General features: G+C 71.9%; 53 protein-coding genes and 1 pseudogene (2 of these 54 only partly in view). 30 read left to right on the top strand and 24 right to left on the bottom strand.

The window, feature by feature from the left end; all coding sequences use genetic code 11:
- From IE311_RS24505 to IE311_RS24495, 3 genes are all read right to left on the bottom strand, one after another.
- Positions 1-651, bottom strand: partial view of a hypothetical protein gene (locus IE311_RS24505; protein WP_189833949.1) — the 5' portion only. The gene continues 39 nt to the left of window position 1, outside the view; only the first 651 of its 690 coding nucleotides appear in the window; the start codon lies at positions 649-651; the stop codon falls past the left edge of the window.
- Entirely contained in the window at positions 651-959 is a 309-nt protein-coding gene (locus tag IE311_RS24500; protein WP_189833948.1) for a DUF6112 family protein, read from the bottom strand. The genes IE311_RS24505 and IE311_RS24500 overlap by 1 nt, the downstream gene beginning before the upstream one ends.
- A gap of 90 nt (positions 960-1,049) precedes the next feature.
- Positions 1,050-2,195, bottom strand: coding sequence for a C40 family peptidase (locus IE311_RS24495; RefSeq protein WP_189833947.1), 1,146 nt, complete (start codon positions 2,193-2,195; stop codon positions 1,050-1,052).
- A 578-nt stretch (positions 2,196-2,773) separates the two neighbouring features.
- Here IE311_RS24495 and IE311_RS24490 point away from each other — a divergent pair.
- A complete protein-coding gene (locus IE311_RS24490) occupies positions 2,774-3,520 on the top strand; it encodes a DNA-methyltransferase (RefSeq protein ID WP_189833946.1) in 747 nt (248 codons plus the stop codon).
- A 98-nt stretch (positions 3,521-3,618) separates the two neighbouring features.
- Here IE311_RS24490 and IE311_RS24485 read toward each other — a convergent pair whose 3' ends face one another.
- Positions 3,619-4,551 carry a DUF5655 domain-containing protein gene (locus IE311_RS24485; protein WP_189833985.1) on the bottom strand — a complete coding sequence of 311 codons (933 nt, stop codon included), beginning with the start codon at positions 4,549-4,551 and terminating at the stop codon, positions 3,619-3,621.
- Between the two features lie 265 nt (positions 4,552-4,816).
- On the opposite strand from IE311_RS24485, the gene IE311_RS24480 reads away from it, so the two are divergent.
- A complete protein-coding gene (locus IE311_RS24480; RefSeq protein ID WP_189833945.1) occupies positions 4,817-5,818 on the top strand; it encodes a hypothetical protein in 1,002 nt (333 codons plus the stop codon).
- Positions 5,819-5,899: 81 nt separating this feature from the next.
- Here the strand turns inward: IE311_RS24480 and IE311_RS24475 are convergent.
- Together IE311_RS24475 and IE311_RS24470 are read right to left on the bottom strand one after the other, a co-directional pair.
- Positions 5,900-6,707, bottom strand: a pseudogene (locus tag IE311_RS24475) (IS5 family transposase).
- A 68-nt stretch (positions 6,708-6,775) separates the two neighbouring features.
- Positions 6,776-7,267, bottom strand: a complete 492-nt coding sequence (locus tag IE311_RS24470; RefSeq protein WP_189833944.1) for a hypothetical protein — start codon at positions 7,265-7,267, stop codon at positions 6,776-6,778.
- A 1,053-nt stretch (positions 7,268-8,320) separates the two neighbouring features.
- On the opposite strand from IE311_RS24470, the gene IE311_RS24465 reads away from it, so the two are divergent.
- Together IE311_RS24465 and IE311_RS24460 are read left to right on the top strand one after the other, a co-directional pair.
- The gene (locus tag IE311_RS24465; protein WP_189833943.1) at positions 8,321-9,334 is read left to right on the top strand and encodes a nucleotidyltransferase; all 1,014 of its coding nucleotides are present in this window, start codon (positions 8,321-8,323) and stop codon (positions 9,332-9,334) included.
- Between the two features lie 468 nt (positions 9,335-9,802).
- Entirely contained in the window at positions 9,803-10,312 is a 510-nt protein-coding gene (locus tag IE311_RS24460; RefSeq protein ID WP_189833942.1) for a hypothetical protein, read from the top strand.
- A gap of 67 nt (positions 10,313-10,379) precedes the next feature.
- On the opposite strand, the gene IE311_RS24455 is transcribed toward IE311_RS24460, so the two are convergent.
- Positions 10,380-10,619: a helix-turn-helix domain-containing protein gene (locus IE311_RS24455; protein WP_189833941.1), complete on the bottom strand. Its 240-nt coding sequence runs from the start codon at positions 10,617-10,619 to the stop codon at positions 10,380-10,382.
- Positions 10,620-11,124: 505 nt separating this feature from the next.
- Between IE311_RS24455 and panD the strand changes: the two genes are divergently transcribed.
- The 4 genes from panD to IE311_RS24435 all read left to right on the top strand — a co-directional run bounded on the left by panD (position 11,125) and on the right by IE311_RS24435 (position 14,542).
- Positions 11,125-11,574 (top strand): aspartate 1-decarboxylase, encoded by a 450-nt coding sequence (panD, locus tag IE311_RS24450; protein ID WP_189833940.1) that lies wholly within the window; start codon positions 11,125-11,127, stop codon positions 11,572-11,574.
- 82 nt (positions 11,575-11,656) lie between these two features.
- A complete protein-coding gene (locus IE311_RS24445) occupies positions 11,657-12,001 on the top strand; it encodes a GNAT family N-acetyltransferase (RefSeq protein WP_189833939.1) in 345 nt (114 codons plus the stop codon).
- Complete coding sequence (locus tag IE311_RS24440) at positions 11,998-12,729, top strand: hypothetical protein (protein ID WP_229902124.1); 732 nt, start codon at positions 11,998-12,000, stop codon at positions 12,727-12,729. Before IE311_RS24445 ends, IE311_RS24440 begins: the two co-directional genes overlap by 4 nt.
- Before the next feature lie 331 nt (positions 12,730-13,060).
- Positions 13,061-14,542 carry a transglycosylase family protein gene (locus IE311_RS24435; RefSeq protein WP_189833938.1) on the top strand — a complete coding sequence of 494 codons (1,482 nt, stop codon included), beginning with the start codon at positions 13,061-13,063 and terminating at the stop codon, positions 14,540-14,542.
- On the opposite strand, the gene IE311_RS24430 is transcribed toward IE311_RS24435, so the two are convergent.
- Positions 14,423-15,433, bottom strand: coding sequence for a DMT family transporter (locus tag IE311_RS24430; RefSeq protein ID WP_189833937.1), 1,011 nt, complete (start codon positions 15,431-15,433; stop codon positions 14,423-14,425). The two genes, IE311_RS24435 and IE311_RS24430, sit on opposite strands and share 120 nt — an antisense overlap.
- A gap of 220 nt (positions 15,434-15,653) precedes the next feature.
- Here IE311_RS24430 and IE311_RS24425 point away from each other — a divergent pair, with 220 nt between their 5' ends.
- The 3 genes from IE311_RS24425 to IE311_RS24415 all read left to right on the top strand — a co-directional run bounded on the left by IE311_RS24425 (position 15,654) and on the right by IE311_RS24415 (position 18,400).
- Positions 15,654-16,367 carry a (2Fe-2S)-binding protein gene (locus tag IE311_RS24425; protein WP_189833936.1) on the top strand — a complete coding sequence of 238 codons (714 nt, stop codon included), beginning with the start codon at positions 15,654-15,656 and terminating at the stop codon, positions 16,365-16,367.
- 77 nt (positions 16,368-16,444) lie between these two features.
- A complete protein-coding gene (locus IE311_RS24420; RefSeq protein WP_189833935.1) occupies positions 16,445-17,929 on the top strand; it encodes an SDR family NAD(P)-dependent oxidoreductase in 1,485 nt (494 codons plus the stop codon).
- 300 nt (positions 17,930-18,229) lie between these two features.
- On the top strand, positions 18,230-18,400 hold the full coding sequence (locus IE311_RS24415) for a hypothetical protein (RefSeq protein WP_189833934.1): 171 nt from the start codon (positions 18,230-18,232) through the stop codon (positions 18,398-18,400).
- Between the two features lie 128 nt (positions 18,401-18,528).
- On the opposite strand, the gene IE311_RS24410 is transcribed toward IE311_RS24415, so the two are convergent.
- The 3 genes from IE311_RS24410 to IE311_RS24400 are packed head-to-tail and all read right to left on the bottom strand — an operon-like array spanning position 18,529 to position 21,435.
- The gene (locus IE311_RS24410) at positions 18,529-19,965 is read right to left on the bottom strand and encodes a lipase maturation factor family protein (protein ID WP_189833933.1); all 1,437 of its coding nucleotides are present in this window, start codon (positions 19,963-19,965) and stop codon (positions 18,529-18,531) included.
- 22 nt (positions 19,966-19,987) lie between these two features.
- Positions 19,988-20,539, bottom strand: coding sequence for a DUF1990 family protein (locus IE311_RS24405; protein ID WP_189833932.1), 552 nt, complete (start codon positions 20,537-20,539; stop codon positions 19,988-19,990).
- The gene (locus tag IE311_RS24400) at positions 20,536-21,435 is read right to left on the bottom strand and encodes a YndJ family protein (RefSeq protein WP_189833984.1); all 900 of its coding nucleotides are present in this window, start codon (positions 21,433-21,435) and stop codon (positions 20,536-20,538) included. Before IE311_RS24400 ends, IE311_RS24405 begins: the two co-directional genes overlap by 4 nt.
- Positions 21,436-21,707: 272 nt before the next feature.
- Between IE311_RS24400 and IE311_RS24395 the strand changes: the two genes are divergently transcribed.
- The 3 genes from IE311_RS24395 (at position 21,708) to IE311_RS24385 (ending at position 26,717) form a co-directional block, all read left to right on the top strand.
- The gene (locus IE311_RS24395; protein ID WP_229902122.1) at positions 21,708-23,051 is read left to right on the top strand and encodes a DUF6777 domain-containing protein; all 1,344 of its coding nucleotides are present in this window, start codon (positions 21,708-21,710) and stop codon (positions 23,049-23,051) included.
- A 49-nt stretch (positions 23,052-23,100) separates the two neighbouring features.
- Positions 23,101-25,212, top strand: a complete 2,112-nt coding sequence (locus IE311_RS24390) for a SpoIIE family protein phosphatase (protein WP_189833931.1) — start codon at positions 23,101-23,103, stop codon at positions 25,210-25,212.
- Between the two features lie 158 nt (positions 25,213-25,370).
- Entirely contained in the window at positions 25,371-26,717 is a 1,347-nt protein-coding gene (locus tag IE311_RS24385) for a wax ester/triacylglycerol synthase family O-acyltransferase (RefSeq protein WP_189833930.1), read from the top strand.
- 92 nt (positions 26,718-26,809) lie between these two features.
- Here IE311_RS24385 and IE311_RS24380 read toward each other — a convergent pair whose 3' ends face one another.
- The 3 genes from IE311_RS24380 to IE311_RS24370 all read right to left on the bottom strand — a co-directional run bounded on the left by IE311_RS24380 (position 26,810) and on the right by IE311_RS24370 (position 30,688).
- Positions 26,810-28,546, bottom strand: a complete 1,737-nt coding sequence (locus IE311_RS24380; protein ID WP_229902121.1) for an alpha/beta hydrolase — start codon at positions 28,544-28,546, stop codon at positions 26,810-26,812.
- A 118-nt stretch (positions 28,547-28,664) separates the two neighbouring features.
- Complete coding sequence (locus IE311_RS24375; RefSeq protein WP_229902120.1) at positions 28,665-30,020, bottom strand: sensor histidine kinase; 1,356 nt, start codon at positions 30,018-30,020, stop codon at positions 28,665-28,667.
- Entirely contained in the window at positions 30,017-30,688 is a 672-nt protein-coding gene (locus IE311_RS24370) for a response regulator transcription factor (RefSeq protein WP_189833928.1), read from the bottom strand. The genes IE311_RS24375 and IE311_RS24370 overlap by 4 nt, the downstream gene beginning before the upstream one ends.
- 82 nt (positions 30,689-30,770) lie before the next feature.
- On the opposite strand from IE311_RS24370, the gene IE311_RS24365 reads away from it, so the two are divergent.
- From IE311_RS24365 to IE311_RS24345, 5 genes are all read left to right on the top strand, one after another.
- Entirely contained in the window at positions 30,771-31,643 is an 873-nt protein-coding gene (locus tag IE311_RS24365; protein ID WP_189833927.1) for an Fpg/Nei family DNA glycosylase, read from the top strand.
- Between the two features lie 62 nt (positions 31,644-31,705).
- Positions 31,706-32,473, top strand: coding sequence for a LytR/AlgR family response regulator transcription factor (locus tag IE311_RS24360; RefSeq protein ID WP_189833926.1), 768 nt, complete (start codon positions 31,706-31,708; stop codon positions 32,471-32,473).
- Between the two features lie 99 nt (positions 32,474-32,572).
- On the top strand, positions 32,573-32,986 hold the full coding sequence (locus IE311_RS24355) for a DUF485 domain-containing protein (RefSeq protein WP_229902119.1): 414 nt from the start codon (positions 32,573-32,575) through the stop codon (positions 32,984-32,986).
- Between the two features lie 10 nt (positions 32,987-32,996).
- On the top strand, positions 32,997-34,814 hold the full coding sequence (locus IE311_RS24350; RefSeq protein WP_229902118.1) for a sodium/solute symporter: 1,818 nt from the start codon (positions 32,997-32,999) through the stop codon (positions 34,812-34,814).
- Positions 34,811-36,019 carry a histidine kinase gene (locus tag IE311_RS24345; protein ID WP_189833925.1) on the top strand — a complete coding sequence of 403 codons (1,209 nt, stop codon included), beginning with the start codon at positions 34,811-34,813 and terminating at the stop codon, positions 36,017-36,019. Before IE311_RS24350 ends, IE311_RS24345 begins: the two co-directional genes overlap by 4 nt.
- A 16-nt stretch (positions 36,020-36,035) precedes the next feature.
- On the opposite strand, the gene IE311_RS24340 is transcribed toward IE311_RS24345, so the two are convergent.
- From IE311_RS24340 to IE311_RS24330, 3 genes are all read right to left on the bottom strand, one after another.
- Positions 36,036-36,542, bottom strand: coding sequence for a hypothetical protein (locus tag IE311_RS24340; protein WP_373313951.1), 507 nt, complete (start codon positions 36,540-36,542; stop codon positions 36,036-36,038).
- A gap of 244 nt (positions 36,543-36,786) precedes the next feature.
- On the bottom strand, positions 36,787-37,200 hold the full coding sequence (locus IE311_RS24335; RefSeq protein ID WP_189833923.1) for a PaaI family thioesterase: 414 nt from the start codon (positions 37,198-37,200) through the stop codon (positions 36,787-36,789).
- Positions 37,201-37,204: 4 nt separating this feature from the next.
- Positions 37,205-37,762: a sigma-70 family RNA polymerase sigma factor gene (locus tag IE311_RS24330; protein ID WP_189833922.1), complete on the bottom strand. Its 558-nt coding sequence runs from the start codon at positions 37,760-37,762 to the stop codon at positions 37,205-37,207.
- A gap of 269 nt (positions 37,763-38,031) precedes the next feature.
- Between IE311_RS24330 and IE311_RS24325 the strand changes: the two genes are divergently transcribed.
- Positions 38,032-39,255 (top strand): CapA family protein, encoded by a 1,224-nt coding sequence (locus IE311_RS24325; RefSeq protein WP_189833921.1) that lies wholly within the window; start codon positions 38,032-38,034, stop codon positions 39,253-39,255.
- A 153-nt stretch (positions 39,256-39,408) separates the two neighbouring features.
- Positions 39,409-40,263: a polysaccharide deacetylase family protein gene (locus IE311_RS24320; protein ID WP_229902117.1), complete on the top strand. Its 855-nt coding sequence runs from the start codon at positions 39,409-39,411 to the stop codon at positions 40,261-40,263.
- 96 nt (positions 40,264-40,359) lie between these two features.
- Here the strand turns inward: IE311_RS24320 and IE311_RS24315 are convergent, their stop codons facing one another.
- Entirely contained in the window at positions 40,360-41,022 is a 663-nt protein-coding gene (locus tag IE311_RS24315; RefSeq protein WP_189833919.1) for a class F sortase, read from the bottom strand.
- A gap of 439 nt (positions 41,023-41,461) precedes the next feature.
- Between IE311_RS24315 and IE311_RS24310 the strand changes: the two genes are divergently transcribed.
- A complete protein-coding gene (locus IE311_RS24310) occupies positions 41,462-41,980 on the top strand; it encodes a hypothetical protein (RefSeq protein WP_189833918.1) in 519 nt (172 codons plus the stop codon).
- A gap of 119 nt (positions 41,981-42,099) precedes the next feature.
- On the opposite strand, the gene IE311_RS24305 is transcribed toward IE311_RS24310, so the two are convergent.
- The 3 genes from IE311_RS24305 to IE311_RS24295 form a co-directional block, all read right to left on the bottom strand.
- Positions 42,100-42,657: a hypothetical protein gene (locus IE311_RS24305; RefSeq protein WP_189833917.1), complete on the bottom strand. Its 558-nt coding sequence runs from the start codon at positions 42,655-42,657 to the stop codon at positions 42,100-42,102.
- A gap of 167 nt (positions 42,658-42,824) precedes the next feature.
- Entirely contained in the window at positions 42,825-43,589 is a 765-nt protein-coding gene (locus IE311_RS24300) for a bestrophin-like domain (RefSeq protein WP_189833916.1), read from the bottom strand.
- A 49-nt stretch (positions 43,590-43,638) separates the two neighbouring features.
- Positions 43,639-43,800: a hypothetical protein gene (locus IE311_RS24295; RefSeq protein ID WP_189833915.1), complete on the bottom strand. Its 162-nt coding sequence runs from the start codon at positions 43,798-43,800 to the stop codon at positions 43,639-43,641.
- A 1-nt stretch (position 43,801) separates the two neighbouring features.
- Between IE311_RS24295 and IE311_RS24290 the strand changes: the two genes are divergently transcribed.
- The 3 genes from IE311_RS24290 to IE311_RS24280 all read left to right on the top strand — a co-directional run bounded on the left by IE311_RS24290 (position 43,802) and on the right by IE311_RS24280 (position 47,908).
- Positions 43,802-44,134, top strand: a complete 333-nt coding sequence (locus tag IE311_RS24290; protein WP_189833914.1) for a hypothetical protein — start codon at positions 43,802-43,804, stop codon at positions 44,132-44,134.
- 799 nt (positions 44,135-44,933) lie between these two features.
- Positions 44,934-45,746 carry an SAM-dependent methyltransferase gene (locus IE311_RS24285; protein WP_189833913.1) on the top strand — a complete coding sequence of 271 codons (813 nt, stop codon included), beginning with the start codon at positions 44,934-44,936 and terminating at the stop codon, positions 45,744-45,746.
- Positions 45,743-47,908, top strand: a complete 2,166-nt coding sequence (locus tag IE311_RS24280; protein WP_189833912.1) for a putative bifunctional diguanylate cyclase/phosphodiesterase — start codon at positions 45,743-45,745, stop codon at positions 47,906-47,908. The genes IE311_RS24285 and IE311_RS24280 overlap by 4 nt, the downstream gene beginning before the upstream one ends.
- A 146-nt stretch (positions 47,909-48,054) precedes the next feature.
- Here IE311_RS24280 and IE311_RS24275 read toward each other — a convergent pair whose 3' ends face one another.
- Both IE311_RS24275 and IE311_RS24270 read right to left on the bottom strand, forming a co-directional pair.
- A complete protein-coding gene (locus IE311_RS24275; RefSeq protein ID WP_189833911.1) occupies positions 48,055-50,244 on the bottom strand; it encodes a TerD family protein in 2,190 nt (729 codons plus the stop codon).
- Positions 50,245-50,386: 142 nt separating this feature from the next.
- The gene (locus IE311_RS24270) at positions 50,387-51,298 is read right to left on the bottom strand and encodes a LysR family transcriptional regulator (RefSeq protein WP_189833910.1); all 912 of its coding nucleotides are present in this window, start codon (positions 51,296-51,298) and stop codon (positions 50,387-50,389) included.
- Positions 51,299-51,394: 96 nt separating this feature from the next.
- On the opposite strand from IE311_RS24270, the gene IE311_RS24265 reads away from it, so the two are divergent.
- The 5 genes from IE311_RS24265 to melC2 all read left to right on the top strand — a co-directional run bounded on the left by IE311_RS24265 (position 51,395) and on the right by melC2 (position 56,360).
- Complete coding sequence (locus IE311_RS24265; RefSeq protein WP_189833909.1) at positions 51,395-52,120, top strand: succinate dehydrogenase; 726 nt, start codon at positions 51,395-51,397, stop codon at positions 52,118-52,120.
- A gap of 3 nt (positions 52,121-52,123) precedes the next feature.
- Positions 52,124-54,088 (top strand): fumarate reductase/succinate dehydrogenase flavoprotein subunit, encoded by a 1,965-nt coding sequence (locus IE311_RS24260; protein WP_189833908.1) that lies wholly within the window; start codon positions 52,124-52,126, stop codon positions 54,086-54,088.
- The gene (locus tag IE311_RS24255) at positions 54,085-54,834 is read left to right on the top strand and encodes a succinate dehydrogenase/fumarate reductase iron-sulfur subunit (RefSeq protein ID WP_189833907.1); all 750 of its coding nucleotides are present in this window, start codon (positions 54,085-54,087) and stop codon (positions 54,832-54,834) included. Before IE311_RS24260 ends, IE311_RS24255 begins: the two co-directional genes overlap by 4 nt.
- 292 nt (positions 54,835-55,126) lie before the next feature.
- On the top strand, positions 55,127-55,510 hold the full coding sequence (gene melC1 / locus IE311_RS24250) for an apotyrosinase chaperone MelC1 (protein WP_189833906.1): 384 nt from the start codon (positions 55,127-55,129) through the stop codon (positions 55,508-55,510).
- A 22-nt stretch (positions 55,511-55,532) separates the two neighbouring features.
- Entirely contained in the window at positions 55,533-56,360 is an 828-nt protein-coding gene (gene melC2, locus IE311_RS24245) for a tyrosinase MelC2 (protein WP_189833905.1), read from the top strand.
- A gap of 16 nt (positions 56,361-56,376) precedes the next feature.
- Here melC2 and IE311_RS24240 read toward each other — a convergent pair whose 3' ends face one another.
- Positions 56,377-56,693, bottom strand: the final stretch of a protein-coding gene (locus IE311_RS24240; RefSeq protein ID WP_189833904.1) for an ATP-binding cassette domain-containing protein. Its footprint extends 2,056 nt past the window's final position; 317 of the gene's 2,373 nt are visible here — the last part of the coding sequence; the start codon falls outside the window, past its right edge; it ends in the stop codon at positions 56,377-56,379.

Here is a 56,693-nt window from a genome sequence, read left to right as displayed (position 1 = left end):
GGGAATGTCGGGCCAGCACTGGACCGCGAGGGTGGTGGCACGGCTCTCCGCGCCGCCGGCGGGCGAGCCCTTCCAGGCGATCGCCTGTTTGCCGGAGACCGTGACGGCGTAGACGTACGCCTGGGTGATCGCCCCCGGGTCTTCCTGAAGGGCCCGGGTGAACGTGTTCGGGAAGTGGCCCTCGTACACCTTGGCCGTGGCGAACTGGCCGTTGGCGGCCATCTCCTTCCACAGCACCGCCGAGGGGACGACCTTGTCGACCGAGGCCGGATCGGCGTACTTCGCCTCCGTGGTCAGCCACCCGCGCAGAGCCTTCCGCAGCTCGGGCTGCGAGTACGCACGGGTGTCGTAGGACCACAGCGCTGCCGCGGCTGCCTTCCCGTACGCGATCGGGTCATGGGTCTTCGGCGGGACCGGAAGGGCACGGAGACGGGTGTGCGGGGTGGACGACCCGGATGCCGAAGGGGCCGAAGAGGAGACCGAGGGTGAACTCGGCGGTGGAGCAGGGGTTTCGGATGGGCCCCTGCCGTCGCGGGTGAGGTACGCGGCCAGGCCGGCGAGGGCGACGAGTACCACCAGGACGACGGTGCCGAGCAGCGCCCGGCGGCGCACGCGAGATGCGCCGCCGGGGTGTGTGGAGTGCTGAGCCATCAGTGGACCTGCGTCCCCAGCGTGCTGAAGAAGGCCACCACGCCGTTTGCCGCACCGAGCAGAAGGGCCGCGCCGGCGCTCACCAGCACGCCCTTCTTGCCGTTGGCCTCCGCCTGGTGGCCGCCGGAGTGGTGGCCCCAGGCCCACACGCCCGCGCTGACGGCGAGGGCGCCGACCACGGCGATGAGACCGAAGAGGTTGATGGAGCCCATCACCTGCTTGAGGACGGACAGACCCGGCAAGCCGCCCTCGTTCGGCTTGATCCCGGGGTCGTAGGCGAGCTGAATGACCTGGTTGGCGAGATACATGAAGAACTCCAGTTCGATTACGCGTACGTCAGAGCCCCGCTGGGGCGAAGCGGCCGTGTGAAGAAAGAGGGAGAGGGGAGGAAGCGCCGGTCAGACGACTCGGCGGGCCGCGAGAATCCGCGGTTTCCAGGAGGCGAGGGTCGTGATGCGGACCACGTCGCTGGTGCGCGGGGCGTGCACGATCATGCCCTGCCCGATGGCCATCCCGACGTGCTCGGGCACGGCGGCCGTCCCCTCGGTGAAGAGCAGGTCACCCGGCCGGAGGGCGTCGACCGATACCGCCTTGCCCTCCTTGACCTGCGTGTACGTCGTCCGCGTCAGGGTGACCCCGGCGGCCTTGTACGCCTGCTGCATCAGGGAGGAGCAGTCGCACCGGCCCATGGCGTCCTCGCCGTGAGAGTCGGTGCAGGTCCCGCCCCACTGGTACGGCGTGCCGAGCTGGCCGAGCGCCCACCGGATCGCCGTCTGGACCTCTCGCGGAGCGTTGGCGGGGATCTTGTAGTCGGCTGGCAGCGCGCCGGGCGGGATGGTGCCGAAGTCGGTCCCGCCCCCGTCCGCCGAACAGCCGCCCGCGACACTGGGCGGAGGACTGCTGGCGCCGGCCGAGCCGGACGGCGACGAGTCCGGAGACGCGCCGCTTGCCTTCGGCAGCAGGGGCTCGATGGCCTCCTGCAGAGCGGTAGCAAGCGGCTCCCACTTGGCGTACGCCTCCGGGAAGCCCGACTGCTGCACGGCCTGGGCGGCCTGGGTGATCGACAGGGATTGCCAGCCCGAGACCGTCCGCAGCCCCTCGTAGAACTTGGTCGAGGCGTGCACCGGGTCGAGGATCTCGTTCGCCGTGCCCCAGCCCATCGACGGCCGCTGCTGGAAGAGGCCCAGCGAGTCCCGGTCGCCGTAGGTCAGGTTCCGAAGGCCGCTCTCCTGCAGGGCGGTCGCCAGGGCCACGACCTGCCCGCGGGCCGGGATGTTCATCGCGACGCCGGTGGCCTGGATCGTCTTGGCGTTGGACACCTGCTCGGCCGGGTCGTCCAGACCCGGCACGGAGACCGAGCCCTTGTCGCCGCCGTCCAGGATGGCCTTCACCTGGGCGGCGACGGCGGCGGTATCCACATCCTGTGCCCCGCCGGTCGAGCAGGTGGCCGAGGCGGCCCCGGCCCCAATGGCGAGAATCGGAACGGCCAGCAGCAGCGTAGCGGTTGCGCAGAGACCGACGACGCCCTTGGTGGTCTTCTTCATCGCCGCCGCCGTTCACCGAGGCGGCGGTGCCGGCCGGGTGACGGCGTCGGGTCGGGGTGCGGATGTATCAGGGCATGCTGCATCGCAGCGGCTCCTCGGTGTTCGTAGGAGGCGCGGTGCCGACTTCTCGTGCAAAGCCGCCGGCACCGCGCCGATGTGCATCCGCCCGCTCGGGCGGGCCCGGGTCAGAGGAGTTGGTAGCTCCCGGACGCCGGTTTCAGGTCACGCGCGGCAGCCAGCCGCGCTCGTAATCTCTGGCAGTGCACCGAGGCTCCTGACGGCGTGCGGGAAGGAAGAGGACAACGTGCCTCCGATACCGCTCGACTGAACGAGAAAGCACGGAAAGCGCAGGTCAGCGGGGTGGAGCGAGGCTCCTGTCCGGTGACACGGCGAGACAGTAGACCGGCATTCCGGCCGCACCAAACGACTCCCGGACCCCGGCCAGCAGCACGGCCCGTCTCGTTGGGTACGGCCGGAGATCGCCGCTAACCTCCAGCACAACCCCGCCCCGGAAGAACGCCGTTGAGCGCTGCCTGGAGCGGTCCCAGCCCTGCCATGCCCTGAGAGAGGCCCTTCCCATGAGCTACACGCTGCACCGAGGCGACGCCCTGACCGTGCTGAAGTCCCTTCCGGACGAGAGCGTGAACGCCGTGATCACCGACCCGCCGTACAACTCCGGCGGCCGTACGAGCTCGGAACGCACCGGACGGACCGCGCGCGCCAAGTACGTCACCAGTAACAGCGCCCACAACCTCGCCAACTTCCCCGGCGAGAACCGCGACCAGCGCTCCTACCGCTCCTGGCTGACCGAACTGCTCACCGAGGCGTACCGGGCCTCGACCGAGCACGCGGTGGCCATGGTCTTCACCGACTGGCGCCAGGAACCGACCACGACCGACGCCCTGCAGATGGCCGGGTGGACCTGGAGCGGCACCATCCCGTGGATCAAGCCCGCCAGCCGGCCCCGCAAGGGCGGGCCGAAGCAGGACTCCGAGTTCATCGTCTGGGGCGTCAAGGGATCCCTCGACAACACCCGCGACCTCTACCTGCCCGGCCACTACATCGCCTCCCAGCCCCGCAAGGATCGGGTCCACATCACCCAGAAGCCCGTCGAGATCATGCAGCAGCTCGTGCAGATCTGCCCCGAAGACGGCACCGTCCTTGACCCGTTCACCGGCAGCGGCTCCACGGGCGTCGCGGCCCTTCGCGAAGGACGTCGCTTCGTGGGCGTCGAGCTGTCCTCGCACTACGCCGACGTGGCCGAGCAGCGACTCCGCGCCGAGCTGACCAAGGGCGACTTCGACTTGGCCGGACCGGAGGCGTGATCACGAGAGCGGAGAGAGCCCGGGGCCGGCGGGCCGCAGACGCCGAAGGGCGGCTGGAGCATCGAGAATCCGATGCACCAGCCGCCCTTCTCGTTGCGTCACGCCGCCTCGAACGCCCGCCGGATCAGCGGCGCCGCCTTCTCCAGGTCCGCTGCCGAGGCGAGACGTACCTCCAGGTCCCCGGTACCCAGGTGCCCGATGCCCCGCATGTCCCGGGTGAAGCCCTCCTCCAGTGCGACCGTTTCCGGGTCGAGTCTGAGATAGACCAGGATTGCCTCGTGCTTCGGACGGAAGATCACCGATGCCACGTTCACCAGCCGCCGGTAGGCGATGTAGTGCCGCAGCGACGCCACCTCCACCTCGCCCCACGCCGTGAGCGCCTCGTCGAGCTCCGCGTACAGGTCCCGCAAGGACTCCGGCACGAGGCCAACCCCCGGCGCAGGAACCACCGGTGCCTTCGGCGCGCTACCGACCACCCCGTCCCGCTCCCGGCTCCGCCGAGACGAAGCAGCGCTCGCTGAGCCGGGCGAGGAGTCGACGAGCAGCAGGCTCAGCAGGCCGCCCTCGAAGACCCGGTAGCGCACCAGGTCGATCCGCTCGGGCAGCCACTGCACGGCCACACGGTCATGGTGGGAGAAGCCGGCCGCGATGCAGACCATCCGCGGACGCCGCCAGTCGATCGACTCGGCCGCCTCCGCACCCAGCACCTTCCGGACCAGCGCCTCGAACTCGTGCTGCGCCGAACGCAGCCAGGACAGATACGAGACGGCCTGCGACAGCACCCCGCTGTCGGAACCCCGCTTGAACTCGATCACCACCGGGCTGCCGTTCTCATCCAGCCCCAGCGTGTCGATCCGCCCCCGGTGCCACGGACCGGTCGCGTACTCCGACGCCACGAACCGGATACCGAGCATCTGCTCAAGACCGGCCTCGACCCGCCGCTGCAGCTCCACCTCCAGCGCCACCGTCGAACCGGACAGCTCGACATCCCGCCCGTCCGCGTCGCGCCGGAACAACATAAGCTCCGCCACCAGCACCCCTCCCAGTGATCTCTGCAAGAAGAGCAATCGGGGCCAGGCTTGGTGTATTCCGTGAGCCAGGCCGCGCCTGACGAAAGGTCTTGGTTTGGTTTGCCGGAGGCAGTGAGACTTTCAGCGGCCACCCCCAGAGGGCGGATGGTCCTCTGAGGTTGCGGGCTTGTTCCTCGCGCTGTCCACGAAAGTCGCGTGCCGCCCGCACCACTGGTCAGGGATGATGTGGTGCAAGGTGACCGGGCTGCGTGTCGGGATGGGTTGCATGGAACAGTTGGAGTTGATCGTCGTGCAGCTCGAAGAAGCCAAGGGCTTGATCGAGAAAGGACGCGTGCCCCACCTCCGGCTGGCGTTCATACTTCTCGACAGTGTGACGGAACTGATCCTGCACCGGACAGTGCAGTCCGAGCTTTGGGACCAGGAGATGCTTACTGGCCTGCTGCCTACGTACAAGGGAATGGCGGACCATGGGCATGCGGAGGCGGTCGCCGAGGTTGAGGCCATTGAGGCCAAGATCATTTCCAAGTCCGATCTGAACAAGATTGATCGCAACTTCGACGCCAAGGTGGCTTTCCTTGTGGGGCGTGGAGTCCTGGACGCTGCGCTGGGCCCCGTGCTGGAGAAGCTGCACAAGTACCGCAACGAGATGTACCACCGTGACAAGCTGAGGCCCGAAGTCATCAAGCCCGCCACTTTGATCTACTTCGATTCCGCCTGCACTGCGCTGGACGCATACCGACAGCTCTACATGGCATACGGCTCTGCCTCGGCGCTCGGTCCTGAGCTCAAGAGGTACGCGGCGGACGATGGCCTATTGGGGCTCGTGAGCCAGGACCTCCCACAGAGGATTGCTGCCCAGCTGCGTCGCGAAGTGGGACTCGACCTGCCACAGGTGCGCAGTGCTCTCGTCCAGTACCTGCATGCTCGGCTGGATCAGGTGAGGGACGGACTCGTGTTCATCGAGGACAACCTCGGCGTCCCGCACCTCGTACGCGGAGATGCTCTGCGTCTGGTGCAGGCGAATCTCACGGCGACGACAACCCTCGAGCAGGTTCGCGGGCGAAGGTACCCGTACTCCAAGGCGGACATGGAGCGGTGGCGGCATCTGGTGTCCGAACTGGAGTCGATCGACGACAAACACCAGCTCGTCCATGAGTACGCCGCCATCGAAGACGCCTTGGAGCCCTTCGAGCAAAAGGTCGAGAAGGCTGTGACGGATCTCGACCGGCACCTCTCCCTCCAGGACGACATGGCGCGCGGCAAGTAGCGAGTTTGCAGCAATCCGTGAGCGGTGCCTGGATATCCGGCGCTATCGTGACTGGGATGAGCTGGTTGCTTACTGATCGTTTCAGAATGAGGTTCGGAGGCGGCGGAGGCATATAAAGCTGTAGGCCAGTTCGAGCAGGCCCTGGTGGAGGTCGGCGCGTCGCTCGTGCGGATGCGGAGCCGTTTCAACTGGTGCAGCCAGACGAAGGTGCGCTCGACGACCCAGCGAACCTTGCCCAGTCCGGAGCCGTGAGCGACGCCGCGTCGGGCGATCAGCGGCTTGATGCCGCGCTTCCATAGCAGGCGGCGGTACATGTCGAAGTCGTAGCCCCGGTCCGCGTACAGGCGTCGGGGCTTGCGGCGTGGACGTCCCCGCCGACCCCGGATCGACGGGATGGCGTCGAGTAGCGGCAGGAGCTGGGTGACGTCGTGCCGGTTGCCGCCGGTGAGGGTGACGGCCAGAGGGGTTCCGTGGCGGTCGACGATCAGGTGGTGCTTGGAACCGGGGCGGGCGCGATCGACGGGCGAGGGGCCGACGTGATCCCCCCTTTGAGGGCCCGGACGTGCGATCCGTCCACGGAGCAGTCGTCCAGGTCCAGCAGGTCGGCGCGGCGAAGTTCGGTCAGCAGGGCGGCGTGCAGGCGGGGCCAGACGCCGGCCTCGGTCCAGTCCCACAGCCGACGCCAGGCCGTGACTCCGGAGCAGCCCACGGTCTCGGCCGGGACGTCGCGCCAGGCAACGCCGGTCCGCAGGACGTACATGATGCCCGCGAGAGCCGCCCGGTCGGGAACGCGCAGCCGCCCGGGATGCCACCGGCGCCGTTCGGGAGCGGGTGGCAGCAGCGGGGCCACCCGCTCCCACAGGTCGTCAAGAACGAGATCAGCACGCACTCGGACACCCTGCCGACCAAGATTGGCAAGTGCAAGACCCGCAGCTCACCTCATTCTGAAATGATCAGTTAGTCCGCCTGATCACCATCCGGGGGCATCGACAACAACTGATGTGCCTGGTTCTCAAATTCGGTCAACTCGCCACGGAACCTGCCAAGCGCAGCCCCAAGCGCACGACGAAGCGTCCTCACCTCGTCATTTGGGCTACTACCTGTCACAGCAGCAAGCCAATCATTGAAACGGCTCTGAGCCTCGGACATGGCATCGAGCGTCAGAGCGCCAAGCAAGTTGTTCTCGTCTCGTGACGCGTAGAGCGCGTAATGCCGCTCCTGTACGCGGCATGCCTTCAGGGTCGAGTTCATCTGCCGCAGAGCCTCGTCCCTTGTCCCATAGCCCAAGGGAGCCAACACGGCAGCCTGCTGGTCAGGAATCTCGTAGAGCAGGATTGCGTGGTACGTGTCACTGATGGCCTGCTCAAAGAGACGCACCGTCTCCAAGTAGGACTGCTGCTTCTCCAGCCTCAGACGTTCTTCCCGCTGGCCGAAGAGCTGCAGCTTCACCCCCTCGACGGTGGCCTTGCCCTGTGCCCGTCCCGCTAGATACCCGCCGAGTGCCCCGGACAAGGCCCCGACAACTCCGATGCCAGCAGCCCATACGGCTGCATCCCCTTGATCCATGACGCAGGATTGTGCCTCACAGAGGGCTGCGCCCCGAGGGAGACTGATAGGAAACTCAGCCCCCACAGGGGCGGAGATCCTGACCTCCAACGAGTCGTTCACCGGCTGGACCAAGGCCTTCACCGACCCCCGTCTCTGCGTGGCCATCGATCGCGACGCTGTTTCCCGTGTCGGTTTTCCCGTCCCCGCCCGCCGAACCGGACGTGCCCGTTGGTCGAGCATCCGGCTCTCCATGTGTTCCGCTGGGTCAGGTGAGGTATTCGCCGACCTGGCCGACAAAGGCCACATCGTCGTGTTTCGTCCGGCGAAACGTGATCCGTCAGGATCGACCTCATCGATGTTGTATCGCTTGATTTCCGCTGCTCAGGCATGTCTAGCTCGGAGTCAGGGAGGCATGGGGCGTCTTGTCTCGGCTTCCCGAGACCGTCGATGCTTGGGTCTTCGGCAGCCAGCGCGCTGTCCTACCCGTCGGAGACCTGCTACCGCAAGCGGACTCCTAGCTGTTGGAGGAGTCCTCGTCTCGCCCTTCACGTGCCCCCGTCTGGTCACGGCTTCGCCCTACCGGAGCTATCGAGCTCCCCGGACGCCCCTTCCTCCGCAAGGCCATTCGGGGCCTGGCAGCTCTTCGTCTTGCCGGCGATGTAGGCGACCGTCCCCGGCCCGCTTCCCTTCAGCGACGCAGCAGCCTCTATCGGTGCCTTGGATCGTGTACGGGGACGGTTCCCCGCTCGACTCGCTGCATGTCGCCTTCGACCGGAGCCGGTCGGCCGCGTTGCCCATCTCCATGAGGGAGTGACGGACCGCCTCCTCCGTGCGACGGACTGTGGAGGAGGGCAAGTGATGGACCGTTTGCCTGGAGTCACCAAAGTCATATGCCTCATGAAGGTTCAGGCGCTCTGGAACAGGTGATAACGGTGCGAGAAGGAGGAACTAACGGTGAACCAGCAGACTTTGGGGAAACTCCTCGAAGACGCCCGTCACGCCATCCAAGTGACCGACGAGGAGCTCGACGAAGCCAGACGCCGAAGACGGCTCCTGGCCGGCGCCATGCGTCGTGCCTTCCCGGGCAGCACGATCTACTTCAACGGCAGCGTTGCGCACGGTGACGCGAACACCCCTCTGACCGACGTCGACCTCGGAGCGAAGCTCTCTGCGGAGGATGCCAAGGGCTATGGGCCAGGGGGAAGAAACGCTCTGCCGCTGATGGAGCGTACGAGGCAGGCGATCAGAGGTGAGTTGGGGGAGGAGTTCCCCGACCTCACCGTGAAGATCGAAGGTCAGCGCCGCGCCGTACTCGTCAGGTTTGGCGACCCCGTGACGCCCGGTCAGCCGGACTTCACGGCGGACGTGATGACCGCGATTCCGCACCCCTCGGGTGTGGGGTTGTACATCCCCAACATGGAGATCCCCGATCGGTGGGACCGCGCGGATCCTCTCACGCATACGAAGCTGGTGCTGAAGGCGTTGGAGGACACCGACCGTGTGTTCGCCCGCGCTGTTCGGCTGCTCAAGCACTGGAATGAAACGCACAGCAAGCCGCTCTGTTCCTGGAACATCAAAGCGCTCGCCCTTGAGTGCATCAAGGAACCGATGCCGCTGATCGACGCCCTCGAAGTCTTCTTCACGCATGCGGACGAGGCACTCAAGGATGGTCCCACGGACGATCCGGCCCATGTCGCAGGACCGATCCCGCTCAACATGCTGCGAGGAGATGTGCGTCGCCGCCTGCGTACGGCACGGGACTACCTGAAACTCGCGCAGGAGCACGAGGCCGAGGGCAGGCCACTCAGCGCGCAACGAGCGCTCAGCCGTGTCCTGCCGGAGATCGTCCCGGACGTGGACGCCACCGACGAGGAGCAGGATAGGATCCGCTCATCTTTCAGTGCCGCAGCGGCAGCTGGTCCCGGCTTGACCTACGGGGCAACGCCCACCCGAGCATGGGCTCCTTGAGATGGGCCGCTGGTACGGGGGTGAGCCGGTGTGGTGGGCCCCGCTCGAAAGGGATGCCAAGCTCCGCTTCGGCTCCGACCTGGCGCACCGTTACGGAGACGGGCGGCTGACCTATCACCTCTCCGGCCTCGACGTCGTCGGCGAAACGGATCCTGTCCTGGTCACGGTCAGCTTCTACGCCGATCCCTGGTACGACACGTACGGGCAGTGGCCCCAGGACTTTCCACGGGTCCACGCCAAACCGGGCGCCGCGTCCAAACATCGCTACGCCACGGACGATGCGCTGTGCCTCTGGTACCCGTACGATCCCGAGGAGCGCCGGTGGACCAGCGAGAAGGGACTTCTCGATCTTCTTGGGATCGTTGAGAGACACCTCTTCCTCGAACACTACTGGCGCTGTACGGGCGGGCATTACGGCGGTGAGTGGATCGTCGAGGACGCACCGCACGGCCTTCCGGAGGATCGCGATTGGTCCAGGAGCAGTTCCTCTCGACCGCGGCGCAGACGAGCGGCTGGTCATGGGTTCAGACGACCGCCCTGATCGTGCCCGTCGTCGCACTGCTGGGCGTCTACGCCACGTATGCCCTCAACCAGCGTGCGGCTCGCCGGGAGCGCAGGGCCAGGACTTTTGCCGAAGCGCTGACCGCCGTGGAGGAGTATCTGGAGATGCCCTACCGGATACGACGACGACCCGACTCGGCCGATGCCCGCAGAGAACTCACCGACCAGGTCAGTTCTCTCCTCGCCCGCATGGCCTTTCATCACTCCTGGCTCCAGATCGAGGCATCCGCGGTCGCCGAGCCTTACGCGGCCCTGGTGTCGGCAGCTCGTTCCGAGGCCGGCATGCACATGAGCGAAGCATGGATGCAGCCACCGATCCAGAATGACGACGGTATGAACCTGGGGCAGGCGTACCCCCGAGATCGCTCCGCCGCCGCGCGCGCCGCGTGCATCGAAGCCATGAAATCCAGCCTCTGACGGTGCCTTTCTGTCGCTGGTACGTCCGTTTAAGGAAGCTGTTCCCGGCAGCTGCTGCAATGGTCCTTTAGTGGATTTTCTGTTGTTCCAGCCACCTGAAGACCTCGGCCCTCTTGTATAGCACCTTGGCATTCTTGCCCCGCCCGAGCTTGTACCCCTTCAGGCCCAGTTTTGAGGCTTCCCTGTAGACCCAGCTCGTGGACATGCTCAGCATCGCGGCGACCTCGGAGGTGTCCATAAGGACGGGCTCGACGGGCTGGCGCCTGCGCGGTCGGCCGTTATCGGAGGGGTGCAGCTGCGGTTCCATGAGTATGACGGCTCCTCGAGCTGGTCTGAGGCTGATCGCAGTGCCGGGTCGCGCTCTGCTCTGGCCGAATTCAAGAGTTCTCGGTGGCCGCCCAATGCCATTACCAACAGCACCGGGCGGACCACGGCCATGGTCACGGGGACCGTCGGTTTTGCCGAGCCGAGATTCATTGGTAGGCGGCCGCGCCGCTTCGGGGGTTCCTGTGGTGATGGGCCTACGTGCACGTGGCGCGCGGGATCGCTGCGGCATCGTCGGAGTGACGGTGGTCACGAGGGCTCTTGAGTGCGTGCTGCGTAGGCTTGTGGGGTCGTCGCGGTGGGGCAGGGAGAGTAGGCGAAGCTCCTGAGCAGCGCCTGACGATGCGTCAGGAAAGTCAGCAAGTGGTCAGCATGAGTCCTGAAAAACCTGGGGAATGCTGCCCGAACATGCGACTCGTTGTAGGGTGGCGAAACAGCCCTTGACCTGCAAAAACGCAGGCAGGGAGCCTATGTCCAGGAGTACCTCAATGCTTCGAACGATATTCAAGTCCAAGATCCACCGGGCGACCGTGACCCAGGCCGACCTGCACTACGTCGGTTCCGTCACCGTCGACGCCGACCTGATGGAGGCGGCGGACCTCCTGCCCGGTGAGCTGGTGCACATCGTCGACATCGACAACGGGGCCCGTCTCGAGACCTATGTCATCGAGGGTGAGCGCGGTTCCGGCGTCATCGGGATCAACGGCGCCGCCGCCCATCTGGTGCACCCCGGGGACCTCGTGATCCTCATCAGCTACGCGCAGGTCGAGGACGCCGAGGCCCGGTCGTTCGTGCCGCGCGTCGTGCACGTCGACGCCGACAACCGCATGGTGGAACTGGGGACCGACGCGTCCGCGCCCGTCCCCGGGAGTGACACGGTGCGCGCCCCGCACGCCGTGCCCGCGCCGGCCGCTGAGTCCGTGGCCGCGGGGGTCTGAACGACCGAGTCGGGTGGTTCGAGCCGAGCGACCCCGGTCGAACGATGTGACCGCGCCGTCCGAGCCCAGGGAGGGCCGCCGCATGGCAGAGCCGACGATGCGTGACGACCGGGCCGGTGGGCGTCTCGAGGCGTTCGAGGGCGACACCTACGTCGGTGTCGTCGTCTACTTCGCCCTGGACGCCGAGCCGCACGCCCTGGTCGCGGTGCACACCGTCGTCGAGGACGGTCACGAGGGGAAGGGTGTCGCCGGGGCGCTCGTACGCGAGTTCTACGCGATGGCCGCCGCCGAGGGCGTCCCCGTCGTGCCGCTCTGCCCGTACGCCGCCGCGTGGGCCGAGCGCCACCCGGACGAGGCCCCGGTCGCCCCGTCCGAGCTGGTCCGTTCGGCGAAGCTCCAGCTCAAGGCCACCCCGGAACTGTGGTGAGCACGACGGGCACCCTGGCGCTGCTGCACACCTCGCCGGTCCACGTGCCCGTCTTCGACGGGCTGCGCGACCGGTACCACCCGGGGCTCGTCCTGCGCCACCTCGTCGACGAGAAGCTGCTGGTGCGCGCCCGGGAGGCGGGACCCGGGGCCGTCACGGCGTCGGTCGCCGCCGTGCTCGCCCGGGCCGTCGCCGACGGTGCCGACGCCGTGCTCTGCACCTGTTCCACGATCGGCGGGGTCGCCGAGCGCCAGGCGGCCGGGCTCGGCGTGCCCGTGCTGCGGGTGGACCGGGCGATCGCCGCCGAGGCCGCCCGGTACGACCGCATCATCGTGGTCGCGGCCCTGCGCTCCACCGTGGAGCCCACCGTCGCGCTCATCGCCGAGGAGTCGGGGCCGGGCACCTCGTTCATCGGCACCGCCGTGATGGAGGGGGCCTGGGAGCTGTTCGAGGCGGGGGACCGGGACGGCTACCTCGACGCCGTGGCGGCGGCGGTGGACGGCGCGCCCGAGACGGACGGCAGTGTCGTGGTGCTCGCCCAGGAGTCCATGGCGGACGCCGTCGGGCGGATGTCGACCCGGCGGCCCGTCCTGGCCGGCCCTCGTCCCGGGCTCGCCGCGGCCGCCGCGGCCGTGGCCGCGGCGCGGACCCGGTCGGCGGGAGCGCGGGACCGACCCGAAGGACGGGATCCGGCAGGCGCGGCCGGGCCCGCCGGGCGACCCTGGTGAGGGACGAACCCGTCGACCGAGAGGTCCCGTCATGACCCACCCGTACCCCGACCCGCTGCCCCCCTCGCCCATTCCGCCGCCGGTGCCCACCCCTCCGCCCGTACCTCCGCCGAACCCGGTGCCGGTCCCGCCCGACCCCGATCCGAGCCCGGCGCCACAGCCCGGCGGACCGGTGCCGGAACCGGAGCCTCAGCCCCAGCCGGGCCCCGCCGGTCGCCGCGTGGCGTCAACGCAGAGGTGACGGAAGCGGGTTGAGCTTTCGCGTATCCCTTGTCACGGAGCGTGCGCCACCCCTAACTTGGACGGCTGCTGCTGTGTTCAAGGGGGGCCCATGGCCGTACGCGGACGTCACCGCCGCCACCAGCCGAGCCGGATCAACCGTGCCTCGCTCACCGTCACCGCGGGAAGCGCCGGAATGGCGCTGCCGCTGATCGGCGCGGGCGCCGTACAGGCCGCCTCGCTCGATGTCTGGGAGAAGGTCGCCGCCTGCGAGTCGACCTCCAACTGGCACATCAACACGGGCAACGGCTATTTCGGCGGACTCCAGTTCAGCCAGTCCACCTGGGAGCAGTACGGCGGGACGCACTACGCGCCGCGCGCCGACCTCGCCTCCAAGGACCAGCAGATCGCGATCGCCGAGCGCGTCCTGAAGGGCCAGGGGCCCGGCGCCTGGCCGTCCTGCGGCTCCCGCGCGGGTCTCGCCCGTGGCGGGGACGCGCCGGACATCACGCCCCGAGGAACGGCGTCCGGTGGCGGGAACGCGCCGAGGACCGCGTCCCTGCCCGGGCAGCGTGCCTTACCCGAGCAGCCGGCCAGGAACGTCGGTCCCACCGCCGTGCCCACCGTCCGTGAGATGTACACGGTGACGCCCGGCGACTCCCTGTCGACGATCGCCCGCGACGAGCGGGTCCAGGGCGGCTGGAAGCGGCTGTACGACAGCAACAAGTCCGTCGTCGGCGACGACCCCGACCTCATCCACCCCGGCCAGCGCCTGACCTTGCGGATCACCGCGCCGAAGAAGCCGGACGAGGCGAAGAAGGCGGAGGGGACGAAGGCGACGGAGCCCGCGAGGGCGACCCGGCCGGCGGCCACGCCTCCCACGACGCCCCCGACGAAGGCCCCCTCGGCCACGACGCCTCCGGCGAAGCCCTCGGTCCGGGCCACCGTGCCCCGGACCCGGCCCGCCGCGCACCCGGTGACGAAGCCGTCCCGGCAGCCCGGGGCCGGGCCGAGCACCGGACCGACCACCAGGCCCGTCGCGAAGCCGACCGGCAGGCCCGGGGCCGGATCGACGACCAAGCCCGTGGCCGGGCCCACCGTCAAGCCCGCCCCGAAGCCGACGGCCAAGCCCAGGACGAAGCCCGCTCCCCGGCCGACCACCAAGCCCCGCCCGGCCGTCGTGGACGAGGACCGCTACTCCGCGCCCGTCTCCGCGGGCATCGGCACCCGCTACGGCAAGCCCGGTTCCTCCTGGTCCAGCGGCTACCACACCGGTGTCGACTTCCCCGTGCCCACCGGCACCTCGGTCAAGGCCGTGGCCGGCGGACGGATCGTCTCCGCCGGATGGGGCGGTGCGTACGGCTACCAGATCGTGCTCCGCCACGACGACGGCCGCTACAGCCAGTACGCGCACCTCTCCGCGCTCTCCGTCCGCGAGGGCCAGCGCGTCACCGCCGGTCAGCGCATCGGACGCTCAGGGTCGACCGGCAACAGCTCGGGACCGCACCTCCACTTCGAGGTAAGGACGGGTCCCGGGTACGGCTCCGACATCGACCCCCTGGCCTATCTCAGGGCGCGGGGCGTCACCATCTGACCCCGTCGGCCCGCGCCCGGACCGCGGCTCGCGCGGAGCGTCCGACGCCGCGGGCGACGGCGCCGGGACCGTCATCCGGTCGAGCGTGAGCTGGACCAGGCCGCCCGCGGCGACCGCGCCGCAGATCAGGGCGGCGACGGTGCCCGCCGTCCCGTAGCGGAAGCTCTCGCCGAACAGGGTCAGTCCCACGGCGGCGGCGACCACCGGGTTGACCACCGTGACGGTGGCCAGCGGGGCGGCCAGGCCCGCGCCCCGGTACGAGGCCTGCGACAGCAGCAGGCCCGTCACGGCGAGGGCCGAGAGCACGAGCAGCCCCGTCCACTCGGCGAGCGGCGCGTCGGGCGTCCACTCCTCGGCCACCGCCTTCGTGAAGACGGAGGCGATCCCGAAGGCGACACCGGCCGCGGCGGCGAGGACGACGCTGCGCAGCACGGACCTGCCGATCAGGTGCGCGGCGGTGAACAGGGCGGCCACCACGGCGAAGGTGCAGCCCGCGAGGAGCCAGCGGTCGCCGTCGGTCAGGGACCGCGTCTCGGCGCCGCTGGTGAGGCTGAGCAGCCCCGCCAGGCCCACCGTGGCCATCAGGGCGCCGCGCCAGGCCCGCGATCCGGCCCTGCGGCCGACGAACAGGGCCGCCATGGGCAGCGCGAACACGATCGTGAGGGCACCCAGCGGCTGGACCAGGCTGAGCGGTCCGTACGCGAGGGCCGCGACGTGCAGGGTCGCGCCGACGCCGTTGAGCAGGACGGACCCCCACCAGGCGGGGCTGCGCAGCGGCGCGTAGCGCGGACCGGTGGCGGAGGCCGCGACCCGCTCCTGCACGATCGCCGCGGCCGCGTAGGCGACCGCCGAGACCAGGGCCAGGATGACGGACAGCAGGAGGGGACTCATACCTTCCACGATCTCTCTTCCCGGCCGATCGCGTCGTCGTACCAGGGGACGTCTTCGTGGGTACGCCGGTCGCAGTACGTGGGCCCCGTCTACGCCTTCAGGTGTACGCCATCGCAGGTCGGAACGGGTGCAAAGCGGCCTTTAGGTAGCAGATCGGGGAGCTGTCCGGGGCCGCTACGGTGGTCGGAAAACTTCGGCACGGAACCAGGGGGAACGTCGGGTGGATCTTGTCGAGAGCGGATCGGTGGGCGGATTCTTCGCCCTGCGCACCACCGCGCCGGAGACAGGCGGGGCACACCGCCCGCTCGCGCGCCTGTACGCGGGGGAGGACGGCCCCCTCCACGCCCGGGTGGACCGGGTCGCCGCCCGGCTCGGCGCCCCCGAGCGGCGCGTCGGCGCCTCCGTCGCCCACCTCGGGCTCGCGGCCCGGCTCTGGTCGACCGCCCTCGGGCCGGCCGCGCTCCACGGCCGCTTCCCCGCCCTCGACCCTTCGGATCTGCACTGGGACGGGGCGCTCACCTCCCCCGACGACCTGTGGTGGGCGGGCTCCGAGACCCGCCCCGGGACGGTGGACGCGCTCCGCGCGGCCGTCCAGGAGGCCCATCTCGTGCCGCTCCACGCGGCCCTGCGCCGCGACGGCCACATCTCCCCGCGCCTGCTCTGGGGCAACGCGGGCTCCGCCCTCGCGGGGGCGCTGCGCGAGCTGACCCGCTGGGCGCACGCCCACGGCCGCCCCGGGGCGGCCGAGCGGGCCGCCGCACTGGTGGCGGGCCTCCTCGACCACCCCGACCTCGCGGGCACGGTCCGCGGCCCCCGGCTGCGCCGGGCGAGCTGCTGTCTCTACTACCGCTGCCCCGGCGGAGGGCTCTGCGGAGACTGTGTCTTCGACCACGCCCCCCGAACGGGTTTGGAGGCGCGGCCCCCGGCTCCGTAAAGTTGCACTCTCGAGAGCCCATGAACGGCGACAGCCGGCGAACGGCGACGTACGAGCGAACGAGGACCCCGAAGGCCATGACGGTGACCGAAGAAACCCAGGACTACGGGCCGGGCGTCGACCCCGAGCGCCTGGCCGTCTGTCTCGCCGTCCTCGACGAGCTCGACACGCTGGACGTCGACCACCCGGACGCGATCCTCGTCCGGCGCGCCACGGCCGGGATCTACCGGACGGTGAAGCAGCGCCGCCGCCAGGAGCGCCGGGCGTCGAAGACCGCCAACGACAAGGCGGTCACCGAGGCCACGGCCACCGGCTCCGCGCAGCGCATCGACGACGAGACCGAGGGCATCCTGCCCTCCTCCGTCACGGAGGAGGGCAGGATCGCCGGGATACTCCAGCGTCCGCGCTCCTGCTACGTCTGCAAGACGCGGTTCGTCGAGGTCGACTACTTCTACCACCAGCTCTGCCAGAAGTGCGCCGCCGAGAACCGGTCCAAGCGCGAGGCCCGCGCCGACCTCACGGGCAAGCGCGCCCTGCTCACCGGCGGCCGGGCCAAGATCGGCATGTACATCGCGCTGCGGCTGCTGCGCGACGGTGCCCACACCACCATCACCACCCGCTTCCCCAAGGACGCCATCCGCCGCTTCAAGGCCATGGACGACTCCGCGGACTGGATGCACCGCCTGGAGGTCGTCGGCATCGACCTGCGCGACCCGGCCCAGGCCGTGGCCCTCGCCGACCAGATGACCGAGGCGGGGCCGCTCGACATCCTCATCAACAACGCGACGCAGACCGTGCGCCGGCTGCCGTCCGCGTACGCCGCGCTGGTCGACGGCGAGAGCGCGCCGCTGCCGGCCGGTGAGCTTCCCGCCCACCATGTCATCGGTGCCTTCAACTCCGGCGCCGTCGGCGAGCTCGTCGGATCGTCCGAGCTGCCCGCCGGTGTGCAAAACCTGGAGGCCCAGCAGGTCGCCGACCTCGCGCTCGTCGCCGGCAACGCCACCATCGCCAAGCACATCGACGGGACCGCCATCGACGCGGGCGGCCTGGTGCCGGACGTCGTCGACTCCAACACGTGGGTGCAGAGCATCGAGCAGATCTCCCCGGTGGAGCTGCTCGAGACCCAGCTGTGCAACTACACGGCGCCGTTCATCCTCATCAGCAAGCTGCGGCCGGTGATGGCCGAGGCCGCGAGGAAGGCCGACAGCGGGCGTTCGTACGTCGTGAACGTCTCCGCGATGGAAGGCGTCTTCAGCCGTGGTTACAAGGGTGCGGGGCACCCGAACACCAACGCCGCCAAGGCCGCGATGAACATGGTGACGCGGACCAGCGGTGAGGAGATGTTCAAGACCGACGGCATCCTCATGACCTCCGTCGACACCGGCTGGATCACCGACGAGCGTCCGCACTTCGACAAGCTGCGCCTCGCCGAGGCCGGCTTCCACGCCCCGCTCGACCTGGTCGACGGCGCGGCCCGCGTCTACGACCCGATCGTGCGCGGCGAGCACGGCGAGGACCTCTACGGCTGCTTCCTGAAGGACTACTCCCAGGCGAACTGGTAGAAATCACGCCCCATGGGGTGAAAAGCGGTTTCGGCAGTCCTGACAAGAGCGCCCCACCGGCCCGGTGGGGCGCTCTTTCGGTTCGATTCACCCGAACGCGTCACACTTCCGAGCCCGGTAGAGCGCGGACGCGCTCATTTGGTTACTCTGATGTTCACGGTCGGCCACCGAGGAGACACACCGTCCTCACGGCCTACCAGGGACAGGCCTTCCACCAAGGCCGCGGTCCCGCCCGACGAACGGCGCCACCGCGACCGACCGGCACTTGTCCTACAGGTACGTGACACGAAGGAGTGCGCGGTGACACCCGAACTGACGAAGCAGGAACCGCGGCCAGCCGAACCCAAAGAGCGGCCGCGCAGGAACGGCGAGCTGGGGAGCCTCGAAGTCTGGGCCCATGCGGCCCCGATCCGGCTCGCGGGCTACGAGGACGACCTCGCCGAGCCCCACATCCTGCCGGGCATCGACTGAGCCCTAGCTTCACCGGTGCCCCCGGCCTTCCACGGCCGGGGGCACCGGTGCGTTCCGGGGCGTCTCCGGCCTCGCTCACCGTCGCCTGTCCGCCTGTCCGCCTGTCCGCCTGTCCGTCTGCCCGCCGGTCACCCGTCCGCCCGTCGCCCGTCCGTCGGTTCCCTCAGCCGGATCGGCGGCAGATACTCCCGTACGAGCGTCCGGTGCCACCAGGCCCCGGTCGCGCGGAGCTCCCGCCAGGTCGTGTAGCGGTAGCGGTACAGCCGGGCCCGGACGAAGGTCGGCGGAGCCTCGGGGAAGGGGTTGTGGGCGAGCAGCCGCAGGGTGTCCCGGTCGTTGTCGAGCAGGCGCTCCACGAACGGGCCGAACCAGTCGCGCGCGTACCCCGGGCTGAGCGCCGCGAACCACATCAGCCAGTCGAGCCGCAGATGGTACGGCGCGAACTGCCGGGGGAGCCGGCGCGGATCACCGGGCTTGCCCTTGAAGCCGTACTCGCGCCACACCGTCCCCGCGTGCGGTACGGGCTCGTCGGTGCCCTCGACGACGATCTCGTCCCTGATCCGGCCGACCGTGCCGAACGCTCCGTACGTGTTGACCAGGTGGAACGGGTCGTACGAGCGGTTCATCGCCTGGTTCGGGGAGAGCAGGTTGCGCACCGGGCGGTAGCTCCGTACGAGGACGAAGGCGGTCACGGCGACGACCACGACCACGTACCAGAGCGGCGGGTCCGGCCGGGGGTGCTCGCCGGTGACGGCGGAGGCGTCCACCACGGAGAGGGCGAGCACGATGGTGATCCAGTTCAGCCAGGCGAAGTTGCCGGAGAGCACCAGCCACAGCTGGGTCGCGATCATCAGCCCGGCGGCGATCGTGGCCACCGGCTGCGGGGTGAACAGCAGGAACGGCACGAGCAGCTGGACGACGTGGTTGGCCGCCACCTCCACCCGGTGCAGCGGGCGCGGCAGGTGGTGGAAGAACCAGCTCAGCGGGCCGGGCATCGGCTGGGTCTCGTGGTGGTGGTAGAGGCAGGTCAGATTCCGCCAGCAGGGGTCGCCGCGGATCTTGATGAGGCCCGCGCCGAACTCGACCCGGAAGAGCAGCCAGCGCAGCAGGAAGAGCACCAGGACGGGCGGACCCGTGTCGTCGTTGCCGAGGAAGACCGCCAGGAAGCCGGTCTCCAGGAGCAGCGACTCCCAGCCGAAGGAGTACCAGGTCTGGCCCACGTTCACGATCGACAGGTACATCGCCCACAGCAGCAGCCACATCAGCATCGAGACGGGCAGCGGCACCGCGTCCCCCGCACCCGCCACGAGCGCGAGGGCGAGCGTCGCGCCGGACCACGCGACGGTCGCGAAGAGCCGGTCGGAGTAGCGCCAGTGGAAGAGCGAGGGGGTGTGCCGGGGTCCCGTTCTGCGCACGTACTCCGGTACGGGGAGCATGCCGCGTTCCCCGATCAGCGCCCGGAACTGAAGGGCCGCCGAAAGGAACGCCACGCAGTACAGCCCGGCGAGGCCCCGCTGGAAGACGATCCGGCTCAGCCAGTGGTCGGGTGCGGTGAACCACTCCATCGCTTCCAGTATCGGCCCGGGATCAGCTCCTGACGAGGCGCCGGAGGATCCGGCCGAGCCGGCGCGCGTACGCCCGCTGGAGCAGCGGGACCACGGGGCCGCCGAGCCGTGTGTACCAGGAGGCGGGGCGGCTGAACGCGGTGACCGCGAACCGGACCGTGCCGTCCGGCTCCAGGTGGACCATGAAGGACTCCTCGCCGCACTCCGGATGCCCGGTGAGGGTGCCGTACGCGAAGCCGACGCGGTTCTCCTCGTACGCCGTCCAGATCACCGAGCAGGGGGCGCCGATCCGCAGCCGGCCGATGCCCGCCGATATCTCGACGGCGACCCCGGACTCGGCGCGTTCGGCGTCCGCCAGGAGGCGCGCCCCGGTGGCGCGGTGCATCCGCCAGGTGGTGACGGCGGTGCCCGCGGCCTCGAAGGCGGCGCGGCCGTGGCCGACGACCGTGCTGTACCGGAGGAGGTGGTAGCCCTCGGGGAGGGCGGCCGGGGTCCGGGTGGCGCCGACCTCGCGGTAGCTGAGGGCCGGGCGGGGGCGTTCGGGCCGGGACAGGCTGTTCAGGAGGCGGGTCATGTCGGGAGCTCCGTTCGCGGGTGGGCCGTGCGGGGCGGGTTCTGGGCGGGTGCCGGTGGTGCCGGCGGGGTGGGGCGCCGGGACCGGAGGCGGCGGTGGGCGAGCAGGGCGCAGACCGTGAATCCGAGGGCGTTGCCCAGGCCGTGGGTCGCGGCCGTCCAGGTCAGGTCGAGGTGGGGGAGGCCGGTCGCCTCGCCGAGCGCCCAGCTCAGCGCGAGCAGCATGGTGGCGAAGAGGACCAGGGCCGAGACGGCGAGCAGCCCGCGGGTGAGGCGGTCGGTGGCCGTCTCGCGGCGCTCGCGCAGGGTCAGCAACGCGACTGCCGTCATACCGGCCGTCAGGACGACGGCCCCGGCGAGCTCGGCCCAGTCGTCGACGAAGTAGCCGAGCAGCACCAGCAGGGTGCCCGCGGGGACGCTGAGTGCGGCGAAGCGGGCGGTGCGGCCGTCGGAGGCACGGCAGAGGAGTCCGGCGACCAGGGCGGCGGCGAAGCCCGCGAAGTGGAAGTGCGGGACGGTCAGCGCCAGGATGTCCAGGTCGAAGCCGAAGAGCGGGTGAGCGGCCCGTTCGGCGACGAGCGCGAGGCCCCCGACGGACGGCGCGACCAGGGCGGTGAGGACGGCCACCTCGCCCGGTCGCAGGGAGCGGGTCAGGAACAGCCGGGCCGGGGCCTGGAGCGCGAGCGCCAGTGTGGCGAGGGCGTAGACGGCGGCGAGCGCGGTCGAGAGCCCGGAGCGCGGCAGCCAGAGGGCCAGTCCGCCGGGGACGGCGAAGAGCGGCCAGCTGCGCCGGAGCAGGTCCCAGCCCGGTGGCCGGGGGCCGTCGAGGAGCGCGAGCCCCGTCGGGACCACCCAGAACATGCCGAGGGTCACGACCGATCCCACCAGGACCGACAGTGCGGTCATGAGCCACCACCCCCCGACTTGAACGTGTTCAATTGATCGGTCCGAGCGTAGAGCCTTTCTTGAACACGTTCAAGCGGCTTGCGTCCGTCGCTCTCCCCCGGTCGGCCGCCCTCCGCTTGCGGCGGCCCGCGCGCTGCGACAGACATGAGGGACTGGCCGGAACCGGGCGCCGTGGCCCGGGGGAGAGAAAGCGGGAGAACCAGGTGCGCTCAGCCCCTCGCCGGACGCGGCGAACCCCCACCGTTTCCCGCGCGACCGAGCAAGTGACATCCGGGGCGACCGACCCCGACGCATCCGGGGCGACCGGTCGCCCCACCTCCCGCGCGACGGACCACTTCACCTCCCGCGCGACCGACCACGTCGCATCGCGCACGACCGACCCCGCGCCTTCCCGCGCCCCCGCGCCCACCGTTCCCCCGGCCCCCCGCCGCGCCGGCTCCCGCGCGCCCTCCCGCACCGCGGCCCGCACCGCGTTCGCGGCGCTCTCCGCCTCCCTCCTCCTCGTCGGCTGCACCTCCGTCTGGGAGGGCTCCCCGGGCGGCTCCCAGCCGGCGGCCGCCGGGTCGATGCAGGACGTGCTCCTCCAGTCGGTCGCCGCGCGGGGGCCCGACCCCTTCACCGCCTCCACGGCCCGGAGCACCGCGCGGGCCGACTCCCCGGGCCGGACCCCGGACCCCGACACCGAGCGGGTGCGCGAGGTCACCGGCTCCACCCCCGGGCTCTACGGCGGTACCCGCGCGGAGGGCAGCTGCGACGTCGAACAGCAGGTCGCGTACCTCTCCGCAGACCAGGACAGGACGCGCGCCTTCGCCGAGGCCGCCGGCATCCCCGAGACCAACGTCGGCGACTGGCTGCGCGGACTGACCCCGGTCGTCCTGCGGGCGGACGCCAGGGTCACCAACCACGGCTACCGCCAGGGCAGGGCCAACGCCTACCAGTCCGTCCTGCAGACCGGTACGGCCGTCCTCGTCGACCAGTACGGCTCCCCGCGCGTCCGCTGCGCCTGCGGCAACCCGCTCCGCACCCCGACCGCCGACCGGGGCGGCGTCCACCAGGGCGACCCCTGGGACGGTTTCGACCCCGACCGCGTGATCGTCGTCCGGCCGACCACCACCGTCGTCACCAGCCTGGTCATCGTGAACGCCGCCGACCGCAGCTGGATCGAGCGCCGGACCGGCAGCGACGGCGGCGAGGACCGCAAGCCCGCCGTGGAGCCCGGCTGCGACCCGGACGCGTGCGCCCTGGCCGGCACCACCACACCCGACCCGGCCGTTCCCGACGCCCGGACGCCCGACCCGAGCGCCCCCGACCGCCGTACCTCCCCGGACACCCCTTCCCGGGCTCCCGTCCCCCCGGCGCCCGAGAACCCGCCGGTGAGCCCCGACAGCTCCGGAGGCACGGGCACCGAGCAGAGCCCGGACACCGACCCGTACCGCGTACCCGACACGGAGCCCCACCCCGTACCCGATCCGTACACCGACCCCTACGCCGATCCGTACGCCGATCCCCCCGGCGAGGCGCCCACCGCGCCCGACGGCGAGCTGCCGTTCGAGGAGCTCTTCCCGGCCGAGACGGTCCCGGACCAGCCAGAGACCTTCGAGGGGTGAAACGGATCTTCATGGTGCGTACGGGCGGAGCTGCGCCTAGCGTGGCCCCATGAACGCGCGCGACGGGGGCGGGGAGGCGGTCGAGCGGCTCGGCCGTGCGCCGGAGGAGTCCGCAGCCGGGCCGGGGAGCGAGCGGACCGCAGGTGCGGGGATCCTCGCCGACTTCGGCTCAGTCTTCCGGATGGGCGGCTTCGACTGGGACCTCGCGACCGGCACGATGATCATGGACGAGGCGGCGCTCGACGTCTTCGACATGGACCGGTCGGAGTACGACGACCGCCCCGAGTCCCTCGGCTCGCGGGTCCTCCCCGACGAGAGCCGCCGCCTCGACACCCTGGTCGCCCAGGCCCTCAAGGACGGCAGCGACCAGTACGGCGCGTACTTCCGCATCCGCCGCCGGGACGGCAGGCACCAGTGGACCCACACACAGGGGCTCGTCCACCGCGACGACAGCGGCCGCCCGGTACGCATCGTCGGCGTCGTCCGCGACGCCACCCACGAGCTCACCGAGTCGGCCGCCCGGCTCGGCCTCGACGAGGGGCGGCGCAAGCGGGCCGGCGTCGTCGAGGGCACCACGGCGGCCCTCGCCTACGCGCGGACCGTGAAGGACGTCATCGACCTGCTCAACGACTCCCACGCGCTCGAACACTTCGGCGCCGCCAGTCTCGTCATGGGCCTCCTCGACGCCGGCCGCATCCACCTCGTCGCCGAGGGCCCCGAGGGTGCCTTCGTGCCGGGCACCCGTTTCACCCGGGTGGACGAGCCGTACCCGATGAGCGAGGTGATCCGCACCCTGCGGCCGCGGTTCATCGACTCGCCCCAGGACTTCGCCGACTCCTTCCCGGTGCTCTGGCCGCACATCAGCGGACTCGGCATCACCGCCGCCGCCTATCTGCCGCTGATCGCCCAGGCCCGGCCCATCGGCGCGCTCGGGCTGCTCTACAGCGACAGGACCGGATTCAGCGAGGACGAGCGGACCCTCCTCGTCGCCCTCGGCAGCAGCATCGCCCAGAGCCTCCAGCGGGCCATGCTCTACGAGCAGGAGCACGACCTCGCCGAGGGGCTCCAGCAGGCGATGCTGCCCCGCCGGATCCCCGAGGTGCCCGGCGCCCAGACCGCCGTCCGCTACCGCTCGGCCCGCCTCGGCCGGGACATCGGAGGTGACTGGTACGACATCATCCCGCTGCCCGGCGGACGCGTCGGCGCCGTCATCGGGGACGTCCAGGGTCACGACACCCACGCCGCCGCCGTCATGGGCCAGCTGAGGATCGTGCTGCGGGCGTACGCCGCCGAGGGGCACACCCCGGCCACGGTGATGGCCCGGGCCTCCGTCTTCCTGCACGAACTCGACACCGAACGCTTCGCCACCTGCACCTACGCGGAGGTCGACCTCGGCACCGGGGTCGTCCAGGTGGTGCGCGCCGGTCATGTCGATCCGTTGATCCGCGAGATCGACGGCCGCTGCCGCAGGGTCCCGGTGGAGGGCGGGCTGCCGCTCGGGCTCTCCGCCGAGTTCGGCCGGCTCGACTATCCGGTGACCACCCTGGAACTCGACCCCGGACAGACCCTGATGCTCTACACCGACGGGCTGGTCGAGAAGCCGGGCGCCGACCTCGACGAAGGCCTCCAGTGGCTCTCCGCGCTCGTCCGGCGCGGGCCCGCCGACCTCCAGGAGCTCGCCGACCACCTGTGCGACGTGGTCGCGGACCGGGGCGGCGAGGACGACGTCGCCATCCTGCTGATGCGGCGCCTGGGCGCGGCCACCGGCCACGGCGCCGGCCGCTTCCAGCAGCATGTGGCCCAGAGCGACCCGGAGGCGCTCAGATCGGCCCGGCACATGATCAGGGCCGCCGTCCGGGCCTGGGGGGCCGAGGAACGAGCGGACGAGATCGAGCTGGTCGCCGACGAGCTGATGACCAACGCGCTGATGCACACCGACGGCGGGGCCATCGTGACCCTGCGGATGCTCGGCGGGGCCGAACGGCGGCTCCGGGTGGAGGTCGAGGACCGGTCCAGCGCGCTGCCCCGGCGCCGCGAGGCGGGGGAGGCGGGCGTGTCCGGGCGGGGGCTGCTGCTCGTCGACCGGATCTCCGACGTGTGGGGCGTGGAATCGCGGGGCGGCGGCAAGTGCGTGTGGTGCGAGTTCACGGTGGAGAACTGAGCCCGTTACAGAAGGATGAGACCGTTGGCGGAGGACCGGAGGCGTTGACAGAAGACCGACACTGTTAACTGAGCGTGCATTGATCGTACTTGACCGTAACTGTCGGTGCGCGATTGACTTCGTTCTCCCGGCTCTCCGTGCAGGACGTGAGGACACCTTTGAGCAGCGAGCTACTGGCACCGCTTGACCTGGCCTTCTGGCACCTGGAATCCACCGCGCACCCCCTGCACCTCGGGGCGCTCGCCCACTTCGGCCCCGCGCCCACGGAGGGCGGCCACGAGCCTCCCGACATCCTCGCCCTGCTCGCCCGCCGCGCCGCCGCCGTCCCCCGGCTCCGGATGCGCGTCCGCGACGTCCTGCTCCCCGTCGGCGGCGCCGCCTGGAGCGCCGACCCGGACTTCGACGTGCTCCGCCACGTCCACGAGATCACCCTCCCCGGCGCCGACTTCCCCGCCGAGTCCGCCCGGCTCGCCGCCGAGCTCATGGAACGGCCCGTCGCCCGCGGCCTGCCGCCCTGGGAGATGTACCTGCTCAGCGGCGCCCCCGACGGTTCCTTCGCCGTCCTCGTCAAACTCCACCACGCCCTCGCCGACGGCATGAGGGCCGTCGCCATCGGCGCCGGGATCTTCGACGAGATCGCCGCGGGACGCCGCCCCGCCGGCCGGGCGCGCCCCGTACCCCCGACCTCCTGGCTCCCCGGCCCGGGACGGCTCCTCGGCATGGCAAGGGACCGGCTCGGCGACCTCGGTCGCGCCGTCGAGGTCGGCGCCTCCGTCGTCCGCGCCAGTCGGTTCGACGTACGGCCGACCGCCGCACTCGCCGCCGAGTCCAGCGGAACCCGCCGGATCGCCACCGTGACCCTGTCCCTGGACCGCGTCCACCGCGTCCGCCGCACCACGGGCGGCACCGCCAACGACGTCCTCCTCACCGTCGTCGCCGGAGGCCTCCGCCGCTGGTTCGACGGCCGTGGTCTGCCCCTCCCCGAAGCCGATCCCCGCGCGCTCGTCCCCGTCTCCCGACGCCGCCCCGGCGCCCCGCCCGGCCCCGGCAACAGCCTCTCCGGCTACCTCCTCGACCTGCCCGTCACCGAGGCCGACCCCGCCGCCCGGCTGGCCGCCGTCAAGAGCGCGATGGACCGCAACAAGGCCGCCGGGCCGTTCCGGGGCGCAGGCGCCGTCGCCCTGCTCGCCGACCAATTGCCCCCGCTCGCCCACCGCTTCGGCGCCCCGCTCGCCTCCGGTGCCGCCCGGTTCCTCTTCGACCTCCTGGTCACCCAGGTGCCGCTGCCCCGCTCCGCGCTCTCGCTCGGCGGCGCACCGCTGCGCGCGCTCTTCCCCATGGCCCCGCTCGCCCGCGGGCAGGCCCTCGCGGTGGCCATGTCCCCGTACGGAGGCCAGGTGCACATCGGCCTCGTGGCCGACGGAGAGGCCGTCCCCGACCTCGACGCCCTGGCCGGCGCGCTCACGGCAGAACTCGACCTCCTGGACCCGCCGGACACGCCGTAGCGCGCAACGCGGTGCCGTGGTGCTGTGGTGCCGTGGTGCGGTCGTGCGGCAGGGCCGTCGTCCCGATGTCCCTGCGATGTCTCGTCGTTCCGTCATCCCGTACAGGTCGTGCCGGGGCGGACCTTCGTGAGGTCGATCAGGTACCGCTCGACCTTCCTGTCGACGCAGGGGTTCCGGCCGTAGCCGGTGTGGCCGGGGGCGTCGAAGGACAGCAGCATGCCACCGGGGAACTGGCGCGCCAGACCGACCGCCTCCTCGTACGGCGTCGCCGGGTCGCCCGTCGTCCCCACGACGAGGACCGGCGGAACGCCCTCGGCCTTCACCCGGTGGGGGCGCTGGGGACCCGTGGGCCAGTCCCGGCACACCAGCTCGTTCGTCACACCGGTCGTGCCGTGGACGCCCGCCGCCTTCTCGGCGGGCCCGAGCGCGTCCCAGTAGGCCCGGGCGTCGCGCGGGTGGGGGACGTCGAGGCAGTTGATCGCGACGAGGGCGGCCTCGCTGTTGTCCTCGGGAACGGCGGACGCCGACCCCTCGGACGCCCCGGCCTCGGCGGAGCCCTCTTCGGTACCCTCCGCGCCCGCCGTGTCCGTCGCGCCCTCGGTACCCTCAGGGCCCTCCGTGTCCTCCTCCTCGCCCGACGCCAGGGCCGCCAGCTTCGTCCCGTCCCCGCCGTCCGCCGCGCGCAGCGCCTCGGACAACGGCTCCCACTGGGCCTCCGGCGTGTACATCGACAGGCCGAGCGCGGACACCAGCGCCGCGGCGTCGAGACCGGACTCGGAACCCTCGACCGGCAGCGGCTCGCGCTGCGTCCGCGCGACGAGGCGGTCGATCAGGGCCCGTATCTCCTCGGGGGTCGCGGCGGGGCAGGCGTCACCGACGGTCCCGGCGCAGGTCGCGGCGTACTCCTCCACCGCCTTCCGGAACCCGGTGGACTGGCCGAGCACGCGCTGCCGCCAGTCGAGCGACGGATCGACCGCCCCGTCCAGGACCATCGCCCGTACGCGGCGGGGGAACTGCTCGGCGTACGAGGTGCCCAGGCTCGTGCCGTACGACCAGCCGACGTACGTCAGCCGCCGCTCGCCGAGCGCGGCCCGCAGCACGTCGAGGTCGCGGGCGGCGTCGTGCGTTCCGACGTGCGGGAGCAGCGGACCACTGGCCTTCCGGCAGTCGGCGGCCGTCGCCCGCGCCGACGCGAGGGCGTCGGCGCGTTCGGCTTCGGTGCGGGGGTTCAGGGGGGCGATGGTCGGGGTGTCCGTCGTGTCCGCCGAGCCCTCGGTGGGGGGATCCTCGGTGGCGGCCTCCGGGCCCGCGGGCGTACAGGTCAGGGCAGGCCTGCTCTCCCCGACGCCGCGCGGGTCGAAGGACACGATGTCGAACCGCTCGCGCACATCCCGGCCGATGTCGTCGGCGACGCCGTCCTTGATGAGCCGGACTCCCCGCTCGCCGGGGCCGCCGGGGTTGAGGACGAGCGAGCCGACGCGCTTGCCCCGGACCGCGGTGACCGCCTTCGCGACCGGGAGCACGAAGGTCTTGCCGTCGCCGGGGCGCGCGTAGTCCATCGGGACGGTCAGCGTGGCGCACCTGTGGTCGCCGCAGGGCTTCCAGGCGAGCTTCTGCTCGTAGAAACGCCGGAGGTCGGGGCGGTCGGCGGGATCGGCGGGCCCGGCCGACGACCTCGGCCGGCCTCCCTCCGGGCCGGAGCCGACGCTGCAGGCGGCGAGGGACGTGGCGCCGAGCACGGCGAGAGCGAGAGCCAGGGCCCGACGGTGGCGGGTGGGGGCGGTGATCACGAGGTACTCCCATGGATGGACGGTCCGGGGAAGGATCACGCGCGGATGCTGAGGATTTCCTGAGGGCCGTGTGGCGACCCGGCCCGGGGCCCACCCCGGCCGTCCGCCCATCGATGAGGAGCGCGGGCCGGAACCGGACCAGGCGCAGGGGCACGGCTCAGTCCGGTGTCGGCAACTTCAGTACGAACCTGGCGCCGCCGTCGTCCCCACGACCCGTCGTCAGCGTCCCCCCGTGCGCGTGCGCCACCCAGGCCGCGATCGACAGACCGAGTCCCGTCGACCCCGATCCGCTGCGGAAGCGTTCGAACAGGTCGTCCGCGACCTCCGGGGGCAGGCCGGGACCCGCGTCCTCGACCGTCAGCGTGCCGTCCCGGGCCACCGTGATCCGGACGTCCGCCGGGACTTCCGGCGCGTGGCCGTGGGTGAGGGCGTTGCCCAGCAGATTGCCGACCGCCCGGCGCACCAGATCGGGGTCGGCGAGCACCACCGTGTCCTCGGCATCGACCAGCACACGATGGCCCCGCGTGGGCGCCTCGTCGACGACCGCCTCCACCAACTGGTCGAGACGCAGCGGCTGACGGGCCACCGTGGCCGTACCGGACATGAGCCGGGCCCGGGTGAGCAGCCCGTCGACGAGCCGGCCCATGCCCTCCGCCAGGCGCAGGGTGCGCCGGTGCACGTCCGTGCTGTCCGTCTCGCCCCGCAGCGCCGTCTCCGCGAGCGTCCGGAGCGAGGCGGCCGGGGTCCGCAGATCGTGCGCCGCGTCCGCGAGGAACGCCTCCTGCCGGCCGAGCGCGGTGAGCGCCGGCCGGATGGCCCGTCCGGACAGGACGTGCCCGACGGCCGCCGACAGCAGGACGAGCACCGCGCAGCCGGCGGTCACCACCCGGACGAGCCGCGTGTGGTCGTCCCGCTGGGCCGTCGCGTCCGCCAGCGTGACCAGGACGCCCTGCGGCCCCTCGCCGTCCACCGCCTCCGGCGCGTAGAAGGGCAGCGCGAACACCCGTACCGGTCCGCCGCCGGTCGTGTGCCGGTCGAAGGCCCGTGCCTCCCCGGACCGCGCCGCCGCACGCCCGGCCTCCAGGACCACTCCGGGGCCCACCGTCAGGCACGGCGCGGTCGGCGCGTGCCGGACGGTCAGGCCGCCCGCGGCGTCCGGGCCGTCGCCCGGGGCCTCACCGGGGGAGTCCCCCGGGCCTTCGTCGGTGACGAGGAGCACGGTCAGTGGCGGGCAGCCGGTGTTCACGGTGTCCGCCAGGACGTCCGTGGCCAGCCGCCCGTTCTCGTCGGTCTCGAGCAGACCGAGGGCCCAGCTGGTGTCCACGTCCATCGAGTGGTCGAGCTGCTCACGCCAGCGCGCGCTGTCACTGCGTACGGCGAACACGGCCATCGCGATCAGCCCGACCGCGCTCGTCAGCGCGAACAGCAGACTGATCCGCCGGCGCAGCCTCAGCACCCGTGCCGTCGGCGTCGGCGGCCCCGAGGACGAGGTGCGGAGGCGGCGGCGGCTCACCGCGTGCCGTCGGGCGCGAGCCGGTAGCCGATGCCGCGCACGGTGTGGATGAGGGGCGGGTCGCCCAGCTTGCGGCGGAGCTGGGAGACGAGCACCTCGAGGACGTTGGACTGCGGCTCGGCCATCTCGTCCCAGCAGCTCTCGATCAGCTCCGCGCGCGGGACCGCCTGGTCGGCACGGGCGCCGAGGGCCTCGAGGACGGCGAACTCCCTGGTGGTGAGCGTGAGAAGCACCCCGGCCCGGCGGACGAGCCGACGGGCGGTGTCGATCTCCAGGTCGCCGACGTGGTGCACCGGCGGGCGGACGACCGCGGACCGGCGGCACAGACTGCGCACCCGGGCGACCAGTTCGGGTACGGCGAACGGCTTGACCAGGTAGTCGTCTCCGCCGCTCGCGAAGCCCTCCACCCGGTCCGCCACCGTGTCGCGCGCGGTCAGGAACAGGACGGGCACGGCGCGCCCGTCCCGCCGCAGCCCTTCGACATAGGAGGCGGCGTCACCGGAGGGCAGCATCCGGTCGAAGACCGCGCAGTCGTACGCGGTGACGAACAGGGCCTCGTCGGCACGGGGAAGATCGGCGGCCTCGTCGACGGCGAGCCCGGCGGCCCGCAGAGCGGCGGCCACGCCGAACCGGAGGTCTTCGTCGTCCTCGACGAGCAGTACGCGCACGTCACCCACCCTAATCGCCGTTCGGGCGGCGTTTCGCGGCGCCCGCCGCGCGACCCCGCCGCCCGTGCGGCAGGGTGGAACCATGCCCGAACTCCCCGAGGTGGAAGCGCTCCGCGCGTTCCTCGACACGCACCTGGTGGGCAAGGAGATCGCCCGTGTGCTGCCGGTCGCCATCAGCGTCCTCAAGACGTACGACCCGCCCCTGAGCGCCGTCGAGGGCGCCGAGGTCACCGCGGTCGGGCGCCACGGGAAGTTCCTGGACCTCACCACCACCGGCGCCGCGGGCGAGCTCCACCTCCTCTTCCATCTGGCCCGCGCCGGCTGGCTCCGCTGGCAGGACCCGCTGCCCTCGGGCCCGCCCAAACCCGGCAGGGGCCCGCTGGCCCTGCGGACCGCGCTCACCGGCGGCGACGGCTTCGACCTCACCGAGGCGGGCACCACCAAACGTCTCGCCGTCCACCTCGTCCACGACCCGCAGGAGGTCCCGGGCGTCGCGCGGCTCGGTCCCGACCCGCTCGCCGAGGACTTCGGCCCCGAGCGGTTCGCCGCGCTGCTCGCCGGTGAACGCCGTCAGATCAAGGGCGCGCTGCGCGACCAGAGCCTCATCGCGGGCATCGGCAACGCGTACAGCGACGAGATCCTCCACGCCGCGAAGATGTCGCCGTTCAAGCCCACCCGGAACCTCGCCCCGGAGGAGATCACCGCCCTGTACACGGCGATGCGGAGCACGCTCCACGAGGCGGTCGAACGCTCCCACGGTCTCGCCGCCGGCAAGCTCAAGGCCGAGAAGAAGAGCGGCCTCCGGGTCCACGGCCGCACCGGCGAACCCTGTCCTGCGTGCGGGGACACCATCCGCGAGGTCTCCTTCAGCGACTCCTCCCTCCAGTACTGCCCCACCTGCCAGACCGGCGGCAAGCCGCTCGCCGACCGCCGCCTCTCGAAGCTCCTCAAGTAGCTCCCGGGATCGGACGGGTCCGGGCCGGGACGGTGCCGGAGGTCCCCGTTACACTCCGCCGCATGCTGCGCGTACTGGCCGTCGACGACGAGGAACCCGCTCTCGGAGAGCTGCTCTACCTGCTGCGCGCCGACCCCCGCGTCCGCACCGCCGAGGGCGCGGGTGACGCCACCGCCGCGCTGCGCAGGATCGGGCGCGCCCTGGAGACCGGACCGGACGGCGGCGACGCGATCGACGTCGTCTTCCTCGACATCCACATGCCCGGCCTCACCGGGCTCGACGTGGCCCGGCTGCTCGCCGGCTTCGCCCGGCCGCCCCTCGTCGTCTTCGTCACCGCCCACGAGGGCTTCGCACTCCAGGCCTTCGACCTGAAGGCGGTCGACTACGTCCTCAAGCCCGTCCGCCGCGAGCGGCTCGCCGAGGCCGTCCGCCGTGTCCACGACCTGGTGCACACGTCCGCCGCTCCCGCCCCGGCCGTGCCGGCCGTGTCCGCCGCCGCCGAGCAGGTCCCCGTCGAGCTGGGCGGGGTCACCCGGTTCGTCTCCGTCGACGACATCGCGTACGTGGAGGCCCACGGCGACTACGCGCGCCTCCACACCGACCACGGCAGCCACCTCGTCCGCATCCCGCTGTCCACGCTCGAGGAGCGGTGGGCCGCGCGGGGCTTCGTCAGGATCCACCGCAGCCATCTCGTGGCCCTCGCCCGGATCGACGAGCTCCGGCTCGACGGCGGCGCCACCTCGGTGCGGGTGGGGGACACGGACCTGGCGGTCAGCCGCCGGCACGCCCGCCCGCTCCGGGACCTGCTGATGCGGCGCGCCGGCGGCTGAGCCCCCGTCCCTTCCGCCCCTATCGCAGGTGTTCCCACCTGCGTAGACTCCACGGGTCCCGGGCCCGAGGGCCGCCACTTACGACGGAGGCGGACGCCGATGTCCGAGCAGCACCCTGCCCCGGCCTTCGGCCGGGGAGACCCGCAGCGCAGACCCCGCCGCGAGACCGTCACCTATGTCTCCGCCCACGGCCCCGGCGCCGTGCCCGGCCCCGCCCGCCGGCGCCCCGCCCACCCGCCGGCCCGCTCCGAGATCGACGAGCAGACCACGCTCGGCCACACCTACGTCCGCTCCCTGATGCGCAGTCAGCTGCGCGCCGCCCTCACCGCGCTCGGCGCCCTGGCCCTGCTCGTCGGCTCCCTTCCGCTGCTCCTGGCCCTGCCCGCCCCCGAGATCTACGTCTGGGTCGTCCTCGGTGTCGGGGTGTATCCCGTCGTCTGGGGCATCGCCCACTGGTACGTGCGCCGCGCCGAACGCAACGAGCGCGACTTCACCGGCCTCGTCGAACGCTGAAACGCCCCGCGTGAACCAGACCTACGCCGTCGCCGCCGTCACCGCCGTCGTCCTCGCGACCGTCCTCATCGGCGCCCTCGGCCTGCGGATCTCCCGGACCACCTCCGACTTCTACGTCGCCTCGCGCACGGTCGGGCCGGGGCTCAACGCCGCCGCGATCAGCGGCGAGTACCTCTCCGCCGCCTCCTTCCTCGGCATCGCCGGACTCGTCCTCGTCCAGGGCCCCGCCATGCTCTGGTACCCGGTCGGCTACACCGCCGGATACCTCGTCCTGCTGGTCCTCGTCGCCGCCCCGCTGCGCCGCTCCGGGGCGTACACGCTCTCCGACTTCGCCGAGGCCCGACTCGAATCCCCGCAGGCACGCCGGATCGCCAGCCTGTTCGTCGTCGGCATCGGCTGGCTCTACCTGCTGCCGCAACTCCAGGGCGCCGGGCTCACCCTGGAGATCCTCACCGGCGCCCCCGACTGGGTGGGCGGACTGCTCGTCGCCCTCGTCGTGACGGGGACCGTCGCGGCGGGCGGGATGCGCAGCATCACCTTCGTCCAGGCCTTCCAGTACTGGCTGAAGCTCACCGCCCTGCTCGTCCCCGTCCTCTTCCTCCTCGCCGCCTGGTACGGGGACGGGGCGCCCAGGGCCCGTTTCGACGCCCCCGCCGTCCTGCGCGGCCACACCGTGGTCGAGGTCGCGGACACGGTACGGATCGGGCTCGACGAGCCGCTCACCCTCACCGTCACCGGCAGCGTCGACTCCGTCCCGTACGAGCGGGGGACCGTGACCCTCGCACCGGGCACCCATCACGTCCTCGCGGGCACCACGCTCGCCTTCGCCCCGGGTGCCGAGCTCCCCGAGCGGGTCGCCGGCGGAACCGAACCTCCCCCGGACTCCGGCCGGGGGGACCCCCGTCTGGATCCGCTCGGCTGGTCCCAGCCGCTGGCGGGCGGCCGTGACGGGCACCAGCTGTACGCCACGTACGGGCTGATCCTGGCGACCTTCCTCGGCACCATGGGACTGCCGCACGTCGCCGTCCGCTTCTACACCAGCCCGCACGGTCGCGCCGCCCGCCGCACCACCCTCGTGGTGCTCGGACTCGTCGGCGCCTTCTATCTGTTGCCGCCGCTCTACGGGGCCCTCGGCCGGATCTACGCGCCCGAGCTCGCCCTCACCGGTTCCGCCGACGCCGCCGTGCTCGTCCTGCCCGACCGGATCCTCGGCGGACTCCTCGGCGACCTCCTCGGGGCGCTCCTCGCGGGCGGCGCCTTCGCCGCCTTCCTCTCCACCGCCTCCGGGCTCACCATGTCCGTCGCCGGGGTCCTCACCCAGGACGTGCTGCCCTCCCGGGGCGTACGGCACTTCCGCCTCGCGACCCTGCTCGCCACCGCCGTCCCGCTCGCCGTCGGGGTGGTCGCCTCGAAGGTGCCGGTCGCCGACGCGGTCGGTCTCGCCTTCGCCGTCTCCGCCTCCTCGTTCTGCCCGCTGCTCGTCCTCGGCATCTGGTGGCGGCGGCTCACCCCGCCGGGCGCCATGGCCGGGCTGCTGCTCGGCGGCGGCTCCGCCCTCGTCGCGGTGATGGCGACCCGGGCCGGGCTCGCTCCCGAGGGCTGGCCGCACACCCTGATGGCCTGGCCGGCCGTCTGGTCGGTCCCGCTCGGCTTCCTCACCATGGTCCTGGTCTCGCTGGCCACGCCCCGCCGGGTTCCCCCCGGCACCGCGGCGCTCCTCGCGCGGCTCCATCTGCCGGAGGAGTTCACCGGTCTGCCGGGGGAGAGCACGCTCGCGGAAGGGAACACCGGCGCCGTCCCCGCTCCCGCCCAGGAGGTTCGCCGATGAGCGGCATCGCCCTCGCCGCCGCGGCTGCCGCCGGGGCCGTACTGCTCGCCGCGGGCTTCGCCCTGGGACGGTTCGCCGCCCGCCGGGGTGGCCGCGCCGCCGACCCGGATCTCGGCACGCCCGTCGAACGGGCCACGTTCCACACCTTGCACACCGCCTCGCTCGCCGCGCCGCCGCTGCGCGCCGGGCTCACCGAGGAGACGGCCCGCAGGGCGGCCGGCACCCTCCGCTCGCTGCTCGGCACGGAGGCGCTCTGCCTCACCGACCGGGGTGCCGTCCTGGCCTGGGACGGACCGGGCGAGGACCACCACCGCGCCCATGTCCCGGAGCAGGCCGCCGAGACCCTGGAGACCGGCCGCAGCCGGTCCGCGCACACCGGCTGCGCCGACCCGGCGTGCCCGCTGCGCTGGGCGGTGATCGCCCCGCTCACCGGCGAGGACGGGGTGCTGGGCGCGCTCGTCGCCTACGGCTCCCGGGAGTCTGCCGTCCTGGTGCGGGCCGCGACCGAGGTGGCCCGCTGGGCCTCCGTCCAGCTGGAGCTGGCCGAACTCGACCGCTCCCGCACCCGGATCGTGGAGGCCGAGATCCGCGCGCTGCGCGCCCAGATCTCCCCGCACTTCATCTTCAACTCCCTGGCCGCCATCGCGTCGTTCGTCCGGACCGACCCGGAGCGGGCGCGGGAACTCCTGCTGGAATTCGCCGACTTCACCCGATACTCCTTCCGCAGGCACGGCGAGTTCGCCCAGCTCGCCGACGAACTGCGCTCCATCGAGCAGTACTTGGCGCTCGCCGGGGCGCGCTTCGGGGACCGGCTGAAGGTACGGCTGCAGATCGCCCCCGAGGTGCTGCCGGTGACGCTGCCCTTCCTCTGCCTCCAACCCCTCGTGGAGAACGCCGTGAAGCACGGTCTCCAGGACCGGGAGCGGGGCTGCCGGGTCACGATCGCGGCCCGCGACGCGGGCGCGGAGGCCGTGGTGACGGTCGAGGACGACGGCATCGGCATGGACCCCGAGCTGCTGCGCGCGGTCCTGCGCGGAGAACACCCGGCCGGCTCCGGCATCGGCCTCTCCAACGTGGACGAGCGGCTGCGCCAGGTGTACGGGACGGAGTACGGACTCGTCGTCGAGACCGGGGTCGGCGCGGGGATGAAGGTGACGGTGCGCGTCCCCAAATACCGTCCCGGGGTGCACCGTTCGCCGCCTTGACCGTCGGCGGGCCCGCTCAGCGCAGATGCAGCGACAGGTGGGCGAGCGGCAGCCCCAGCTTCCAGGCGGGCAGCCAGATCTGCTCGTCCTCGTCGACCGGCGATCCGGTGTCGTCGGCCGTCCGGCCGTCGAGGTCGGCGGCGCGGACCCAGGTGTCGCGCAGGCGCCGCCAGGCCGCCTCGGCGAGCGCCAGGTCCGGGCCGTCGCCGCCGGCCGCGCGCCGGGCGGCGAGCCGCTCCTCGACCCAGGGCGGCCAGGGCCGGTCGTAGGCCGTGTGCCGCAGCCATTCGTCGATCCGGCCGGCGGACCGTCCGTCGGCCGGTCCGCCCGGCTCCTCGGAGAGGTGGACGGTGAGGGCCAGTGCCTGGAGACCGGCCCGGTGCTCCAGTGAGCCGGGGGCCACGAGCGCGGCGGCCCGCAGCACCTCGTCGGCCAGGTACTCGGCGCACAGCCAGGCCATCGGGACGGCGAGACCGCCGCCACTCGTGCCGCCGGCGCCGTTCGTGCTCTCGGGGCGCAACACTCCCACCTTCTCCCGGACATCGGGGACCCGAACGTGTGGGGGCCCGGGGAGAGCTTCCTCCGAGAAGGGCGCCCCCGGGTCCCGCTTTGCTCAACTCGCCCGTGTGGTTTCGGATACGTTTCCCGGCCGGATAGGTGCCGGTGGGATTCCTGATGCCAAGGGGGTCGTAAGGGACGGAGGAGCCGAATCGGGGGAGCCGGATCAGGGGGAGCAGGCCGGGCGGTGGGCCGCTACGGCGCGGGACTCAGCCGAGCAGTGCGTACACCGCGGTCGCGTGGGCCGCGATCTCCTCCGAGCCCTCGGCCGTCATGGTGATGTCGGCGAAGGCCATCCGCTTCCCCACCTTGGTGAGCCTGGCCCGCACCAGGACGTCGGAGCCGACGACCGCCCGCTGGAAGCCGATGGACTGCTGGACGGTGGTCATCGGCACGAAGCCGTCCCGCGCCGCGGCGACCGCGATCACCGTCGCCGTGTCGGCCGCCGCCATCAGGGCCTGACCGGAGAGGCCACCGCCCTCCCTGGCGAGCCGGTCCGACCACGGGAGCCGGAGCACGGCCCCGTGGCCGTCGACGGAGTCGACGGTGAGGCCCAGATCGAGGACCCAGGGCGCGAAATTGTCGGCGAGGATCTTTTCGGCGGCGGCGGGTGTCAGCGTCACGGCGTCATTGTGGGGCCGCGACGTGTGGCCGGGCAACGGCCGCGCGGCGTGGCCGGTAGCCGGGCAGCGACCGGCCGAGCTGGCGCAGCGCGTAGTGCGAGCGGGACTTCACGGTCCCGGCGGGGATGCCGAGTTCGACGGCGGCCTCGTTGACGGTCAGGCCGTGGAAGTAGAGCCGGACGAGCACGGCGCGGTGCTCGGGGCTCAGCTCGCGGACGGCCGCCCGTACGTCGAGGGCCGCTTCGGCCGAGGCGGTGGGGTCGGCGGGGTCGGGCGTCACCGCGAGGACGCCGTCCCCCGTCTCGGCGGGCCGGGCGAGGCGTGAGCGCCGGGCGTCGATGGCGAGTCGGCGCGCGACGGTGAAGAGCCAGGGGCGCATCGACGCGTAGGGGCCGTCGAAGGCCTCGGGGTGCTGCCAGGCCCGTACCAGGGTCTCCTGGGCGAGGTCCTCGGCCCGCTGCCGGTCCCCGTAGGTGAGCCCGAGCAGGAAGGAGAGGAGCGCGGGGCCGTGGTCCCGCTGAAGCTCCTCGAGGGTCCGTTCGTCGGTGGTCGCCGTGGTCATGCTCGCCGCCTCTCCCGCGTCGTCGTCCGGGGCGTATACGAACGCATCCGCACGGCGAGGGACAGGGAACGGACATCGGTCTGCGACGAACGGTCGCACCGAGCGGCGAATGGTACGGCGAACGGTCGTACGGCGATCAGACGGAGTCGCTGCGTCCGTTTCAGCGGGGTTCATGACTTTCTGCGGCCTTGACCCTTGACTGCGGCTTTCTCGCGAGATCAATTCGTATGAACAAGTGTTCATCCTATGAATCGGGCGGAGTGCCGCACATGACCTCACGCACCAGATCCGCGGGCGTGGTGGCGCTCGCCGCCGTCCTGCTCGCGGCGGCGACCGGTTGCACGGGCGGGAGCGTGGCGGGCGGACCGGGCGGCGACACTCCCGGTCCCGAGGCCGGGACCGGGCGGGGTTCGTCGCGCCCGGCCGTCCCGTCCGCCGCACCCGGCGGGGCCTCCGCACCCGCCGGATTCACCCTCGTCGCCTCGGGTGACATCCTCCCGCACGACTCGATCATCCGCCGGGCGTCCCAGGACGCCGGCGGTGACGGCTACGACTTCGCCCCCATGCTCTCCGGGGCCGCGTCCGTCGTCTCCCGGGCGGACCTGGCCATCTGCCACATGGAGACCGTGTACGGGAGGAAGGGCGGGCCCTACACCGGATACCCCGCCTTCAAGTCCCCGCCCGAGATCGCCGCCGCGCTCAAGGCCACCGGATACGACTCCTGCTCCACCGCCTCCAACCACACGCTCGACGACGGCGCTGCGGGCCTGGCCCGCACGCTCGACGCCCTGGACGAGGCCGGTGTGCGCCACGCCGGATCGGCCAGGACCGCCGAGGAGGCGGCGAGGCCGACGCTGCTCGATGCGGGGGGCGCCACGGTGGCCCAACTGGCCTACACGTACGACACCAACGGCTACCCGATGCCCGAGGGGCAGCCCTGGGCGGTCCGGCTGCTCGACGAGCGGAAGGTCGTCGCCGACGCGCGCGCCGCCCGCGCGGCCGGTGCCGACGTGGTCGTGGTCAGCGTCCACTGGGGAAGCGAGTGGCAGACCGAACCCGATGAGCGGCAGCTCTCCCTCGGCCGCGCGCTCACCGCCTCGGCGACCGGCGGCCGCCCCGACATCGATCTGATCATCGGCACCCACGCCCATGTCCCGCAGGCCTACGAGAAGGTCAACGGCACCTGGATCGTCTACGGGATGGGCGACCAGATCGCCGGGGACATGATCAACCACGAGGGTGCCTTCGACCCTCGGGGCAACCAGGGCAGCATCGGCCGTTTCACCTTCGGCCCGCCCAGGAAGCCCGGCGGGCGCTGGGAGGTCACCAGGGCCGAGTTCGTCCCCCAGTGGTTCGACACGGCCCGGGGCAGGGTGGTCAACCTCGGCGCCGCCGACGGCTCGGACCCACGCCACATCGAGATCCGCGACACGATCCGGCAGGTGGTCCTCGGTCGCGGCGCCGGCCGGGACGGCCTGGTGATGGGCAGGTAGCCCGCACGACGCGGTGGGGCCGGTCACGCCGCGACGGCGAGTGGCCGGCGGTCCGCGCCATCGGCTCATCGGGTGCATTCGGAGGGGCGGCCGGTGTCGGTGAGCGATGCGGACCCTCATCCGTACGAACTATTAGTCATGAAAAAGGATCAGATGACGAGTGGGCGTCGGGCGGTGCTGCGGCTCGCCGCGGCCCTCGCGGCCGGCGCCACCCTCGGAGTCCTCGCGACGGACCGGCTCGCGGCCCCCGAGCAGGCCGTCGGCGCCGCACCCCCCGCCCCGCCCCGCGGCGGCACCGCCGGAGCGGCGGGCCCCCAGGCGCGGGCCGCCCGGCCGCTGCCCGCCTCGTACCGGCTCCAGCCGATGACCGCGTACGCGCCCCCGGCCTTCCGGCGTGCGACGCCGCCGGTGCGGCAGCGGCCCTTCCTCAGCATGTCCGGGGTCGGCCGGTCGATGGTGCTGACCTTCGACGACGGCCCGGACCCCCGCTACACCCCGGCCATCCTGGAGGCCCTGCGCCGTCACGACTGCCGGGCGATGTTCTTCGTCTGCGGCGAGATGGCCGTCGAGAACCCGGACCTGCTGCGGGAGATGGCCGACGACGGCCATGTCGTCGGCAATCACTCCTGGTCCCATCCCCTCATCCCCAGACTGCGGCCCTCCCGCATCCGCGACGAACTCGGCTCCACCAGCGAGATCGTCGAGCGGACCCTCGGCACGGCTCCGCTCTGGTACCGCGCCCCCTACGGGGCCTGGAACCGGCACTCCTTCGAGATCGGAGCCGAGCTGGGCATGGAACCGCTCGCCTGGACCGTCGACACCCTGGACTGGAAGGAGCCCGCGGACGCCGACACCATCGTCCGCCGGGTCCACGACGGGGCCGCCCCCGGCGCCGTCGTGCTCTCCCACGACGCCGGTGGAAACCGCGCCCAGAGCGTGACCGCCCTCCGCCGCTATCTGCCCGAACTGCTCGACGCCGGCTACCGGATCACCGTGCCCGGGCGCTGACCGCGCCGTGACGAGGGGCGCCGGCGCCGACCGCGCCACGACGAGGGCCCCGGCACCCGAGGTGCCGGGGCCCTTCGCCGCACCCGTCCGGGCCTTCTAGCGGGAGCCGATCATGCGCGCGTACACGACGACGTTCCCGTCGTAGCCACGCGCCCGTGTGTAGCCGCCGCCGCACGTGATGACCCGCAGCTCGGGCGCACCCGTGTCGGCGTACACCTGCACGCCGGGGAAGTTGTCCTTCGAGTACACCTCGAGCCCGTAGATCTCGAAGACCGCGATCCGGCCGTCGTACCGCTCGACCTCGATGTGCTGCCCCTTCTCCAGGGACCCCAGGCCGTAGAAGACCGCGGGCCCCTGCGCGTTGTCCACATGGCCGACGACCACCGCGGTGCCGCGCTGGCCGGGGGAGATCCCGTTCTGGTACCAGCCGGCGAGGTTGGCGTCCTGGGGCGGCGGGGCCGCCACCCAGCCGTCCGGGTCGAGGCCCACGTCCATGATCGGGGCCGCGACCTGGATCGCCGGGATCTTGATCCGGGAGGCCGGGGCGAAGGGCAGCGGCTCCAGACCCTCGGTCGCCCCGTCCTGCGGCGGGGTGACGGGGCGCGCCACCGGACGGGCCGCCGCGGCGGGCTGCGGAGGCCCGAGCGCGACGTCCGCTCCGTTGCGCATCATCGCGATCCCGGACAGCATGGCGAGGGCCAGGACGCCCCAGGGTTGGCGTCTCCTACGCTCGAAGACGCGGAAGTCCTTCGGGGGCATGGTTCTCCCTTCGTGGCGTCGGACAGAACGGTAAAGGCGACCCGACGGGCCGTCGCGCCGAGCGGTGCGAACGGGTGGGACCCCGCTGCCGGACGGGTGTCGGACCGGGTACGGGAGTGGGCACGGGAGCGCGCCCCCGTCCCCCTGTCCTCGTGTCCCGGGCCTCCCGCACCCCGTGGGTGCCCGGGGAGGCGGGCTGCCGACAGGTGGGTGACACGGGGCTGACCCATCCGAGTAATCGTCAGATAAGCGACCCGGTCCGCTCTGACCTGCGCTTCTTCCTCCTCCGAGGGGTCGATTCCGGGCGTGTCGCCTCACCGGGGTGGCCCAGTGCCGAAATGCAGAGCTCGCCCTGACTTGTGATGGTTCGTCATGGAAGGCGTACTCGTCGAAACTCCCGGAGCACCGCTTTGGGGCGTCTTCCACTGGAGGTTCAACCATGCGTGCTGCACGCACTCTGGCGGTGACCGCCACCGCGATCGCGGCGGTCGGCCTTTCGGCCCCCCTCGCCGCCGCCACCTACGGTTCGGGCACTGTGCTCAGCGGTGGCTCCAACAACACCCCGAGCAACGTCACCGTCAGCCCCTTCGAGGTCCACCCCGGGTCGACGCTCACGATCACCGCCAGGGGCTGCAACCGTGGCGGCACGGTCACGTCCAACGCCTTCCCGGACGCCACCCTCTCGGGCGGCAACGGCGTCTCCACCGCCGTCGCCCGCGTCTACAACAACGCCACTCCCGGCAACTACAACCTGGCCGTCAGGTGCAACGGCGGCTCCAACGTGGTCACGGAGCCGTTCCGGGTCCTCCCGGGCCGCGGCGCCCAGGGCGGCCTCGGCGGCTCGCTGGCCCCCAGCTCCACGGAGATGGCCGTCGGCGGCAGCCTGGTCGCCGCCGCCGCGCTCGGTGGCGGGCTCTTCATCGTCCGTCGTCGCCGTATGACCGGTGCGGGGGTCTGACCGGTCGAACCTCCCGGTCGGCCCGCTCCGCCCGTCGCCCCCGAGTCCCGTCCGGGACCCGGGGGCGACGGGCGTCCACGGACGCCCGGCACCCACCGGTCACGAGGAACGACCGCCGCTCAGTGGCGGCGGGCCGCGCCGGAGCGGCGACGCACCACGTACACCCCGCCGACGGCCGCGGCGAGCACGAGCGCACCGCCCGCTGCCAGTTCGAGCGGCTCGACGCCGCCCACCGAACCGCCGAGACCACCCTGCACGCCACGTGGGGGAGTGAGGATGGTGGAGCTGATCGTCGGGGCGGCGGTGGGCGTGCCGCTGATCGTCAGGGTCACGGTGTCCGTGATCCCGCCGGTGCAGTTGAACGCCACCGTGTACACAGCGCCTCGTCGGGCGTCCGCGTCCACGGTGGCGATGGCCGCCGAGCCCGGTGCGATGGTGACGGTGTCGAAGATGCCGGCCGAGGCCGTCGCCGTACTGGCGCAGCCGGGGGCGCTGAGCGTCACCCGTCCGCCCGGGGCGACGAGCGAGGGCGACACGACGAAATCGCCCGGTGCCTTGGCCCGCGCTGCCCGCGGGTTCGGTGCGGGGGCACCGTCCGCCGCGAAGGCGACGGGGGCGGCCAGGGCGAGGGCGGCCGCCCCCAGCAGGGCTGTCGATGCGGCACGTATCGCGCGCATGGTGAATCCTCCGGGTCCCGAGGGGCAGCCGCGAAAGGGGGTTTCCGCGAAAGACCGTGCGTACACCTCGATGCCGGACACGCTAGGAGCGCACTATCACAGCCGCGATCCCAGACGTGCGAATGGGGCACGGATGTCCCTCGACCGGCCCACACGGCCGTGTCGCGTCATGGTGTGAGGTGCGGGAACAGATCGGTGAACGGCGCGGCGGTGGCCGAGATCCCCCGGCCGAACGGCGCGTCGAAGTCCCAGATGAGGAACAGCAGGAACGCGATCAGCACGCTGAAGAGCCCGGCGAGCAGCAGTTCGCGTCCGGTTCTGCGGATCTGCAGGGTGAAGATCAGGCCGACCGTCACCAGGGCGCCGATGATCAGGCCGAACCACACGACCCCCGGCATGGTCGCCCCCGCGTTCTGCCCGCGGGCCCCCCGGGCGTCGTCGGCCGCCGCCACCTGATCGACCAGGGGCTGGTACGCCTGTCCCTCGAAGTCGTCGGCCGGCCGGTAGTCGGTGACGCTGCGCCGCACCTTCTCCAGGAGCGCGGTGCCCTCCTCGCTCAGCTCGCCGTGCTCGGACATGTACGTCCACTCGTCGCCGACCACATAGGTGACGTACGCGTCGACGTCGGCGCGGATGCGCTCACGGACCGCCTGCGGGTACACCTCGGCGCGGGCCGAGATCTCGTGCATCGCCTGGGCCTCCTGACGCACGGTCTCCTGGGCGGCCCCGCGGGCCTCCCAGACGCCGGCGATGGCGAGACCGAGGACGATCGCGTAGATGACGCCGATCATCATCGTCATGTACTCGATGACGTCCGGGGTCTCGCTCGGATCGTCGTCCTCGGTGATCCGGCGGTTGTTGATGACGACGATCGTGAGCACGACGGCGCACGCCGCGGCCATCGCAAGGGTGAGAACAAGCCATTCGGACATGGATTCCTCCTGTGGGATTCAGAGAGGTGAAGGGCCGGCGGGCGGCGCGTCACTTGGACCGGGCGCGCAGGATGGCCGTCGCGAGGACCGCGGGCGCGGTGATCATGAGGGTCGCGGTGACGACGGAGGTGCCGCTCTTCGGCTCGGCACGCGTGGCGCGGCGGTAGTGGGGCAGCGCCACGGGGCCGGGCGCCGGGGGCCGGGGGCGCACGGTGGGAGGAGGCGTCGGGCTCGGGCTCGGCGGCGGTGGCGGTGGCGGGGCGGCCGCGGGCTCCGGCGGCCTCGTGGTCGGAGGCGCGGGCGGCGGTGGCTCCGGGCGGGGTGCGGGCCTGGTGGCCGGTGGCTTCGGCACGGGCCGGGGTGGGGCAGGGGTGGGCGGCGGAGGCGGCTCCGGCTTCGGCGAGGGCGTCGGGGAGGGGGACGGTGGTTCGGGCGTCGGCGTCGGGGAAGGCGTGGGTGTCGGGGATGGCGTGGGCGTCGGCTCGGGCGTGGGGGACGGGCACGGCGGAGGTGGCTCGGTGGGGCAGGGCTTCGGGTGGTGGTGATGGTCGTGACCCTTGCCCTTTCCCTTCCCGTGACCCTTCCCGTGGTCCTTCCCGTGGCCCTTGCCCTTCCCTGAGCCGCCGTGGCCGTGGCCGTCGCCGGCGATCGCCACCGCGACGTGGGAGCCGCCCTGGCCGGTCGAGGCGTAGGCGCAGGCGTCCGCGGCGGCGGGCACCGGGGTGGCGAGCAGCCACACCAGTCCGAGGGCCGCCAGCGGCCGCGCGAGGAGTGATCCGTACAGAGACACGCCGTCGAGCTTGATCACAGTTGTGGGGCGCCGGGGCGGATTCGAGCGGGATTCGCCGGATGGAGCGGATCTTCCGACGATCCGGTTTGACGTTTCGCCTCGCACGTGGCGGGCCCGGGCGGTTCGGCGGGGCTCAATGCCCGGGTATCGCGGGGCAGATGGATTCCGGGAGACGGCGGAGGAGGTCCGTTCCGGCCTCGGATCGATAACTGTCCGGTTGTCGCCCTGTCGGACGGGAAGGAGAACGGGGCATCCTGCACCGGCGACCAGACCCCTCCGGCGGCAACAGCCGAGGTACGGGCGGGCCCTGGGCGTCCACCGCGGGGTGCCGCACGCGGCCGAAGAGCCGACGCACACTCATATGCACGTGAATTTGCACAGCCTGAAGGCGTGAACTCTTCGCTGCGAGAGCACGTGCCAATGGCGTGTGACCAAGAACGGACCGCGAATTTCCGTTTCTACTCGCTCTCTCGGCGGGCGATCAGTAGCCTCACCTCGAACACCGGCCGCGAACACATGGCCGCATCCCCCATGGCGACTTGTTGGAGACATTGATGGAGCGTCCCGCCTGGGCTCCGCCTGGTATCGACATCTCGGTGCCGAGCGTGTCCCGTATGTACGACTTCTATCTGGGCGGCTCGCACAATTTCGAAGTGGACCGGGAAGCGGCGCGCAAGGCCATGGAGTTCATGCCTGGTCTGCCCAAGATCATGCAGGCGAACCGTGCCTTCATGAGGCGTGCCGTCCGCCACGCCGTTGACAACGACGTCACGCAGTTCCTGGACATCGGATCCGGCATACCCACGTTCGGCAACGTGCACGAGGTCGCCCGTGCCGCCGACACCGCCGCGCGCGTCGTCTACGTCGACCACGATCCGGTCGCCGTGGCCCACAGCCGCGCCGTCCTCGAGGGCGACGAGGGCGCCGCGGTCGTCGCCGCCGACCTGCGCAAGCCGGCCGACATCCTGCACAGTCCCGAGGTCACCCGACTCCTCGACCTGGAGCGGCCGGTGGCGCTGCTCCTCGTCGCCGTCCTGCACTTCCTGGAGGACGAGGACCGGCCGTACGAGGCCGTCACCGAACTCCTCGACGCGCTCGCGCCCGGCAGCCTCCTCGTCCTGACCCACGCCTCGTACGAGGGCATCCCGCTCTCCCAGGAACAGGCCGGCGGCACCGTCGGGGTCTACCGGAACATCCGCAGCCCGCTGGTGATGCGCTCCGGCGCCGAGATCACCCGCTTCTTCGAGGGCACGGAGCTGGTCGATCCCGGCCTCGTCCCGATGCCCGAATGGCGACCGGAGAGCCCGGTCGAGGAGGAGGATCCCTACGCCTTCTCCGGTTTCGCAGGGGTGGGGCGCAAGGCGTGAAGGTCCCTTCTCAGCCGTCCGGCGGCGTTGCCGAAGCCGACGGCCCCGAGGACAGACTCAGGCGGTTCGTCACCATCTGGAGCCGCGCGATCTTCCCGGTGACCGCCACCTCGCTGACCCGTACCGAGTTCGAGGTGCATCTGCTGCCGCTCGCGCGCACCCTGAACGACGCGCTGCACGCCCGGCCCTTCGACACGGCCCCGGCCCAGCGCGCCGGCGCGGCGCTCGTCGCCGCCCACTGCACCGACCCGGACGCCCTCGGCCGCAGCCTCGGGGTCGTCGACTCCTACCTGGTGCTCTACTGCGGTACGGAGTCGGAGCTCCCGGCCGAGGAGCTCCGGGCCCGCTGCGCCCGGCTCCAGCACGCCATGGCCACCGGCTACGCCCAGGCCCTGCGCGAGCGGACCCGCTCCGAGCAGGAGGCCATCGCCCGCTCCGCGCTCTCCGCCCGCAGCGCCGCCGAGATCGCCCTGCACGCCACCGAGAGCCGCTTCCGCGCGGTCTTCGACGGGGCGGCGATAGGGATCGGCATCGCCGACCTCGACGGCAACGTCCTGGAGGTCAACGAGACCCTCACCCGCATGTTCGGCGGAATGGAGGGCCCGCTGCGCAGCCGGAAGGTCAGCGAGTGGGTCCACCCGGAGGACGGCCCGCACGTCTGGAAGCTGTACGAGGAACTCGTCCGCGGCGAGCGCGAGTCCTACCGCGTGGAGAAGCCGTACTACCGGGGCGACGGAACGGTTCTGTGGACCAACCTCACCGTCTCGCTGCTCCGCGACGCCGACGGCACCCCCCAGTACCAGCTGGCCCTCATGGAGGACACCACCGAGCGGCGCCTGCTCCATCTGCGCCTGCGGTACGAGGCCACCCACGACGCGCTGACGGGACTCCCCAACCGGACCCTGTTCTTCGAGCGCCTCGAAAAGGCCCTCGCGCCCGGCGACAACGCCCGCTTCGGTCTCTGCTACCTGGACCTCGACGGCTTCAAGGTCATCAACGACAGTCTCGGGCACTCCACCGGGGACCGGCTGCTCGTGGAGGTCGCCGACCGGCTGCAGAGCTGCGTCACCGGTGCGGGCGAGATGGTGGCCCGGCTCGGCGGCGACGAGTTCGTCGCCCTCACCACCGCGGCGGGCGGCGAACGCGATGTCACCGAACTCGCCGACCGCATCCTCGCGGCCCTCGCCACCCCCCTCAGCATCGACGGCCGCGAACTGACCGTCCGCGGCAGCCTCGGCGTGGTCGAGGGACCGGCCGGCGAGCGCACCCCGGCCGAGGTGCTGCGGAGCGCCGACATCACCATGTACCGGGCCAAGTCGGCGGGCGGCAACCGCTTCGAGCTCGCCGACCCCGAGGCCGACGCCCGCGCGATCACCCGGCACGGGCTCACCACGGCCCTGCCGACCGCCCTGGAGCGCGGCGAGTTCTTCATCGAGTACCAGCCGCTCGTCCACCTCGACGACGGCAGTGTGCACGGCGCGGAGGCGCTCGTCCGGTGGTGCCACCCGCAGCACGGTGTGCTCGGCCCGGACCGCTTCATCCCGCTCGCCGAGGACACCGGCCTCATCGTGCCGCTCGGCCGCTGGGTGCTCCAGGAGGCCGTGCGGCAGGCCCGCTTCTGGCAGACCCGGCACGCCGACGGCGGCCCGCTGCGGATCAACGTCAACCTCTCCCCGACCCAGCTCCACCACCCGCGCCTGGTGGCCGACACCGTCGACGTCCTGGAACGGTCGGGGCTCGATCCGGGTGCGCTCTGCCTGGAGGTGACCGAATCGGCGCTCATCGGCGCCGACGAGGACCTGCTCAAGCCCCTGCGGCAGCTCGCCGAGATGGGCGTCGACATCGCGCTCGACGACTTCGGCACCGGCTACTCGAACCTGGCCAACCTGCGCCGTCTGCCGGTGAGCGTCCTCAAGCTCGACCGCTCCTTCACCCGGGGCATGCAGCAGCACCCGGTGGACCCGGTCGACCTCAAGATCGTCGAGGGGATCGTCTCCCTGGCGCACAGCCTGGAACTCGCCGTCACCGTCGAGGGCGTGGAGACCGGCGCACAGGCCCGCCAGCTGCGCGACCTCGGCTGCGACACGGCCCAGGGCTGGTACTACGCCCGCCCCGGCGCCCCGGACCGCATCCACTCGCTGCTCCTGGCGGACGCGGTCTGAGAGCCGGACGTACGAAACCGGCCTCCCCGCACGAAGCGGGGAGGCCGGGAAGAGAGACGGGGGAGGAAAGCGGAGAGGCTATATCGGCAGATGATGTGCTGAGAAGGAAGCCTCTCCATGGCCTCGCCCCGCAACGACCGTAACACTCAGGCGGGCAGCAGGTCGCGCAGATTTTCCGGGGTGATCACCCGTGACCCCGGGGGCAGCCCCTCGGGACGCTCCAGACCCAGGTAGGTGACCGGCGTCCGCGGCACCGAACGGCCGTCCCACGGCGCCACCGGGGTCCCCGACTCCTCCATCAGCGACACCAGGTGCCGTACCGTCAGCGACTTCCGCCCGAACAGACCGCGCAGCAGGACCGCGATCGACACCCGGTGGTCCTCGACCTGGTTGGCCGACGGCTTCCCGCGCAGGTAGAGGTGGAGCCAGTGCGCGTGCCAGCGACCGTCCTCGTCGCGGCGGAACGCCAGCGGCAGCGCGACCCGGCCGGGGCCCCGCAGATCCGACTTCGTCCGCACCGTCCGCGGCTCGAACGGGCGTCCCTCCTGTGCCGTGTCGCGCAGCATGAAGCCGAAGAAGCACTCGGCCGTCTCGTCGAAGCCCTCGCCCGCGTAGACGTGCACCTGCGGCACGACGAAGGTGCCGCGCACCGCACCCAGCCGCAGGTCGATGAACTCGGAGGCCCCGTCCGGCGCTTCGGTGACATCCCCCGAGTGCACGCCCTCGACATCGGAGAGCGCGGTGTACGAGAGCCAGGTGACGGTCGCGTACTCGCCGTCCAGGACGAGGGCGGACAGGTCGTGGTCGGTGGTGTGCCGCTCCTCCCGCCAGTACGTGAAGAAGCGCAGAAGCTCGCCCTCGACCGGCGAGACCGAGCCGCGCGGCAGCACTCCGAGCCCCGCCGGGGCCGCCCGGCCGCTCAACGGCAGTGCCACATCGAGTATCTGAGGATCGATCAGCAGCGGCCCCGGGTCCGGCAGGCGGCGCCGGGTCTCCGCGTCGAGCAGGCCCGCGAGCCGCTCGCGGACGGCCTCCGGCAGCGGCGGCCGCGTGTCGGCGGTGGCCCATGCCCGGCCTTCGCGGTTCACGAAGACCCGGCGCGAGGGAGTGCCCGTCCCCGCCAGGCCCGCCCGGTTGTGGACGTGCTCGCGCAGCGACAGGACCACCCGGCCCGAGACCCGCGGCGCGGCCCGCTCCACGGCGGCGAGGACCGTCTCCCACTCCGCGTCCTCCTCCGCGGAGCGCAGGAGCCGGTCCGCGGCGCGGAAGAGCCGGCCCGGGGCGTGCGAGGCCAGCAGGTCCGCCGCGCCGGTGAGGTCCCCCCGTGCCAGCAGCGCCTCCACGCGTCCGTCGAAGGACGGGGCCCTGCGCTCACCCCTGGCCACGGCGAACACCTCGGCCGCGTGCGGCCAGTGGGGGTACTCGTGGGGGTGCAGCCGCTCCCCGAGCCGCTTCCACGTCTCCCCGTGCGCGGAGACGTCCGCGAGCTTGCCGGGGGAGGCGGCGACGAGCGCGTCGAGGCCCGCGAGCAGGGCCCGGCGGTGTCGGCGCGGCAGGGAGCGGAACCGGGTCGGCTCGCGGAGGGTGACATCGCCGTCCACGAGCGCGCAGCCGAGCCTCAGGACATCGGTGACGGTGTCCAGGAACGGAGCCGCGCCCGCCCGGAGCCGTCCGCGGTTGACCACGGCGCGGTTCTCACGGACGGGGATCTCCTCGGGGCCGTCCGGGTCGTGCGCGTGGTGCTCGGCGAGGAGCGCCAGATCCCCCAGGTGCTCCGCGCCCAGCGGGGTCGTGCTGCCGGCCAGGGCCCGGTAGAGCGCCCCGACCTCCTCCCGGGCCTCTCCGCCGGGGTGGAGCACGGTAAGCCGGTCACCGGCCGACGCGATCAGCTCGTCGTGCCGCGCGACCATCTCCTCGTACGTGTGCGGGTAGCGGCCGTACGCGGGGAGACTCAGCAGGTCGAGCACACCGGCGCGCAGCCGCCGGAGCAGCCCGGCGCGGGCGTCGCGCTCACCCACCGCCCGGGCGAAGCACTCCGTCCAGAAGTCGAGGGTGTCCGGCACGTTGGCCGGGAAGTCGACGAAGTAGACGTTGTGCCGCACATGGTCGCCGACGAGTTCGCGGACCGTGGCCAGGGTGCGGACGGCGGTCTCCACGACCGTCGGCTCGGCGAACCCCGACAGGCGCTCCAGCAGCTCGCCCGACAGCTTGAACCCGGCGGTCATCAGTGCCGCGTCGAACCTGCGCGCGGCGGCGGCCCCGTCCCCCGAGGGGCCGGTGGGGGAGGGGAGACGGCGGGTGTGCCGGACGACCAGGTGTTCGAGCGCGTGGACCATGGGTGCATGCTCGCAGCCGCCGACGGCCTGCCGCACGCGGATTTACGGGGGGTACGGGGAGGAGTGACGGGGCCGGGCCGAGCCGAGGCGGTTGCAGGGGCGGGCCGGAGTCGAGGTGGCTGTGGGGGCCGGGCGAGGCGCCTCAGTCGATGTCCATCGCCCTCTCGGGTTCGCCCCGCCGGGAGGCCAGCAGCATCCGCTGGAGTTCCCGTGCCGCTCGCGGCGGCGCCACGTCGCTCCGGTGCGCCAGCGCGATGGTCCGTCGAAGCCCCGGCCGGGCGAGTGCGGTGACGCGCAGGTCCCGGCCCGCGCGCGCCGCCACCATCGCGGGGACGACCGCGAGCCCGAGCCCGGCCCGTACGAACCCGAGGACCGCGTCCAGCTCGCCGCCCTCGACCGTGAAGGTGGGCTCGAAGCCCTCCGCCCGGCAGGCCGCCACGGTCAGTTCCCGCAGGTCGTAGCCGTGCCGGAACATGACGAGTGGCTGTTCCCGCAGATCCTTGATCCGCACCGGGCGGCCGGGCGCCGACGCCGAGGGGGAGGAGACCACCACCAGGTCCTCCCGGAGCAGCTCGACCGTCGTGAGCGCCGGTGACGGCGTCGGCAGCGGCAGCACCACGAGCGCCAGGTCGAGGGCGCCGCGGGCCAGCTCGCGTACGAGATCGTGCGAGCCGCTCTCCTCGATGAGGAGCTCGATCCCGGGGTGCAGGTCGTGGAAGGCCCGCAGCACGTCGGGCAGCAGCCCGGTGCAGATGCTCGGGGTCGCGCCGAGCCGTACCCGGCCCCGCTTGAGCTGGGCCAGCTCCTGCACCTCGATCCGGGCCGTCTCCGTGTCGGCGAGGATCCGGCGCGCGAGCGGCAGCAGGGCCTCGCCGGCGTCGGTGAGCGTGATGTTGCCCCGGGCGCGGCTGAACAGCTCGGCGCCCAACTCCTGTTCCAGTGCCTTGATCTGCTGGGAGAGGGAGGGCTGCGAGACATGGACGCGCTCGGCGGCCCGGGTGAAGTGACGGGTCTCGGCCACGGCGACGAAGTAGAGGAGCTGCTGGAACTGCATGGGCCCAGCCTAGAGGACATGAATAGGCGACGCCTATTGAGATCAGCCGGACCATGTCTTGGACCTCTCGGGCCCTTCGGCTCTAGCGTCGAGGACATGGCTCTGGCACCCACGAGGGACCGGACGACGGGCCGCCCGCCGTCCCCCACACCGTCACGCGGATTCCTGTCATCGACCCTCGGCAAGAAGACGGTCATGGCCGTCAGCGGGCTGCTCATGCTCGGCTATCTCGTCGCCCATGTCGCCGGCAACCTGAAGGTCTTCTTCGGCCCCGAGGAGTTCAACGCCTACGGCCACTGGCTGCGGGTCATGGGCGCCCCCGTGCTGCACCACGCGTGGGCCCTCTGGCTCGTCCGGATCGTGCTCCTCGCCGCCGTCGTCGCCCACGCCGTCTGCGCGTACCAGCTCAGCCGCCGCGACGTGCGGGCCCGCCCCACCGCGTACGTCCACCGCCGCAGGCGCGCCTCGTACGCCACCCGCACCATGCGCTGGGGCGGGATCATCCTCGCCCTCTTCATCGTCTGGCACATCCTCGACCTGACCACCGGCACCGTCCACCCCGGCGGCTTCGAGGAGGGCAAGCCCTATCAGAACGTCGTCGACACCTTCTCGACCTGGTACGGCAACGTCATCTACATCGTCGCCATGCTCGCCGTCGGCCTCCACGTCCGCCACGGATTCTGGAGCGCCGCCCAGACCCTCGGCGTCGGCAACGCCCGCCGCGAGCGCCTGCTGCGCGCCGCGGCCAACACCCTCGCGCTCGTCCTGACCGCGGGCTTCGTCTCCGTCCCCGTCGCCGTCATGACCGGAGTGGTGAGCTGATCCATGAACTCCACCGGACCCACCGAATACGCCGCCTACACCACCGGCGACCCGCTCGCCGACACCAAGGCCCCCGCCGGACCCGTCGCCGAACGCTGGGACACCCGCCGCTTCGAGGCGAAGCTGGTGAACCCGGCCAACCGCCGCAAGCACCGGATCATCGTCGTCGGCACCGGACTCGCGGGCGGCTCCGCGGGCGCCACCCTGGCCGAACAGGGCTACCACGTCGTCCAGTTCTGCTTCCAGGACTCACCGCGCCGCGCCCACTCCATCGCCGCCCAGGGCGGCATCAACGCCGCCAAGAACTACCGCAACGACGGCGACTCCATCCACCGCCTCTTCTACGACACCGTCAAGGGCGGCGACTTCCGCGCCCGCGAGTCCAACGTCCACCGGCTCGCCCAGATCTCCGTCGAGATCATCGACCAGTGCGTCGCCCAGGGCGTCCCCTTCGCCCGCGAGTACGGCGGACTCCTCGACACCCGTTCCTTCGGCGGCGTCCAGGTCTCCCGTACCTTCTACGCCCGCGGCCAGACCGGACAGCAGCTGCTCCTCGGCGCCTACCAGGCCCTGTCCCGGCAGATCGCCGCAGGAAACGTGGAGATGCACGCCCGTACGGAGATGCTCGACCTGGTCGTCGTCGACGGGCGGGCCCGGGGCATCGTCGCCCGCGACCTGATCACGGGAGAGATCTCCACCCACTACGCGGACGCGGTGGTCCTGGCCAGCGGCGGCTACGGCAACGTCTTCTACCTCTCCACCAACGCGATGAACTCCAACGCCACCGCCGTCTGGAGGGCCCACCGGCGCGGCGCGTACTTCGCCAACCCCTGTTTCACCCAGATCCACCCCACCTGCATCCCGCGCACCGGCGACCACCAGTCCAAGCTGACCCTGATGAGCGAGTCGCTGCGCAACGACGGCCGGATCTGGGTCCCGAAGGCCGAGGGCGACACCCGCCCCGCCGCCGAGATCCCCGAGGACGAGCGCGACTACTACCTGGAGCGGATCTACCCCTCCTTCGGCAACCTCGTCCCCCGCGACATCGCCTCCCGCGCCGCGAAGAACGTCTGCGACGAGGGCCGCGGCGTCGGCCCCGGCGGGCAGGGCGTCTACCTCGACTTCGCCGACGCGATCCGGCGGATGGGCCGCAGGGCGGTGGAGGAGAGGTACGGCAACCTCTTCGACATGTACGAGCGGATCACCGCGGAGAACCCGTACGAGGTCCCGATGCGGATCTATCCCGCCGTCCACTACACGATGGGCGGGCTCTGGGTCGACTACGACCTCCAGACCACCGTCCCCGGCCTCTTCGCCGTCGGCGAGGCCAACTTCTCCGACCACGGGGCCAACCGGCTCGGCGCGTCCGCCCTCATGCAGGGCCTCGCCGACGGCTACTTCGTCCTCCCCGCGACGATCAACGACTACCTCGCCCGTCACCCCCACGCCCAGCCCGTCACCGACGAGCACCCGGCCGTCCGGGAGGTGCTGGCCGAGACCGAGGACCGGCTGAACCTCCTCCTCGCCGTCGACGGCGACCGCACCCCCGACTCCTTCCACCGCGAACTCGGCGAACTCATGTGGGAGTACTGCGGGATGGCCCGCACGGAGGCCGGCCTGCGCACCGCCCTCGCCCGGATCCCGGAGATCCGCCGGGAGTTCTGGAGCCGGATCAAGGTTCCCGGCACCGGCGAGGAGTTCAACCAGTCCCTGGAGAAGGCCAACCGGATCGTCGACTACCTGGAGCTCGCCGAGCTCATGTGCCTCGACGCGCTCCACCGCGCCGAGTCCTGCGGCGGTCACTTCCGCGAGGAGTCCCAGACGCCGGACGGCGAGGCCGCGCGCCGCGACGAGGAGTTCTCGTACGCGGCGGCCTGGGAGTTCGGCGGCACCGGCGGGTCCCCCGTCCTCCACAAGGAGGACCTCGCCTTCGAGTACGTCCACCCCACCCAGCGGAGCTACGCATGAGGCTCACCCTGCGCGTCTGGCGCCAGCGGAACGCCGACACCCCCGGCGCGATGTCCACCTACGACGTGGACGGCATCTCCGCCGACATGTCCTTCCTGGAGATGCTCGACACCCTCAACGAGGACCTCATCCTGCGCGGCGAGGACCCCGTGGCCTTCGACCACGACTGCCGTGAGGGCATCTGCGGAGCGTGCAGCCTCGTCATCAACGGCGACGCCCACGGGCCCGAGCGGACCACCACCTGCCAGCTCCACATGCGGTCCTTCCACGACGGGGACACCATCGACGTCGAGCCCTGGCGGGCCTCCGCCTTCCCCGTCGTCAAGGACCTCGTCGTCGACCGCTCCGCCTTCGACCGGGTCATCCAGGCCGGCGGCTACATCACGGCCCCCACGGGCGCGGCCCCGGAGGCCCACGCCTCCCCCGTCCCCAAGGCGGACGCGGACTCCGCCTTCGAACACGCGGAGTGCATCGGCTGCGGAGCGTGCGTGGCGGCCTGCCCCAACGGCTCGGCGATGCTCTTCACCTCGGCCAAGGTCAACCATCTGAACGTACTGCCCCAGGGGTCGCCCGAGCGCGAGACCCGGGTCCTCGACATGGTGGCCCAGATGGACGCGGAGGGCTTCGGCGGCTGCACGCTGACGGGCGAGTGCGCGACGGCCTGTCCCAAGGGGATCCCGCTGCCGTCGATCTCGGCGATGAACAAGGAGTGGCTGCGGGCGCGGAGGAAGGCGGCCCGGGGCTGAGTCCGGATCAGGACAGTCTGAGGGCGTGGGCTCCGCCACACATCCCACCCCGGAGCGAAAGATCATTCACAAAATGATCACTTTCTCCGTAAGATTTTCGCTTCGGGGTGTCCCCGTCCGCGTGGACAGCAAGATCAACTCCGTTCAAATCTGTACTTTTCACGACAAGTTGTCCACTTCGCGGCCAACCGGCCGTCGGCGATTTCCGCCGCGCCCGAACCCCCGGGTACTGATGGGTGCTGCCGGGGGCATATGACCAAACCCCCGGTCGCACAGACCATTTGGGGGTTCCATGTCCAACATCACCCGCCGCCGGGCTCTCGGCGTCGCGGCCGGCGCCGCGGGCGCCGCCGCAGGCATCGCCCTGGCCGGCTCCGCCGTCGCCGACGCTCCCCGCCCCGCCGTTCCCGCGGCCGGCCCGACGTCCTTCGACGAGGTCTACCAGGGCCGCCGCATCAAGGGCGGGCCCGCACACGGCGGCCACCACGGGGGGCACCACGGAGGCGGCTACTCCGTGACCATCGACGGCGAGGAACTGCACGTCATGCAGAACGCCGACGGCACCTGGATCAGCGTCATCAACCACTACGAGCCCGTCGCCACGCCCAAGGCACTCGCCCGCGCGGCCGTCCGCGAACTCCAGGGCGCCCCGCTCGTACCCCTCACCCTCAGCTGATCGTTCCAGGAGCCGCACCACCATGACCGTACGCAAGAACCAGGCCGCCCTCACCGCCGACGAGAAGCGACGCTTCATCAACGCCCTGCTGGAGCTCAAGCGCTCCGGGCGGTACGACACCTTCGTCACCACCCACAACGCCTTCATCATGAGCGACACCGACAACGGCGACCGCGTCGGCCACCGCTCGCCGTCGTTCCTGCCCTGGCACCGACGCTTCCTCATAGAGTTCGAGCAGGCCCTGCAGTCCGTCGACGCGACCGTCGCCCTCCCCTACTGGGACTGGACGGCCGACCGCACCTCCCGCTCCTCGCTCTGGGCCCCCGACTTCCTCGGCGGCACCGGGCGCGCCCGCGACGGCCAGGTGCTCGACGGCGCGTTCGCCCGCAGCGGCAACCGCTGGACGATCACCGTCCGCGTCGACGGCCGCGACTACCTCCGGCGCGACCTCGGAGCGGGCGGCCGCCAGCTCCCCACCCGCGCCGAGGTGGACTCCGTGCTCGCCATGGAGACCTACGACACGGCCCCGTGGAACAGCTCGTCGGACGGCTTCCGCAACCACCTGGAGGGATGGCGCGGCGTCAACCTCCACAACCGCGTCCACGTCTGGGTCGGCGGCCAGATGGGCACCGGAGTCTCCCCGAACGACCCCGTGTTCTGGATGCACCACGCCTTCATCGACAAGCTGTGGGCCGACTGGCAGGCCCGCCACCCCCGGTCCCCGTACCTGCCGGCGGCGGGCACGGCGAACGTCGTCGACCTCCGCGACACCATGCGCCCGTGGAACGACGTGACCCCGGCCGACATGCTCGACCACACGCCGCACTACACCTTCGACACCGCGGCCTGACCCCGCCGGACGGACCTCAGCTCCGTCCGGTGATCCCCAGGGACCGGGCCAGATACGGCGCGGTGCGGCTCTCCGCCGCCCGCGCCACCCGGTCCGGGGGCCCCTCGGCCACGATCCGGCCCCCCTCGTCACCGCCACCGGGCCCGAGGTCGACGACCCAGTCGGCGGTGGCGACGACGTCCATGTCGTGCTCGACGACGATCACCGAATGACCGGCGTCCACGAGACCGTGGAGCTGGCGCATCAGCACCTCGACATCCGCGGGGTGCAGACCCGTGGTCGGCTCGTCGAGCACGTACACCGTGGGGGAGCGGTGCGGCCGCTGGAGCTCGG

Source organism: Streptomyces zaomyceticus (genome assembly GCF_014656215.1).
GTDB classification, from domain to species: Bacteria; Actinomycetota; Actinomycetes; order Streptomycetales; family Streptomycetaceae; genus Streptomyces; species Streptomyces zaomyceticus.
Note: the sequence above shows the minus strand (reverse complement) of the source record. Positions and strands in the feature narration are given on the sequence as shown.

Excerpts from the sequence above, each read along its gene's own strand:
- IE311_RS24330 (WP_189833922.1), bottom strand. The coding sequence starts at position 37,762 with ATGACCACGGCGACCACCGACGAACGGACCCTCGAGGAGCTTCAGCGG.
- IE311_RS24310 (WP_189833918.1), top strand. The coding sequence starts at position 41,462 with ATGCGTGCTGCACGCACTCTGGCGGTGACCGCCACCGCGATCGCGGCG.
- IE311_RS24420 (WP_189833935.1), top strand. The coding sequence starts at position 16,445 with ATGACGGTGACCGAAGAAACCCAGGACTACGGGCCGGGCGTCGACCCC.
- IE311_RS24410 (WP_189833933.1), bottom strand. The coding sequence starts at position 19,965 with ATGGAGTGGTTCACCGCACCCGACCACTGGCTGAGCCGGATCGTCTTC.
- IE311_RS24270 (WP_189833910.1), bottom strand. The coding sequence starts at position 51,298 with ATGCAGTTCCAGCAGCTCCTCTACTTCGTCGCCGTGGCCGAGACCCGT.
- melC1 (WP_189833906.1), top strand. The coding sequence starts at position 55,127 with ATGTCCAACATCACCCGCCGCCGGGCTCTCGGCGTCGCGGCCGGCGCC.
- IE311_RS24265 (WP_189833909.1), top strand. The coding sequence starts at position 51,395 with ATGGCTCTGGCACCCACGAGGGACCGGACGACGGGCCGCCCGCCGTCC.
- IE311_RS24320 (WP_229902117.1), top strand. The coding sequence starts at position 39,409 with ATGACGAGTGGGCGTCGGGCGGTGCTGCGGCTCGCCGCGGCCCTCGCG.
- IE311_RS24285 (WP_189833913.1), top strand. The coding sequence starts at position 44,934 with ATGGAGCGTCCCGCCTGGGCTCCGCCTGGTATCGACATCTCGGTGCCG.
- IE311_RS24365 (WP_189833927.1), top strand. The coding sequence starts at position 30,771 with ATGCCCGAACTCCCCGAGGTGGAAGCGCTCCGCGCGTTCCTCGACACG.
- IE311_RS24480 (WP_189833945.1), top strand. The coding sequence starts at position 4,817 with ATGGAACAGTTGGAGTTGATCGTCGTGCAGCTCGAAGAAGCCAAGGGC.
- IE311_RS24255 (WP_189833907.1), top strand. The coding sequence starts at position 54,085 with ATGAGGCTCACCCTGCGCGTCTGGCGCCAGCGGAACGCCGACACCCCC.
- panD (WP_189833940.1), top strand. The coding sequence starts at position 11,125 with ATGCTTCGAACGATATTCAAGTCCAAGATCCACCGGGCGACCGTGACC.
- IE311_RS24275 (WP_189833911.1), bottom strand. The coding sequence starts at position 50,244 with ATGGTCCACGCGCTCGAACACCTGGTCGTCCGGCACACCCGCCGTCTC.
- IE311_RS24495 (WP_189833947.1), bottom strand. The coding sequence starts at position 2,195 with ATGAAGAAGACCACCAAGGGCGTCGTCGGTCTCTGCGCAACCGCTACG.
- IE311_RS24390 (WP_189833931.1), top strand. The coding sequence starts at position 23,101 with ATGAACGCGCGCGACGGGGGCGGGGAGGCGGTCGAGCGGCTCGGCCGT.
- IE311_RS24325 (WP_189833921.1), top strand. The coding sequence starts at position 38,032 with ATGACCTCACGCACCAGATCCGCGGGCGTGGTGGCGCTCGCCGCCGTC.
- IE311_RS24300 (WP_189833916.1), bottom strand. The coding sequence starts at position 43,589 with ATGTCCGAATGGCTTGTTCTCACCCTTGCGATGGCCGCGGCGTGCGCC.
- IE311_RS24445 (WP_189833939.1), top strand. The coding sequence starts at position 11,657 with ATGGCAGAGCCGACGATGCGTGACGACCGGGCCGGTGGGCGTCTCGAG.
- IE311_RS24315 (WP_189833919.1), bottom strand. The coding sequence starts at position 41,022 with ATGCCCCCGAAGGACTTCCGCGTCTTCGAGCGTAGGAGACGCCAACCC.
- IE311_RS24360 (WP_189833926.1), top strand. The coding sequence starts at position 31,706 with ATGCTGCGCGTACTGGCCGTCGACGACGAGGAACCCGCTCTCGGAGAG.
- IE311_RS24500 (WP_189833948.1), bottom strand. The coding sequence starts at position 959 with ATGTATCTCGCCAACCAGGTCATTCAGCTCGCCTACGACCCCGGGATC.
- melC2 (WP_189833905.1), top strand. The coding sequence starts at position 55,533 with ATGACCGTACGCAAGAACCAGGCCGCCCTCACCGCCGACGAGAAGCGA.
- IE311_RS24455 (WP_189833941.1), bottom strand. The coding sequence starts at position 10,619 with ATGGAACCGCAGCTGCACCCCTCCGATAACGGCCGACCGCGCAGGCGC.
- IE311_RS24355 (WP_229902119.1), top strand. The coding sequence starts at position 32,573 with ATGTCCGAGCAGCACCCTGCCCCGGCCTTCGGCCGGGGAGACCCGCAG.
- IE311_RS24305 (WP_189833917.1), bottom strand. The coding sequence starts at position 42,657 with ATGCGCGCGATACGTGCCGCATCGACAGCCCTGCTGGGGGCGGCCGCC.
- IE311_RS24490 (WP_189833946.1), top strand. The coding sequence starts at position 2,774 with ATGAGCTACACGCTGCACCGAGGCGACGCCCTGACCGTGCTGAAGTCC.
- IE311_RS24345 (WP_189833925.1), top strand. The coding sequence starts at position 34,811 with ATGAGCGGCATCGCCCTCGCCGCCGCGGCTGCCGCCGGGGCCGTACTG.
- IE311_RS24405 (WP_189833932.1), bottom strand. The coding sequence starts at position 20,539 with ATGACCCGCCTCCTGAACAGCCTGTCCCGGCCCGAACGCCCCCGCCCG.
- IE311_RS24260 (WP_189833908.1), top strand. The coding sequence starts at position 52,124 with ATGAACTCCACCGGACCCACCGAATACGCCGCCTACACCACCGGCGAC.
- IE311_RS24435 (WP_189833938.1), top strand. The coding sequence starts at position 13,061 with ATGGCCGTACGCGGACGTCACCGCCGCCACCAGCCGAGCCGGATCAAC.
- IE311_RS24430 (WP_189833937.1), bottom strand. The coding sequence starts at position 15,433 with ATGAGTCCCCTCCTGCTGTCCGTCATCCTGGCCCTGGTCTCGGCGGTC.